This is a genomic window from Candidatus Dadabacteria bacterium (assembly GCA_009837205.1).
Taxonomy (GTDB): Bacteria; Desulfobacterota_D; UBA1144; order Nemesobacterales; family Nemesobacteraceae; genus Nemesobacter.
The window spans coordinates 54679-110798 of the sequence record VXTZ01000026.1 but is presented as its reverse complement, the minus strand read 5'-3'; the positions used below and the strand labels follow the sequence as shown (position 1 = coordinate 110798).

The window sequence follows — 56120 nt, the reverse complement described above, 5'->3', positions numbered from 1 at the left end:
AGGGGTGAGGAACACCCCGTCTCCCGCACCGAGATAATCGGCAAGAAAGCTGCTGTAGGGTTTTACGTACTCCGCGGCGTTTGAAACCGACCCCGGATCGAGACTGGGATTGCTTCCTAGGAGAAAATGCAGAGCGTATCCCAAGGTCCAGGATTCAATGTAAACGTAGTAAATTGTTACGACAAGGGGTATCCAGAGCCCTATAACGCCAAGGGTTTTGGAAATGGGGCTTTTCCAGAAAAGATTGAATATTGCGGGGGTTGTTCCGTGCCCGCGAGACCCTCCATACCTTCCCATTCCCCATTCCATCCACATGATCGGAATCCCTATCAGGATAAATGCTATAAAATAGGGGATCATAAAAGCGCCGCCGCCGTTTTCCGCGGCCTGCGTTGGAAATCTAAGAAAGTTGCCGAGGCCTATGGCGTTGCCCGCCATGGCTAATATAAGGCCTGTCTTGGTCGCCCAGGCGTCCCTATTGTTAGAGCTTTTTTTCATTTCGGAAGGGTCACAATTGAGAAAGCTATATTATCACCGAGGCGGGGAATATGACAAGATAATAGTCCCCAATTGCTGGCAACGACCGGTATTGACAAAAGGAATAATAATTTTATCTTAATTCACCCTAAAAATTTTAGACTTTGATTACCGGAGGAGTCAACGTGCCCAGAGTAAAAAAGGAGAAACCTGAAAAAAAGGCCTCGAAGGAAAGTTCTTCTGCGGCGACCGGAACAAAAGCTAAGTCGAGGAGAACCAACCCCAGAAAATATACAAAGAAGTTCCTTAACCAGATGACTGCCATGCTTAAAGAGATGAGAAAGGAACTGCTTAAAGATGTAACCCGATCAATGAAAGAGGAATCGGATCATCTGCGTTTCAATGTCGGAGATTTTTATGATCACGCATCCGAAGACAGGCAGAGAGAACTTGCCCTTACTCTTTCGAACAGGGAGCGCAGCAAACTGCACCAGATAGATGATGCTCTAAAGAGGATTGAAAACGGGGAATATGGTTTCTGCGAGGTTACAGGGGAAAAAATAGGCGAAGAGAGGCTGATGGTCATGCCCTTTACGAAACTGAGCGTCGAAGCTCAGGAGGAAATTGAAAGGGGAGATTACTGATCTTTCTTTTTAAGTCTGCCGAGAGATTTAGCATAGGGTTTTTTAAACAGTCCGACTTCAGTTATCAGGCATTCGATATTTTCGGCCGGTGTAATGTCAAAAGCGGGATTGATTGCGGTTACTTCCGCACTTATTCTTTTCCCGTCTATGTGCGTTACTTCTTCGGGTTCCCTTTGCTCAATTATAATATCCTCTCCGCTTAAGCATTCGGTATCTATGGTTGAAGTGGGGGCCGCTACGTAAAAGGGAATGCCGTGATGCTTGGCCAGGACGGAGAGGGAATAGGTTCCTATCTTGTTTGCCGTATCTCCATTTGAAGCTACCCTGTCAGCCCCGACCACGACCGAATTCACGATCCCCTTACTCATCAGATGCCCGGCCATGCTGTCGGTTATCAAACGGACCGGGATTCCATCCCGCTCAAGTTCCCACGTAGTGAGCCTCGCTCCTTGGAGAACGGGTCTTGTCTCTGATGATATTACGCTTATATTCTTGCCTTGGTTAAAGGCTGACCTTATTACCCCTAGAGCTGTTCCATAACCGGCGGTGGCGAGTCCTCCGGCGTTGCAGTGCGTGAGTATGACAGAGTTTTCTCTTATGAGTTTGGATCCGTTTTCCCCGATCTGCATGCATATCTCAATGTCTTCTTTCTGTATATTGATCGCCTCGGTTATGAGAAGGTTTTTTATCTCTTCAATTTCTTTGCCTCTGCACTTGGAAATCAGTCTGTTCATTCTGGCGATGGCCCAAAACAGATTTACGGCTGTCGGTCGCGTCAGGGCCAGGTGATCCGATATGGCTTTCATGCGCTCTTCGAAATTTTCATAGGAGCAATCGTTTCCGATACCCGCGGCTCCGAGAGCCATTCCCATGGCGGCCGCTATTCCTATCGCCGGGGCTCCCCTGATAACCAGTTTCCTTATACATTCGGCCACCTCTTCAAAAGTAGTGCATTCAACGTAGACTTCCTCTCCCGGAAGCTTTCTCTGGTCAATCATTAAGACCCTGTCGTCTTTCCATTCTATAGTTTTAAAAGAGTTCATTTTTCAGGCTTTCTCGTTTTCTTTAACCTAAGGAGCAGTCCGGCCCATCCGCCCTCGACCTTCCCACTGACAATATCATAACCCGAGTTTCCGTAAATTTCGGCCACTTCACGTTTCTCGTTTGCCTGTATGCCGGACACTATAAGATGTCCCAGGGGGAGAAGTCTCTCTTTTAGACTTTCCCTCATTGAAATAAGAGTATCCTTGGATGTGTTAGAAACAACCACGTCGAATTTTTTCCGTGTACAGTCCGCAGAACCACACCAGACTTTTACCTTGTCGGAAGTCGCGTTCCTTGCGGAATTCGAGATAGTTTCTTTTGCGGCCTTGAAATCAATGTCTGCGCAAAACGAAATGTATGCTCCCAGTTTGATTGAGCAGATACCCAGAATACCGCTCCCGCATCCCACGTCAAAAACAGAACACCCAGGGGATTTTTCGATAATTTCGTCCAGATAACTTACGCATATTCTTGTTGTTTCATGATGTCCCGTGCCAAAGGCGTTTCCCGGGTTTATTTCAACTACCTTGGTTCCCCGCTCCGCCTTGTATTGTTTTTCCCATGGAGGTTTGATAACTATTCGACGACTCGCCCTTACCGGTTTCAAATAGGATTTCCAACCTTCCCAGTCTGCTTGATTTATGTATCGGGTGGTGAACCGGACCGCCTCGGCGTTTTCGCTAAAAAGCATAGAGAACTCCCTTACGGTTGTTATGATTCCCGCAATGTCCATTTCTTCCTTGAAATACGCATGAATTAACGGTTCTTCGTGGTCTCTTTGCTCCTCGCTAACGCCTCCGGCTTCAAGACCCAAGAGCAGATCTGAAACAAGTGCAGCCATTTCTCCCGGCAACTCAATCGTAAGTCTCTTCATTCTCGCCATGGCGGATAATTAATTGTATTTGTCGCGTTTCGTCAAATTTACAAAAAAACGTAGGTATATATAATATTCTCCATGAAGGCAGAAACCAGGGAGACGGTAAGAACCATCCTGATTCAGAAGATGTCCGATATACTGGGCATTGCCTATGATACTGTTGATAGGATGAGTAAGGGGTCCAATTCTTTCCCAGATCCACTTGACAGGGCGCTATCCGAGTCGAACAGGGTTCTTGAACTGCGGGAAAGGGACAGGGAGAGAAAGCTGCTTCGGAAAATACGCGACGCGCTCGTTAGACTTGAGAATGGTTCTTACGGAATCTGTGAGGTGTGTGAAGAGGAGATCTCGGAGCAGAGACTGATTGCAAGACCGGAGACTACTCTTTGCATAGAGTGTAAGGAAGAGCAGGAAGATATTGAAAAGAAATTCGGCTAGTTCTTAGTTATCAAGAATCATAGTTCCGCTGAGCAAGTTAAGCATAGACTCCTTGGTTATTCTCCACTTCCCCAGTACTTTCGATAAGTTAATAACCTCTCTGGCTTTATATGTCATTGAATAACTACCTATCTTTACGTCAATCGAAGAGAGCATCATTACCCTTGCGTCTGTCCCGTTGATGTATATGTATCTTTCGGATTCGCCGAATGATACCGTGTCAATGGTGGATACCTGGTCCTTGAACCTGCTTACCAGCTCGTGCTTGTCAACAACTTTTTCCCCTGAAGTTGCCCTGTAATCTTCGTGTATACACTCAGAATACATTTCAGGGTCTTTTAGCTGAAAGGACCTGACTCTCTTGTCCAAAAGCAGATTTATCTCCTCTTCATCAGAAGACCCGCAGGAGGCGAGAAAAATAATCACAACTAGATATGCAAGCAGCTTGTATGTCTTCACCATTTCTGTTTTTTGTTTGAGTGGAATTACATCGTTTGATTAAAACGCGCGTTCCGGATCGATACGCACAGCCGCCCGGCAAATTACCTTGTCGTTAAATTCACGTGGCGGATTGCTTGCCCGCACCTTCGGGGAAAGGTTTCTCCTGTTACTAGGATGACTGCTTGGATAATTTTTCCTCAGTCTCTCTGAGAAGCTTCCTGGCTTTCTCGGCGTATTCGGTGTCGGAGTAATTTTCAAGAACGTTTCTGTATCTTTGCGCCGCCGCCTCGTAGTTCTTTTTCTTCTGATAGAATTTCCCTATGTAGATTTCTCTTTCCGCGAGCATTCTTCTGGATTTCTCGATTTTATCCTGTGTCTGCTCAGCGTACGGGGAGTCGGGATAGGTCTTATTAAGCAGTGTAAACCACTTTATTGACTGAAGCCGTTTTGAATGGTTTCTGTCCTTCCCCGCTTTCATCTTATAGTAGGAGAGTCCGAGGCGATACATTGCGTAATCAAGTTCTTTGTGACCCGGATGGTTCGCTATGAAATTTTCGTATTCCTCAGCGGCTAGAGTGTATTCCTTTTTTTTTAAATAAACATCACCGCTTCTGAGTTCGGCTAGCGCGGCGTACTTGGTATAGGGATAGCGGATCTGTATTTCTTTGAGGATGTCGAATACTTTGTCGTAATTTGTTCCACCGAATATCCAAGGAAAACCGCCTTCCTTGTTAAGTTCTTCAATCACTTCGTTATTAAGTTGTTCTGCTGTTCCTTCGTAAATCGCCTGCTTTCCCCCACAGGAAACCGTAAGGAGCACGGCGATGGTGATTAATAATTTTGCCGGATTTTTCATAACTCTTTTTTGCGAATCTGTCTTTTTATGAGAACAAAGAAGCTCCTTTAGTTCTGAAGTAAAAGGTCTCTGCAAGTCATGTGATCTGCTGTCCCGGTTCCAAGGCAACCACGCTCAGCGAATCCATGCCCTTGGTCAGCGACTTCAGTTCATCCGGAGTTCCCACCAGAAGCGGAAAAGTCCCGTAGTGCATGGGGATAACCCATTTCACGTTAAGCAGCCTGCATGCGTATGATGCCTCAAGCGGAGACATCGTGAAGAGGTCTCCGATGGGCAGCATTGCCAGCTGTGGTTTGTATATCTCCGATATAAGTTTCATGTCACCGAAAATGTTGGTATCTCCGGCATGGTATATTGTGTAGTCGTTTTCAAACTTTATTATGTAGCCTGCCGGTTCCCCGCCATAGATAACAGTTCCGTCTTCCTCCTTCATGCTGCTGCTGTGCTGGGCGTGGGTCATTGTGAACCTTATTCCGTCTATGACCACGTTGCCTCCCTTGTTACACGGCATGCAGTTCTGAATTCCCTTTGAGCCCAGCCAGTCGCAGATCTCCCAGTTTGCCACCACTTTGGGATTATATTTGCTGCATAGAGGAATCACGTCACTTATATGGTCAAAATGTCCGTGTGTGACTGCTATGATGTCAACATGACCGACTTCACGGAGCTGTTCCGGGCACGAGGGGTTTCCCTCAATCCACGGGTCTATCATCACCGTTTTGCCGGCCGGCGATTTTACTGAGAAAGTGGAATGTCCAAAGTAGGTTATTTCTATTCCGTTATCCAGTATTTTCATTGCTTATTCTCTCTCCTGACGTTCTTTCAGCTTTATATATCCAGTTATTAAACCCGAAAAGAACCTTTTGTGCAAAGTCTCGAGATGTTTGAAAATATCGACTGTGAGTGTAAATTAGACACCTGACTTTTGCTTTTTTCAAGTTCTGCCGGAGTATGTGTTTTAGATGCTAGACCCCAAATTAATTGAGCGAAATATTGATCTTGTTGGCGAAAAACTCGCTACCCGCGGTTTTGAGACCGATCTCTCGGAGTTTACAGTGCTGAATTCCCGCAGAAAAGAGATAATAAAAAGGGTTGAGACTCTGGAACACCAGAGAAACGAGGGCTCAAGAAAGGTGGGTGTCCTTAAGAGGTCTGGAGATCAGCAGGGACTTGCAGAACTTCTGCCCGAACTGAAGGCTCTCTCGGAAGAGGTAAAGGATCTTAACGAGAAGAAAGTGGAGGTGGAGGGGCTTCTCAGGGAGTTCCTTCTGACCGTTCCCAACATGCCCGATTCCTCGGTTCCCGAGGGTCCGGACGACACGGCAAACGTCGAGATAAGGAAGTGGGGAGAACCGAGGGATTTCGACTTCGAGGTAAAGGACCACGTGTTGCTGGGAGCCGAGCTCGACATACTGGACCTTCCGAGGGCGACGAAGATCGCAGGTGCACGGTTTGCGCTTTACAAAAACGCGGGCGCGCGGCTTGAGAGAGCCCTTATAAACTTCATGCTCGATGTTCATACCAAGCAGCACGGGTACACAGAGGTTCTCACTCCCTTCGTAGCCAACACGGAGAGTCTTACTGGAACGGGAAATCTCCCCAAATTCGAGGAAGACCTTTTCAAGCTTAGCGATACGGACTATTACATGATTCCCACTGCTGAGGTTCCCGTTACCAACATTCACCGCGACGAGATAATTCCCCCGGAGATGCTTCCGATTAAATACGTGGCTTACACTCCGTGCTTCAGAAAGGAAGCGGGTTCTTACGGGAAGGACGTGCACGGGATAATCAGGCAGCATCAGTTTAACAAGGTGGAGCTTGTACGCTTCGCCGACCCGGAGAATTCGTACGAGGAACTTGAAATGTTGACTGCTGATGCCGCTAAGATTCTTGAACTTTTGGGTATTCCCTACAGGGTTGTTCTTCTTTGTACGGGAGACATGGGATTTTCTTCCGCCAAGACTTATGATCTTGAAGTATGGGTGCCTAGCGAAGGCAGATACAGGGAAATATCGTCCTGCAGCAATTTTGAGGCGTTTCAGGCGAGGCGCGCCAACATAAGATACAGAAAATCAAAGGGGTCCAAGCCGGCCTATCTCCATACTCTTAATGGTTCTGGGGTGGCTGTGGGCAGGGCTCTGCTGGCGATTGTCGAGAACTTCCAGACCGAAGAGGGGACGGTGGAGGTTCCCGAGGTGCTGGTCCCCTATATGGATGGTATCAGGGTTATCGGGCGGTAATCCGCGTGGTTCTCAGATTTCCAGTATTTCTTTTTCTTTCTTTTCAAGCAGGGCGTTTAGCCTGCTTATTCTTTCATCTGTCAGTTGCTGTATTTCGGAGAGGGCTTTTTTTATTTCATCTTCTGGAAGGTTCTCTGTTTTCCCGGCTTTCTTTATGAGGTTGTTCGCATCTTTTCTTATCTGCCTTACGGACACCCTGTGTTCTTCGGCGACTTTTCCCGTGTGCCTGACAAGCTCCTTTCTTCTCTGCTCCGTCAGGGGCGGTATAGTAAGCCTGATCGTGTTTCCGTCGACCGACGGAGTTATTCCGAGTTCGGACTGCGCGATTGCCTTTTGGATTTCCTCAACCGCGCCCGGGTCCCAAGCCTGTATAAGTATGGTTGAACTATCGGGCACCGAAACGTTGGCGAGTTGGTTAATAGGTGTCTGGGCACCGAAGTAGGAAACTCTCATCGTGTCGACAAGAGCTGCTGACGCCCTGCCGGTTCTTATTCTGGAGAGTTCCTGATCGAAAACGCTTACTGTCTTGTCCATCCTGTCTTCGGCGTCAATATAAAGTTCTTCAACAGACAGTTCTTCGCTCATTGTTCCGTACCGCTCTTTACAATAGTACCTACTTTCTCTCCTCTTATAACTTTCTCTATGTTGCCTTCCTCAAAAAGATCGAACACTACTATGGGAATATTCCCTTCCATGCAAAGAGAGATTGAGGTTGCATCCATAACTTTTAACCCTTTCTTCAGAATTTCCATGTATGTGAGCTCGGTGAACTTCGAAGCATCTTTGTTCTTAACAGGATCCTTGTCATAAATGCCGTCAACTTTAGTTGCTTTCATTATGATATCCGCTCCCATCTGCAGTGCTCTTAAGGTTGCGGCCGTGTCGGTCGTAAAAAACGGATTGCCTGTTCCCGAGGCGAATATGACTATTCTTCCCTTTTCAAGATGGCGTATGGCTCTTCTTTTGATAAAGGGTTCGGCAACCTGTTTTATTTCAAGCGCGGTCTGCACCCGCGTTGACATCCCTTTTCTTTCAAGAAAATCCTGCAGGGCAAGCGCGTTTATCACGGTTGCGAGCATTCCCATGTAGTCGGCCGTGGAACGGTCCATTCCCTTCGAAGAACTGGAAACACCCCTGAAGATATTTCCTCCACCTATGACTATGGCCGTTTCTACTCCGAGTGAATAGATGCTTTTTATTTCTTCGGAGACGTATTCAATTACGTCGGAACTGATACCAAACTGACCAGGACCCTGAAGAGCTTCTCCGCTGAGTTTCAGCAGTACTCTTTTATATTTCGGGATGGTTTTTTCAGAGGATCCCATTGTCCAGTTTTTTCATTCGCCCAGCTGGTATCTTACGAACCTTTTTACAACTATGTTTTCGCCGATTTTGGCTATCAGGTTGTTTACAAGATCCATGACTTTCATCTTGGGATCTCTTATGTAGGGTTGCTCAAGAAGGCATATCTCCTCGAAAAACTTGTTTATTCTTCCCGCAACCATTTTTTCCGCTATATTCTCGGGTTTTCCCGATTCCATAGCTTCTGCCTTGAGAATCCGCCTTTCATTTTCTACTTCTTCTTCCGAAACCTCTTCCTTTCTTACGTAAGTCGGATTGTTTGCCGCTATCTGCATGGCGACTTCCCTGCAGAGGTTCTGAAACTCGTCGTTTCTGGCCACAAAATCCGTTTCGCAGTTAACTTCGAGCATTACGCCGATCTTGCCACCCGCGTGAACGTATGAGGATATGATTCCCTGGTCGGTTTTTCTGGTAGTTTTCTTAGAAGCTTTCGCGACGCCCTTTATTCTCAGGACCTCGGAAGCTTTTTCGAAGTCCCCGTCGGTTTCCACAAGCGCGTTCTTGCAGTCAAGAAAAGGAGCTCCTGTTTTTTCTCTCAGCTCCTTTACCATTGTTGCCTTGATTTCAGCCATTTTTAATCCTCTTTTTTATCTTCTGTATTCTCCGATATCTCTTTCTGTGCCCGAGCGTCTTCACTTTGCGAAGATTCGGAGATCGCTACGGAAACAAAGCTTTCCTCACTTTCATCGGACTCAGCTTCTTTGAAAACAAATACCTTCCTTTCTACCACTACGCCCTCAAGGCTGTCTTCTTTTACCTGTTCAACCTCTCCGCTCACCAGTTTCTCCTGGTATATGTGAGTTCCCTCAATGCAGGCGTCGGCTATTTTTGAGGTGAACAGCTTTATCGCCCTTATGGCGTCGTCATTACTCGGAATCGGATAATCCGCATTTGCGGGGTCGCAGTTCGTGTCCACGATTGCTATAACCGGTATCGAGAGGTTTCTCGCTTCTTTTATGGCTATATGCTCTTTTTTTGTATCTACGACGAAAATAGCGTCGGGAGCGCGCCTCATGGTTACTATTCCACCCAGAAGCCCTTCGAGCTTTACTATCTCCCTTCTAAGGTTTTTCGCTTCCCTTTTCGGAAGCATTTCCATCTGCCCGTCTTCCTCAAGTTTCTTCAGTTCCAGCAGGTAATCAACCCTCGAACGTATCGTGTTGAAATTGGTAAGGGTTCCGCCCAGCCAACGCGTGTTTATGTAGGGCATGTTGCATCGGACCGATTCTTCCTCGATTATTCCCCGGGCCTGTTTCTTGGTCCCCACCAGCAAAACGGTTCCTCCGTCCGCCACTGTGTTTTTCACGAAAGTGTACGCCCTGTTAAAAAGCGTGACGGTCTGCTGAAGATCGATTATGTGAATGCCGTTTCTTGCTCCGAAGATAAAGGATTTCATTTTCGGGTTCCAGTGGCTTTTCTGGTGTCCGAAATGTACCCCCGCTTCAAGCAGGCTTTTCATGCTGAGTTTTTCGCTAGCTACGGCTTCTTCTGTCATTAATTATCCTCCGAATTCCTTTTGCAAATCTGGTTTTAATACCAGAAAAACAATTATTAATCAAGTTGTAGGGTATCATAATGTTCCGTAATCACCGATTCCGGGAGCAATAGAACAGGATGAAATACCTTGTAATAGCAAATCCCAAGGCGGGTACAAAACCGCCTGGGCCAACACTTGAACAGATCCGTAGTGCTTTTGAAGCAAAAGAAATTGTCCACGAGGTGAGACTTACGCAGTTCCCCGGGCACGCCGCGAAGATCGCCGCGGAAGGGCTTGGTGAAGGCTTTACCCACATGATTTCTCTTGGAGGAGACGGTACGTCAAGTGAGATCGTAAGTTCGATTCACGGAACCGAAGCTGTTTTGGGAATAGTTCCGGGAGGCAGCGGGAACGATTTCTCGAAGGCAGCCGGTATTCCCCTTAATACGCGTGCGGCGGTGGACAATATTTTTTCTGGCCGAACGAGAAAAGCTGATGTGGCTTTTGTTGACGAAAAATGCTTTATAAACGGTTTCGGGGTAGGGATGGACGGGGCCGTAGCGCACGATTTCGGGGATCTGGGCCTCAGGCGTTTCGGTTCCTTCGGTTACGTTGTTGGAGCGGTGATCGAGGCGTTTCGGTTCCAGGGTTTTTTCTCCGAGATGGATGGAGAAGTCGATGTCGCGGGCGAAAGACTGCTTCTCTTCGGCGCTTCAAACGGCCCTTTTCAGGGTGGAAAGTTCAACCTAGCTCCTGGGGCTGACATATTCGACGGATATCTCGACATCCATATAATAAGCGACATGAGTTCTCTGGGAAGGCTTTTTAAGATACAAAAGGTGCTTGAGGGCCGCCATGAGGGACTTCGAGAGGTCAGTATAGTAAGGGCAAGGCAGTTGCGGTTTGAAACCTTTACCGATCTTCCGGCTCACATGGACGGGGAGACATTTCTTCTTCGTTCCGGAAAACATGATATACGGATTGAGGAGCAGGGAGTAAACATTATAGTTCCCGCATAGGCCAGGATCCCGGAAACTCTTTTTGCGACGCGACGGAGTAGCAGTGATGAAGAAAATAAGAAGCATTGTGGCAATAATTCTTTCGTCTCTGTTTACGGCATTCTGGGGCAGCGTGGGAATCGTGATGTCACTTCTTGCCGTAAGGCATCTTATAAAGTGCTCCGTTCGGCCTTGGGGAAAAACAGTTCTTTGGTCCTGCGGAGTGCGGCTTGACGTAAAAGGAACTGAAAACTTCCCGCAAGCTCCTTTCATAGTGATGTTCAACCACCAGAGTTCCCTAGACATACCTGTTTTCTCCGCGGCGCTGCCTTTCGAATGGAGGGCGGTCATGAAGAATGAAGTCGCCTCGATTCCTTTTATCGGCTGGGTGTGCTCACTTAGCGGACAATATTTCGTTGCGAGGGACGGTTCGGTTGGAGATACGAACAGAGTCCGGGAAATCGTAAGGAAAATAAGAAATGGGCCTTCAGTGATTATTGCCCCAGAGGGCACAAGAAGCGAGGATGGAGAACTTCTTCCCTTTAAGCAGGGCGGTTTTTTTATGGCTTCGCTTTCAAGGGTGCCGGTTGTGCCGATGATCATATGGGGAGGCAAGGATATAAGGAAAAAGGGTTCCTACGAACTTAATACCGACAGGGATATTGTAGTCAGAATCCTTCCTCCTATAGATACCGCAAGCTTTCCAAAGGGAAAAGAGGGTGGCGAAAAGCTTGAAGGTGTAGTCCGGGAAGAGATGCTTCGCGAGATTGAAAAAATCCGTAGCAATCGTTAAACTCTAGGTTGTCCGGACTCGGTTGGAACTTTCGTTTGCTCTGTTTTTTGCCCCTGTGCCTGTTTCCTGATGCGGGTTGTGTGAGGTTGTCTTTTTTATGAATGAAAGTCAAGGAATTGCGGATTTAGATCTGCGGACCATAGCGGCGCTTTCCGGAATGCCGAAGATAAAGAACCTGGTTAACCCTAAAAATCCGACTGAGATGTCGGAGCGGGTTATCGTAACCTTCAAGCCGCTTCCGAAAAATTACCCAAACACCGAGATAAACGCTTACAGGGAAAGACTCAGAAACTCGCTTCTGAGCAACGGGGCAAACGTAATTTCCTGGGAAGACGCAACCACCGAGGACGCATCTTACGGAATGTTTTCCAAGCTCATGGGACTTAAGTCCGTTAGGAGGAAGGTAAACGCCGTAATAGATGTTAAAAAGAAGCTTTCTCCGATCAGATGGCTTCTGAGCAAGGTAGCCGAGAACATCTACAGGATTGTCAGGAAGGACAGCCTTTCGGTCAGCAGCATACTGAAGATAAGCGGATGGGCGGACGATTTCACCGTCGGCTATCTCCAGGATCCCTATAACACCCAGGTTATCACGATAATGTCCCTTGACCCGGAGTTTGAGAATGAGGATACGACCTATGAAAGAAAAATTTCCTTGGGCCTGAAAAACCTGATAAACAACATGTCGGAGATCGTTATAGGTGTTTCGCGCAGGAATTTCGCGATAATAAACATGAATCTCTCCGATTCCATATACGCCCATGATCAGCTTGATGATTTCGTGCTCTATTCGCTTATTCCGAAGATATACGCTCCTATAAAGCCACCTATTCTGACGCGTTTTTCCGTAAGCGAGTACGACCCGCAGGAATTTGAATACGCCAAGAAGCTGTCTACCTTGGGTGCTGACCTCAAAAGCACCGATCTTTTCCCTGCGGGGTCGAAGTTTATAGATGCGATAAAGCGCCTGTCGCACAGGGATGTGGCGAACAAAATACTTGACGGGAGAACCGGGGTTTCGTACGGTTTCATAGCGCTTGCCGAGCCTCCTGGATACGATGGGGATAAATATATCGATGAGAATATGTGGAATTCCCTGCAGGAGATTCCGAATTACAATCCCGACGAGGTAAGAGCGGCCTCGAACGACAGATGGTATGTTAGAACCCTTCTCGCTGATGAGACGGTGTATCAGCAGGTTCCGGACATATGGATTGTCACTTCAAGGTCAGGATGCGATAAGACAAACTTGAATCCGGATTCGGATATAGTCAGAATTGGCCTTTTGAAGGGAAAGCTTCATCTTCAAATACCCAGAGGAGTCGACTTGGGGAGGAGAGATATAAGGCCGTCTTTTGATACTTACGTTATACTCTCTCAGGCACTCTCTTCCGCTCTTTACGCCCCTTCTCTGATTGAGAAGGAAATGTCGATTCTGCATTTCCACGGCTACCCTGACCCATGCTGGTTCCGGGGAAGTGAACACCACGCCGGAGCCCGGAATCCATCTCTTCCCTGCGGTACCGTGGAAGCTGCTCTTCTCAACTATTCTGCGGTTTACGAGACCGCAACCCAAAATGGCAGCGACATAAAGCTTCTGTGCCTTGTCGAGTCAGACCACGGGGTTAACGTTCTCGGGCCTGACAGAGAATATCTCGTGCAAAGGCTTCTTGCCGGTTCAAGCGAGGGTCATATACTCCTTGGCGGGAAATATCTTCCCATGCTTAAGCGGCAAAGCGTCGCATCGCAATAGTTCCCAGCGCAAATGAATGAAATAAGTTCCGAGCAAAGTTCGATAGGGTGGATAGGAACGGGGATCATGGGTGCGCCCATGTGCGGACATCTCGTTCGTGCCGGGTACCGCGTTTTTGTTTTTAACAGAACAAAGGAAAAGGCGGGAGAACTGCTGAGTGAAGGCGCCACCTGGTGCGACTCTCCCGCCGAGGTCGTCCGCCAGGCTGACGTTATCTTTACCATTGTCGGTTACCCGGATGACGTAAGAGAGGTGTATTTCGGTCGCGATGGCCTTCTGATTGAGCCCGAGCCCGGCCGCATCTTCGTTGACATGACCACGACCGAACCGACCCTTGCAATAGAGATATACGAAAAGGCGCTTGGGTTCGGCTGCTCTTCTTTGGACTCTCCGGTTTCCGGGGGAGACGTAGGAGCCGTGAAGGGAGAGCTTTCAATAATGGTTGGAGGAGATGAGGAAGTTTTTAATTCGGTGAAACCGCTTCTGGGGCTCCTAGGAAAAAACATCGTGCACCAGGGAAAAGCGGGTTCGGGTCAGCATGCGAAGATGTGCAATCAGATCACGGTAGCTGGGGTAATGATAGGAATCTGCGAGAACTTGATCTATTGTCAGAAGGCAGGGCTGGACCCCCGTACCATGCTTCGCTCCGTGGGGAGCGGCGCGGCCTCGAGCTGGCTTCTGAACAACCTCGGTCCCAGAATAATGGACAGGGATTTCGACCCGGGCTTTTTCGTTGAACATTTTATAAAAGACATGGAGATTGCTCTCGGGGAATCGCAACGGATGGGGATTGATCTTCCGGGGCTTGCTCTTGTTAAATCCCTTTATGAAAGGGCGAGCGAGCTTGGGCACGGGAGGCTCGGAACGCAGGCGCTTTTACTTGCGCTTGAGGATCTCTGCGGAGATAAAAACCGTAACTGAAGGAGGTTTTAAATGAGTTCTGATGATTTCAAGGCGATGGTTGTAAGCAGGGATGAAAATGAAAAATTCACGAGGGAAATCACGACCAGAAAACTAGACAGTCTCCCGGACGGGGAGGTGCTCCTAAACGTAAAATATTCATCTCTCAACTACAAGGATGCTCTCTCAGCCATAGGAAACAGGGGCGTTACCAGGAATTACCCCCATACGCCCGGCGTTGACGCCGCCGGTGTAGTCGAGCGTTCAGAAAGTGCAGAGTTTGAATCTGGAGACAAGGTTATAGTGCATGGCTACGACTTGGGAATGGATACCTCCGGAGGATTTGGACAATACGTGAGGGTTCCGGCTGACTGGGTGGTTAACCTGCCTGCGGGGCTTGATCTAAAAGAGTCGATGATGTACGGGACCGCGGGTTTTACGGCGGCACAGTCAGTGTTAAGAATCGTGGAGGGTGGAGTAAGCCCTGAAGACGGAAAGATTCTCGTAACCGGGGCGACGGGAGGGGTAGGCAGCATGGCCGTCGCTATTCTCGGAAAAGCCGGTTACAGCGTGACGGCTTCGACGGGAAAAGCGGGGCAGAAACAGTTTCTGGAGGACTTGGGAGCAGAGGAAGTAATCGGGAGAGAGGATTTAACTGACCCTTCGGGCAGGCTGCTGCTTAAGGGGCAGTGGGCCGGGGTGGTTGATACCGTGGGCGGAGAGATACTTGCCACCGCTATTAAGTCCACGAGACAAAGAGGAGTTGTGACTACGTGCGGCAATGTGGCTTCCCATGAACTCAACACGAATGTCTATCCATTCATATTGAGGGGAGTTACGCTTGCGGGCATAGATTCTGCAAGCTGCCCGATGGGAAGAAGGCGGCTTGTATGGGAAAAGATATCCGGCGAGTGGAAGATCGATATTCTTGAGCGGATCTGCAGAACAGTCTCCCTCGAAGATCTTGACCCTGAAATAGACGTTATACTTAAGGGCGGCCAGGTTGGAAGAGTGGTAGTTGATCTCTGGAATTAGAAATCTTATGGTCCCGGGTTAGGCCCATCATAACGCGCCGCTCAGAGTTCTGTCCCAATATCTCTTGGAATTGGTTCTGTTTCTTTGACTCCGGTCAGTCTTTCTCCACCTTTTCGGACATTCCAGTGAAGTGGCGATTCTGAAAAAAACATGTACTTTAGATAAGCAATCGTTTTCATGATTAAGGGTTCCAAGATGATAATAATCAGGACATTTTCCTTGCTTTTCATAGCCGTGGCCGTGTCATGGAATATGGCTTTTGCGGAAGAGTATTTTTCCGAATCTCCTCCGGGTGCCAAGGTGTATATCATTTCTCCGAAAGACGGAGAAGTTGTCAGCAAGACCTTTACCGTGAGATTTGGGCTTGTGAACATGGGGGTCGCTCCGGCCGGGGTCAAGGTTCCAAATACCGGGCATCACCATCTGTTAGTCGATCTTGAAAATCTGCCGGATATGGAAAAACCTCTTGCTTTCAGCGAGAACGTAAGGCACTTCGGAGGTGGGCAGACGGAAACGGAGATAACCCTTGCTCCCGGGAAGCATACACTGCGTTTGCTGCTGGGTAATTATTTGCACATACCTCATAAACCTCCCGTGCTTTCGGAGAGAATAACTATTACCGTGAAAGATCAGTGAAGTGCGTCTGGTTTATCTGTATAATCTGACTTTTGCCGGAGGGCTGGCAGAACGGCTATTGCACCGGTCTTGAAAACCGGCGTCCGAAAGGACTTGGGGGTTCGAATCCCTCGCCCTCCGCAACTGTTAATCTATAACTTGCTGAAAATAAAAAATTTTTTGTGGAAAGAGGAGAGAGTAACCCTTCTTTATATCCCACGATATGAAAGAGGCATATACCCTTAGATAAAACTGGAGAAAAAAACTTGTGGAAAAATTGTTGCACTATATGTGGCCGCTTTTAATATCAATAATTGGTGCCTTAATAATTGCAGGTGGTGCTTTCTTAGCTGCTAGGGAGGGTGGGAAAAGGGCAGCTAAAGCCTCTCGTGATAGTGTACGCGAAACGCTTAAAGCTCAGGAGCAACGTGATGAGAAGCGCCAGAAGGAAATCATTCTAGGTTTTTTACAGGCGATTGAAGAAGAACTCCATGTACTCTGGAACCTATATCTTGAAGAGTTTGGGGTTAGTTGGAAAAATTTTGAAGAGGGCAAAGAAGAAGTTTTTTACGTCCGTGTATCAATTTCCCAAGATTATTTTACCATCTACCACTCAAACGCAGATCTTATCGGTCAGATCCCAGACTTAGACCTGCGACGCAAAATAGTAGAAGTGTACACTTCGTTAAAAGCCATCATTGACAACTACAAAATAAATAGCAGGCTTGTAGATGAGCATAAAAAAGCAGTGTCTAACAGCGATTATTTCGCAGCCACTTCCTCATACTCAGAACTTCAACTGCACGCACCAAAACTAAAAGGCTATCATGATGAACTCGTGGGATTAATGGAAGATATTTTCAAGAGGTTAGAAGAACAATTGTCTAAATGACTAGATCTTTGTATTTCTCATTATTCAGTTATCAAATCGGCCATCTCGGGGGACCGCTCCTGGTCCACGCCGGCAGTCGTTAGGCTCTGAACCGCCCTCGCTCTCCGCCATTATCTGTTTGTAACTAACTTAGAACAAAAGATTTTTGAGGTAGCAGGGGACAGAAGCTCCTCTTGGTATCCCACACTACAAACTGGATAATTTCTCTCTATAGTTGACAAGAGATCAAGACAAGTTGGATATTTTTCATCTTTAAAAGGAGGCAGCAAATGCTAACGAAAGCTGGGCTTAAACGTATGTATATAGGGGGATTGAATGGGCATCCAACAAAGTGCAAAATTAAGAGGCGTTGCTACACTCATGTATTCAAATTTCCTAGGATATTTTTACAAGCTGAAATGAAGGTTGCACCCCTATTAATTGCCAAGCGGGAACAATCAAGAGCGACAGTAGTCTCAGACTTGAAATCTTACTTTGAGGAATACAGTCCGTTCCATCACTATTCAATTTCCCCTTCTTTTAGGCACAAAGTTGAAGAGGTAGAGAAGGAGGAAGTTAATTCCCGAAAAGACGGCTCCTCTCTTTTTGTCGTAATAGAGCAAGAAATTCCATGCGAGACCATAATGGATGAAAATACTTGTTTCATTATAAGTGAGGAATTTTTACAGGGAGGCCTCTCTGGCAGAGAAATTATAATGACAATGAAAACTTCAGATAGTACATGGCCCGAAGAGGAAGATAGTGTCGATCAGTTTGTCGATATGATTCTTACTGCCATAAGAATAGAACAGAGAAGTAAAGACCCAATTAAAGAGGTTTTTAGCCGTTCCTGCTTTTTCGATATAGATGGACGCATGATCTATATCCAACCAGAGCCAATTGTGAGTGCAACGCTAGTTGCTGAAGCTCCTACGGACGATGAGAAGTTAAGAGTAAAAGCTGATCGTTTACAGAAATTGATCAACGGCCTCGAGGAGGATATTAAGATTGACATAGAAAAAAACAAGAGAACGACTCTCCGACTCGTTGAGGCATTAGGATTCGATAGGAACAAAGACGATTATTACCGTTACAAATTGTATTTGGCCCTGTACACGGCTATGGAAAGGAAACTGGAAAGCCATGATTCAAAGACTGGTGATTCAAAACTGAGCAACTTTACAGGAAAGCACGGAAACCATCGAGTAGAGCTTGCTCATCCGGAAATAAGTGTCAAGGTAAATAGGAAAAAGTTCCGCAACCTATTAGATGATATTCTGAAAGAACTTCGCGATATATACGAAACGTAGAAAGCGGAATTTGCCGAATAACAGTATGTTTGGAAAACTCTTCGTAGTCTCTACCCCGATAGGAAATCTTGAAGACATAACTTTGCGGGCTGTAAACGTTCTTAAGGATTGCGACGTTATAGCGTGCGAGGATACGAGAAACACAAAAAAACTCCTTACCCGGTACGGGATCGAAACCCCTCTCACTAGCTATCATGAACATAATGAAGTTGAAAAATCGCCCAAGCTGCTTGAAAGACTCAAAGACGGCAAAGACGTGGCGCTGGTTTCCGATGCCGGAACTCCTTCGGTTTCCGACCCTGGGTGGAGGCTTGTAAATCTCTCAATTGAAAACAATATAGAAGTAGTTCCCATACCCGGTCCTTCGGCTGTCCTCTCTGCACTTGTTGTTTCGGGACTTCCCACAGACAGTTTTCTTTTTCTCGGTTTTTTCCCGAAGACCATAGGCAAGAAGAAAGAGCTTTTAAAGGACGTAAAATCCTACCCATACACCATGGTTTTTTACGAGTCCGCCAGAAGACTTTCACGCACCTTGAGTCTTATGCTGGAAATTCTCGGCGACAGGAATATCTGCATTGCTAGGGAAATGACAAAACTTTACGAAGAGGTAATCCGGGGATCAGTTTCGGAGGTGGTATCGATTCTTTCAAAGAAAGAATCGATTAAGGGGGAAGTGACAATTGTTTTAGAGGGCAACGGGGAAGGGCGAGGAGAGATCTCAATAGAAGAAGTGCAAAGGACGCTTCGCGCAATGAAAGAGAGCGGGACCGCTCTCAGTGATGCAGTACGCACGGTCTGCGAATCCTCTGGGGCGTTGAAGAACAGCGTATACAGGATCGCCCTCGAAATCTGGGAAGAATAGAGCTACTATTCTTTTGAACGCTTATCGGCTATTGAACCGCCTACCTTCACCTGCTTTTCCATCTTTGATTTCTTGCCCACGGCCTCAGCCTGAATATTCGACTTGCATGACTCGCATATGAAATCGGGAGAAGGCTTGCCACATACGGTACACTTTTTTTCTTTGCTCATAACCCGTCCTCCTGTACCGGGAAAAGAAGCTTCATATTTCGATGATAACATGTTTTTGGGCTGAGGTGTATCCTGGGTTGCGATTATCCAAGAGGGGACACTTCTTTTTCGTACCACTTCGTGCTTTGCTCGTAAGCGTACGCAACGTTGAGCACTGTCTGCTCGTCGAATGGCTTTCCCATTATCTGAAGCCCTATCGGAAGCTTTTCTGAACTGAATCCGCAGGGGACTGATATTCCGGGGAGTCCTGCTATGTTGCAGGGAATGGTAAATATGTCGGATAGGTACATTTTAAGGGGATCGTCTGCTTTTTCGCCTATTCTGAAAGCGGTTTCAGGAGAAGTGGCGCTCGCTATCACGTCAACTTTTTCCCAGGCGCTGTCAAAATCCCTTATTATAAGGGTTCTTACCTTCTGGGCTTTCAGGTAATAGGCGTCATAGTAGCCTGTGGAAAGGGCGTAGGTTCCAAGCATTATTCTTCTCTTCACTTCGTCTCCGAACCCTTCCGAGCGGCTTCTGAAAAACAGATCTCTCAGGGTTTCCGCATTTTCACAGCGGTATGTGTATCTTACTCCGTCGTACCTTGCTAGGTTCGAACTTGCTTCCGAAGGGGCTATTATATAGTAGGTTGAGACCGTATAGCGGGAGTGAGGAAGCGAAATCTCCACAATTTCCGCTCCCATGGTTTCAAGTTCGGCGATAGCTTTGCGGACGGATTCTTCCACTTCGGGATCCATCCCCGAGATGAAGTATTCCTTCGGTATGCCGACCCGTAGCCCCTTTATGTCCGTATTGAGCGCGCTTGCGTAATCAGCGGTCGGAAGGTTTACGGATGTTGAATCCATCGGGTCATGGCCTGCTATGGAGGAGAGGATTATGGCTGCGTCCTCAACGGTTTTCGCAAGCGGTCCCGCCTGATCGAGGGAAGAAGCGAATGCAATCATGCCGTAGCGGCTTACCCTTCCGTAGGTGGGTTTCATTCCCACTACTCCGCAGAGGGAGCCGGGCTGCCTTATGGAACCCCCGGTGTCTGTTCCGACTGACGCGACGCACAGATTTGCCGCTGTGGCGGCGGCGCTTCCTCCGCTTGATCCTCCCGGAACCCTGTCGGTGTCCCAGGGGTTTCTTACCGGTCCGAAGTAAGATGTTTCGTTTGAAGATCCCATGGCGAACTCGTCCATGTTGTTTTTCCCGAGTACTACGGAACCGCTCGCCATGAGTTTTTCGGCCACGGTGGAATTGTAGGGAGCGATGAAATCCCGCAGCATTTTCGAGCCGCAGGTGGTACGCGAGTCCTTTGTCACGAAAATATCCTTAAGCGCTATCGGGACCCCATGGAGAGGTCCCAGATAGTTTCCTTCGGATATCTCTTTTTCCGCCTCTCTGGCGGCCTCCAAGGCCGCTTCTTTCCAGACGGTGATGTAAGAGTTTATTTTTGCGTCCTCGGAGGATATGCGCTCGAGAAAAAGTTCGGCGAGTTCCACCGGGGAGGCCTCTTTTCTCTCTATTAACGCGGCTGCTTCCTTTATGGTTCTTGGAATGGACATTGGGTCAGCTCTGGTCCTCTATGACTTTTGGAACCGTGAAGAAATCGTTTTCTTTGCTGGGTGCGTTGCTAAGGGCGTCTTCAGCAGTTATTAGCTGATTTACCTCGTCTTTTCGGAAAGGAGTTGAGAGTTCAAGCACATGCGATGTGGGCTCCACGTTTTTCGTGTCAAGCTCGGCAAGCTCATCTATATGGATGAGGATGTCCCCGAGCTGACGGGTGAACTTCGAAAGCGTCTCGTCATCAAACTCGAGCCTTGCAAGCTCGGCCGTGTTAAGCACATCTTCTTTGGATATTTTCATTGTTAGAGTCCTGCGTTAGCTTCCCGCCTAGGAATTTTCTAAAGGCTCTCTGGAGTCCCGCGGATAATACTCTCAGCAAAATCGACTATCTGCGATTCAAGCTTTACCCCGCTGAAAAAGTTTATTTCCTGAACGCATGTCGGGCTAGTGGTGTTGACTTCGGTCAGATACCCTCCGACTATGTCGATTCCGACCAGATAGAGCCGGTCCTCTAAGAGTTTCTGTCTGAGGCCGTCGCATATTTCCAGGTCCCTTTCCGTAAGAGTGGTTTTCTCGGGATATCCTCCGGAGTGGAAATTGCTTCTGAATTCTCCCTTTGCGGCTACCCTCATCACGGCTCCTATGGGCTGGCCGTTTAGAATTATAACCCTTTTGTCTCCTTGCGAAACCTCTTTTATGAATTTCTGGGCCATCACGTAGGTCCGCCCGAAGTCGGTTATGCTCTCGAGTATCACGTTGAGATTAGGGTCATCGGCCCTTACGAGAAAAATTCCCTCCCCGCCGTAGCCGTCAAGCGGTTTTACCACAATCTCGTTGCCGGTCTCATAGAGAAATTCCTTCAGTTTTTCTATGTCTTTTGAAACCAGAGTAGGGGGGATGTAGTCGGCGAAATTAAGGCTGTACATCTTCTCGTTAGATTCCCGTATACCGGCCGGGTGGTTTATCACGTGCGTTTCGGACTCGTCAACCCTGTTTAGTATGTAGGTCGAGTAGATATAGTCCATGTTGAAGGGGGGATCTTTTCTCATCCATACGATGTCGAAGTCATCAAGCGGAGAAGTTCCCGTTAATCCCTTTGAGTAGTAATCACTCTTTCTCTCGAGACGAAGCTTGGTTGAATCCGCCCATGCCTCGGAGTCCTTTACGAAAAGATCCTTGAGTTCGCAGTAGCGAATTTCGTGCCCTCTTGCCTGGCATTCGAGCATTATGACGAAAGTGGTGTCCTTGTTTATGTTTATGGACTCGATCGGGTCCATCACGAAAAGCATTTTCGACATGATGATAATTTATACGAAGTAGGAGAATTATAAAGAACTCGTTTGAACGGGGAACTGACAGTACGCTCTATATGAATTGGGATGACAGGACAGTCCTGTAGAACTACGCCGTTCTTGATAAGTGGTTGAAGGGGCGATTGTAAATCTATTGTAGAGAACCGGCTTCCGACCAGCCTGTCAGTCATCGGCCCTGAGGATTATGTATGTCTTTTCGTTGATGGGCAGACTTCATGCTTCGGATCCCACCAAAGCAATTTAAAGACGTCACGGTCACGAATCCCTATAATTCTCTCTTTGCTACCTATTGCCAAGGAAAAAACCTCATCCACATCGCTTAGCTTCTTGTCAGAAAGACGTTTTTGGGCCTGTGTTGAAAGATCTCCTGTTGGAATAGAATGGTGCCTGTGGGATTCAATTTCTGCCCAAGTCATAGTTTCAAAATTGCTGAGTCGTGGCTTTAGCACATCATTCAGAACGGAGACCGAACATTTTGACCACCCGAAAGGACCGCCCATATCCAGAATAGAAAAAGACCATCTTATTTTGTGCCCTTGAAACGACTCCTGAACGCCGGTTTGAATTTGTGGGGATTTTTTGGGATCAGGATTCGCTTTTCTCTTCGGACGTTTTCGACCGTTGCGTTTTTTGACCATGCATCTATGTCCACCTATCAGAGAGAACCGTAATATTCCGCCATGGATGCCAGCGTTATTTCCTCACTTCCCCGCTGCCCTCTCGGCAGGGACCTGCGAGCTTTTTGCCATGGGCGTTCCTGATGGGTGAGATCCGACAGCCATTGTGAAGATTTCTCGCCGTAATATTCCAAAACAGCATCAATGGTCTCAATATCTGATTGGGAAAGAATTGAAGGATTGCCTCCGACGCTTTCCAACATATATTCACCTCTGTGGGCGTAATACAGGTCGACAACTACAGGACCATGAGCCCAAGCTTCTATCCTGTTTTTATAAATGGGCCTGTCTTCCCATACCAATGACCAAGCTTGGCAGTAATAGACCAACTTCTGCAATTTCATGGCAGGGATTGGTTTTTTCTTCTGAAGTATATACTCGGCTACATCTAATACAGTGGTCTGCATGGCTGTGTCACCTAGAATATTAATTCCACATATCCGGTCGTATTTCGTTTCAGAAAACTACACTAAAGAATAAGGATTGCAACCTGTTTTTTCTGAGGTCCACTTCTCAATCTCAATAACGACGGGGATTCGTAGTATACACTTCTCACATTCTTGGAGAGTGTGAAAAGCGTTTTGGTGATGACTGCGAGAAACGTTTTTACTGCGTCAATTAACTTGAAACTCGCGCACTCGGAATTCAGTCGTAATATGCAGTCACCGGTTATAACAGAAACGATCATCTGTTACGGCTTATGCGAACAGATTTAAACTTCACCCTGCTTTCGTCAATGGCGAACAAGTCAGGTCGATCAGCCAGAAAGTTGTCATCTGTTCCTAACGGCTCGATCTCGTCATACAGAGTCAGCCAAGACTTGCGTACTGGTTCCAAGATCAGTTTTTCGCCGATTTTCCGCACGGTCAGCTCCTTTACGCCTTCATAGGCGAAATCTTTCGGTATGCGGATAGCTTGGCTACGGCCGCTCTTAAAAATTTTTACGATGTGCATGGCCATCTCATTTGTTGCAATCCTTCCTTGTGAGTCAAGATTTCCCTTTCTCCATCTCTTTTACAAAATCAATATATAGGCGTGACGGAATTTGGAAAGTCAGGCAAGTATTTTTTCAAGTACTGCAGCCGCACCTGGAAACTTGATGGTGAATGACGAATGATTCGTTTCCGGAGACAGTTAGCCAGCAATCCTAGAGTGGAACACAGCCACGTTTTCTTCTTCGAGCCTTAGGCATTGCCGAAGAAGAAACAATCCGTCCGGATGTTTTTTTATTGCGACTGTGTATGCTTCCAATTCGCTCTTGTAGAAGCCCTCTACATCTTCTTCATAGATAACCACGAATTTCCCATGGTGCTCCCGGGCAAATTTTTCCTGGTGCTTCCTGAAATATGCAAGTGGTTTTTCTAACGGCATTTGTAACTCCCCGTCCCCATGTCTGCAGAGATATATTTTACAAGGACATGAATGACTGTATTTAACAGAACTCAGCTTACAGACCAACTGGCTTTCTTGGTACCTGAACCTATATCCGGCTAAGTATTGCTACGGGCTTTTTGCTGTGCTCATGTTCGGTATTCATTCCTTCTCCGTCCGCTGCGACCGGTAGAACTCAACATTGATCCGGTCTTCGCCCTTGCGTGCCTGCACCAGGTCGTAAGTGGTCTGGCGACGTAGCCAGAACTCGGCATTGGACCATCCCGCCTTCTCAAGCCTGATAGCCATCTCCAGTGAAATTGCCACATGGCCGTTCAGTATGCGCGAAAGCGTGTGACGAGCAACACCCAAAATTTTTGCCGCTTCGGTAACGTTCAACCCAAGTGGGGCTAGGCAGTTTTCCCTGATGCTGCGGTCGGGATGCGGCGGACTGTTTATCGTCATATTGCTGCCTCTTTCTAGCGGTAGTCAATCAAGTCAACGTTGTAGACATCGCCAAAGCGGAATATGATATTACTCTCATTGAATCATCCAGTTTAACTTGCCACGGCTGCTTGTCATTCACTGAATTACCTTCGCAACTTCTCCGACGGGTAAATGTTTGCCTACATTTAATCCCTTACAAGCTTGCGCTGATCACCACCTCTTACTTAAAGGATGCTTTTGTTTTTCGTAACAACCTTAACCTCCTCTCCTGTATAGTTGAAAGCAAGGAACCATAGTAAGCAGGATTAAAAGCAGGTTTAAAATAGTGTTTTGCGACATGGCTTGAGTTTCCGCAATAGTACATCCACCACCACTGCCCCCGCCACTTGATTGCCCTGGTGTATCAGGAGCAGGTGTAGATTCTGGCTCTGTTTCTCCTCCAGAACTAGTGAGGCAATCTTCAAGAACTTCTAATCGGTCAGGGGAAATATCTCCTACAACCCACAACATGTCCAAAAGCACCCCAAGCGTGAAGTCAGCATGCTCTACACCATCGACTGAAGGCTTCATTAAGTCTTTAGAAGTTTGAACAAAGTGTGAGATAGAACTCCCTGGCTCGTAAGGTCTAGGCGCATAGAGTTGAGGTCGGCCTTCTTTATCTACGGCAGATGGGTAATAATCCATTAAAGCTTCGCCCATAAGCTGTCCACAACTAGTATCAAATAGGCCTCCTAGCGTCCCATCCCATGAGAGACCATCTACTGAGGTAATAGCGTTCCGCCTTTCAGACTGCGAAAGATTTACAAGCAAGTCTTCTTCACTTTCTGAGTATAGATTTATGTCGTAATAAGAAAACACAGGAACCAGACTGCCACCCAGTTCCGTTAATGCAATAAAACTACCATCCTCTCGAAATGAATCGTAAAACCCCAGACCATGGAATAGTTCATGCGCTGCTACTAGAACAAAATTGACGTAATTAAAAGGCGTGGTTTCTGTTCCAAAATAAAATGGAGCTCTTTCATTGAATTTTATTAGAATATCTGGATTATTTCCGTTAAATCCTTGTCCCGTAATATGTTCAGCAAGCGCTAAAGGCACTCCCACAACCCCCGGCTCGTTGAGTAAAGGAACCGAACACTGTGGTGGTGTTTGAAAAAAAGATGATGCTGAACAAACTGGTAACCCAGGAACTAGTCCTAAAAAAACATGATCTGCTGGGAGAGCTCCACCAAGAACTATACCTCTTGAGCTTGGCGCTCCTAAATCATCAAACGACGCCTGTATTACAACTCCTTCATTGTTGTTAGTTGAAATATTTTCTTCTAGAATATCAAGAGCAGCTTCGAATGCGTTTCTTCTTACTTCTCCGACGGTTGTACCGATAATATTGCCCTGGGCAAGCTGATCAGTCATATGGGTTTCATCATAAAACCCTGTACCTGGAGCATCAGCGTATATTGCTCTAAATGTTGTTGCCACACTCTCCTGAACCGGGAGGAATACGGCCATAATGAAGAAAAAGGATAGAGTGAAAATCCATTTGTTAGCGATGTGTAACATGAGGTTTGCCCCCCTTATCAAAATGTACTTCGGTCTCTGTCCTCCATGAATCAGGAACATTTTCAAAGACCATAATTTCTTTCCCGTCTTCGAGCACGACTTTCTTTTTTGTAAGGATTATTGGATTTCCATCAACCGTGTCAGGCTGGAACTGGGGTTCTTGCTTAACCGGTCGATGTTCCGGCTGCTTAAGAGACTTATTTTTAATGGAAACCTGAGGCTTATCCTTCTGCACCGATTCCGACACTTTATTGGAAAGAGAGGGGGTGGAATTCAAATCGGATGGAATAATGTGTGAATTAGATTGTTTAGCATCGTTCTTCGTGCCGTAATAGAACAATCCCAATACTACTGCAACGGCTAAAACAGAAAATCCATAAATCAGGCGGTGTTTCCTCATGAATTAATACCTCCAGTAAGCTGATCTCCGACACACGTGGGTGCCGGGCCTTGCTTACAACCAAAGAGATTTGGACGTTCTGCTTATTTCCCTGGAATCGGGTTTTATATTCACAGAGACCCGACGTAGCGGGACCTCTTCAGTTGTAAGCGATTGAAATTATATTTTAGAAAAAAGAGAAAGTAAAGCGTCTAAGATATCAAAACGGTATGGGGAATTGTTATGATTACAACCTTACGAGACATATCAATACCAAAGCGGGCTTGATGTAGAACGGTTGAACCGTAAATAATTTTCAGCAAAAACCTTACGGTTTCTCCTTGCTGAAACCCCTTACCTGAAAAATGACAGCAGTTCCGCGGAGGTCTCCCGGGGTTTTTCCTCCGGGACAAAGTGGCCGCAGTCAAGCGGTTTTCCCGAAACGCTGAGCGCTTTTTCCCTCCATACGCTAAGCACGTCATAGGTTCTGTGAATGAACCCCTTTCCGCCCCAGAGGGCAAGAAGTGGACACGTTATCCTGGCGTCCATATCTTCTTCATCATGGACAATATCTATGGAGGCCGCGGCCCTGTAGTCTTCGCAGCTTGCATGGATTGCGCGCGGATCGCTGAAACAGCGAACATACTCTTTTACGGCCTCGGGATGAAATCCCGCACCTGAGGCGCTCCAGCGTCTGAGCTTCTCAAGAAGATAGTATTCCGGGTCAGCCCCTATCATTCTCTCAGGAAGTCCGTCGGGCTGGATAAGAAAAAACCAGTGATAGTAACCCGTGGAGAAGTGCTTGTCGGCGGTTGTGAACGTATGGTGGGTGGGGGCGATGTCCATGACGCAGGCCTTTAGGACTTTTTCAGGGTGATCGAGACACATGCGGTGAAGCACCCTGCCTCCCCTATCGTGTCCCGCGACGTAGAACTCGGAGAACTCCAGGGTTTCCATCACCGATACCATGTCCGCGGCCATTGCCCTTTTTGAATAGTTTGAGTGATCTTCTTTGCCGGCAGGCTTGGAACTGTCTCCGTAACCCCGTAGATCGGGGCATACGACCAGAAAATTCGAGGCGAGCGTACGCGCTACCTCGTGCCACATAACGTGCGTCTGCGGGTAGCCGTGCAGGAGAAGCAGGGGCTGTCCCTTTCCTCCCCAGACGGTGTTTATCTCGACTTCCGGAGTCTGGATTTTCTGCTTTCTGAAGTTTTTGCCGAACATGTTTTCGTGTATTCTAACCGAATGTAATCGCTTTCTTAAAAACCGCGGGAGTGAAAATCATGATTGAATACAAGGGTTATGTTGCGACGGTTGAATTTGATGATTCCGTAGGGCGTTTTCATGGAAGAGTTGTCAACAGCGGCAGTTATCCGATCGCTACCTTTGAGGCGACAGGCCTTGAAGGGATTCAAAAAGAGTTTCGCCATTCGATTGACGAGTATATTGCTTCATGTAAAGAAGACGGGTCAGAACTCGTAAAGCCTTTGCGGGTCGCAACTTAAAGCGGTGCGGTAAGAACAACAGAGACTGGTTCTTCAGCTAAAAATGTCTAACGCGGCACAAGTAGTCAGAATGATTTCCGATGACTTCTACGGCAATCACCTCGATCTGTCCGAAAGAGGTATAGAGCCCCATGACCTGTGGTCACAGATGCCGGAGGTGAAACTTGCTGAAGAGATGCGTGATTCCGGCAAATCCGAGCGCACCGTGCGGCTGTTTCTTACTTTCGTTTCCGCAATGGACCGTATGCGAGAGGCAGACAGTCTCTGGAAATCGGCAGCGGAACTTTTCATGTCATGCCCGGAACTATTCGAGCCCGCCGAGGTGGTAAAAATTCCCCTGGAGACCCTCAAATCACGTTTGTCTAAGAGCAGGGTAAGCAGGTATCACACGCAGGACTCAGAAGCTTGGCACGTTATCTCCGCCAGTCTTGCTGTAGGCGATAGTCCGATCCGCCGCGTAATAGACAGTGGCCTTGGAGACTCTTTGGAATTGCTGAAAGCGCTTAGGAGCAGGGACGAGACGGGCCGCTCCAGATTTCCGCTTCTTCGCGGTCCGAAGATAGGAGCCATGTGGGTTCGGATAATGGCGAATCCGGGCGGAGCTGAAATAAAGAGCATAGAAAAGGTCCCCGTAGCGGTGGATGTTCAGGTTCGCCGCGCGGCGGAGAATCTGGGAATCACGGACACGCAAGTACTTAAGCTTAGAGAAGCAAAACCGATAATACAGAGCGTCTGCCGCGAAGCGGTCGCCGAGGCCAAGATAGGGGGACCGGACCGGATTGCGGGAACAAGCGCGGCGCTTGATCCGGTGCTTTGGTTCTACGGCAAATATGGTTGCAGCTATTGCGAAAAATCAAGCAGACAAGTGCCTATAGGCAAAGCTTGTGAGCACTGTAGGCTTTAGCGGGGTGTTCTGTTCCCATGCACCGTAAAGGCGACTTGATAAAAGACCTTGAAATACTCTATTCCGCAAAACCTACTCCTGTAAGAGAAGCTTTTCGTATTCAGAAAGAGCTTTCCCGAAGGGTTGTACAAACTCCTGATCCGAAGCCTATTAGCACGATTGCCGACGCCGATATCGCTATCTGCGTCAAGGAGAGAAAACTTGTCTGCGGAATGATTCTTTTTTCCTATCCTGAGCTGGAGGAGATCGAAAGGGTATGGGCTGTCTCGGATGAAGTATTTCCCTATGTTCCCGGGCTTCTGGGCTTCAGGGAGGCGCCTTGCGTCATAAGGACTTTCGACAAGCTTCGTGAGCACTGTGACATGATTATGGTAGACGGACACGGACTTGCTCATCCAAGGGGCTTCGGGCTTGCCTGTCATGTCGGAGTTTTGCTCGATATTCCGGCGATAGGCGTCGCAAAGAAATGTCTTTACGGGACTTTCAGCGAACCGGGTCCTAAGAAGGGCGAAAGAGAGTTAATAAGAGGCAGGGACCGTGAGGTCATTGGCGCAGCTTTGAGAACCAGAGACGGCGTTAAACCGGTTTTCGTGTCTACTGGGAACAGAACTGATCTCTATACCGCTATTGTGGTTGCCCTTGAGTGCTCGCGCAGTCTTAGGATTCCCGAACCTACAAGGCTTGCAGACAAGTATGTAGGGTTGCTTAAAAGAGAGGTGTGTGGATAAATTGACCGCATGCCCCTAAGTGGACACGTGAACCGATACCGTTTCTGCGATGATTAGTTCTCATCAAAGTGACGCGGGTAATGAGAGTATCCGGTCGGTTAAACTCATATCGTTCTAGGGAGGAAGAGAATATGCAGGAACAGAAGATAAAGGCCCCTTCGGATATATATGCCCATCTGTACAAGTTACTCAACGCAAAAATGAAAGAGGAAAGACTTGAAGGACTTGATGAGAAAGCGGAACTTACCTTGCGGACGATAGAATTTCTTGAGAGACATCTGGAAAGAGAAGAAATGAGGTAATACGTTAGGGAACGAAAACTAGATGAGCAGTTCTGCGGACCAGCGTATCGTGAATTTCAATAGATCTATTGAATCTTGGAATGCTAGATATCTGTGGCTCCTGAACGACTATGCAACCTGAGTACTTACGCTGAAAAATCTTCCATCATCTCGATGAAGTTTCTGAAAAGATAAGAGGAGTCATGCGGCCCCGGAGAGGCTTCGGGGTGATACTGGACGCAGGAGAGGGGGTAGTCCTTGTGTTTCAGTCCCTCGACGGTCTGGTCGTTCAGATTTATGTGAGAGACGGCGACATTGCTTTTAAGCGAATCGGGGTCCACGGCGAAGCCGTGATTCTGCGAAGTTATCTCCACTTTTCCTGTCGCAAGGTTCTTGACCGGCTGGTTTCCTCCGCGATGCCCGAATTTTAGCTTGAAGGTCTTTCCTCCAAGCGCGAGACCCAATATCTGGTGTCCGAGGCAGATCCCGAAAATGGGTTTTTTCCCGATAAGTTTTCTTACATTCTTCGAAGCGTATTTAACCGCGGCCGGGTCCCCGGGTCCGTTTGAGAGAAAAATCCCGTCGGGGTCAAAAGCCAGTATGTCCTTGGAGTCCGTTTTCGACGGAAAAACCGTTGTTTCACATCCAAGATCGCGAAGCTCTCTGAGTATGTTTCTCTTTATTCCGAAGTCGTAGACGGCGACTTTGAATTTTCTGGAGGGTTCGGAGTTTTTGTCCCTGCTGTGGCGCCACTTTCCCGTTCCCTCGTCCCATGCGTAAGGCTGCGCGCAGCTTACTTCCGTTACTAGGTCACGTCCGACTATTCCCGGCGAGGAGTCGACTTTCTCGGCAAGAGCCTCGGGGCTTGTCTCGACGGTTGATATAATTCCCTTTATCGCTCCACCGATTCGTATGATCCTCGTAAGTTCCCTGGTGTCGATTCCCTGTATGCCGGGTATTCCATGTCTTGAGAGGAAACTGTCTAGGCTCTCTTTCGATCTCCAGTTGCTCGGGTGATCCCAGTATTCCTTTACCACGAAACCGCTTAGGTGAGGTTTCTCTGATTCGAAATCCTCGGGGTTGATTCCGTAGTTGCCTATCTCTGGGTAGGTCATTACGATTATCTGACCGTTATAGGAAGGATCCGTGAGTATTTCCTGGTAACCCGTTAAGGATGTATTGAAAACAACTTCGCCGGTCGCCTCTCCCTGGGCTCCGAAGCTTGTGCCTTCAAATACTTTTCCGCCTTCAAGCGCGAGATATGCTTTTTTCATTGTTCAGGGGGTTAAAATATATACGCTTGTGGTAATGTCAAATGTTCTCTTGCCGCCAAGATTAACGTGGCGGGGTCTAAAGTGTTCCCGGTCAGAACTCGGACTGTTTACCATTGCAGTGAATTTTTCGAGGGGGAGGGGATAAAAACGGAAGGGTATTGTCCCCTATCCATCCCCGCTCGTGCTAAACTCTCTTGTTTGACAGAGAAAATAGGGGTGTGTAGAATCTCGCGCCAAGAGCAGATTAGCCTACCAATTCGCTGGGATACGCAGCATGCCTGGCTATCCGGGTAGAAATAAAGCCAGAGAGGATGTCCAATGATAAAAACTATAAAAAGAAGTGGGAGAAGGTGTAAAATATTTTCGGTCTTAATCTTCTTTCTTTTTAGCAGTGCCTGTGCAACTTCGCCAAAAGATATAGCTCCAGCTCATGTTTCTCCTTACAGATATGGGAAATACAATTGTGAAGAGATAGCAATGGAAATGGAGATGGTGGGCCAGAGAACTACAACGCTATATGCAAGTTTGAAAAAACGAGCTTCTTCCGATAAGAAGAAAGGATGGCTTGGGGCACTTCTGTTCTGGCCAGCCCTTCTTTTAATAAAAGGTGATAGTCCCGAAGCTGCTGAATACTCTCAATTGAGAGGAGAGTACAAAGCATTGGAAATAGCCGCTACTAAGAAAAAATGTATGCTCCCTGAAATTAAATCTCCCGAGCAAATTGTCGAAGAAGCTCACGAGCGAGATAAAAAGGAAGCTGAAGAGGAAGCTGGGAAAGAATGAAAAGAGCGGAAATTCCCACTGACAGCCTAATTTAGCCTGATTGTAGAGTTGTGGAAGATTCTCTCAAGGGTCGCATTCGCAAGAGTGTTGTTCCCTATGATACCGTAGCACTCGCTCACCGGAAGCTGGCTTATCATCGCAGTAGAATTCTCTCCGTAACGGTCATCCGTCATTTCTATTAGATTGTATTTTTGAGATGTGTTCATCTTCTCAGGTTCCCAGCAATCTATGATAAGAAGCCTAGGAAGTTTCTTGCAGCTTTCGTCGGCCTTGACTGATCAATAGCGAGAAACAGTCTTGTGGCAGCAACCCGATCTGTTCCAATTAGCAAATTCTGTTGTATTATTTCTGGTCTTAAGGAGCGACTGCATCCGGAAGCTTGCCGCTTTTGATGTAGCGCGAAAGTACCGATATGAACTGGGATCTTACTTCTTATTTCACCGAATTTCAGGGAGTTGAATATAGAGAGTTCAAAGAGAATCTCTCAGGAGGCATAAAGAGTCTCGACGAGAAGGCCTCGGCTTCTGAACCTCTTTGCGGGGAAAATCTGGCGTTCTGGAAGGATGTCTTCCTGGAAACCGAGAGGCTGATAAGCCAATATTCCCATATACGTTCCTACGTGGGATGTCTAAGCGCTTCGGATTCCAACAGGGAGGATTATCTGCGCGAGGAAGCGGCGATTTCCCTTCTCGGTTCGGATCTCGAGAAGCTTGAGGTCCAGCTGCAAAGAGCGCTTCGGGGTGCAGACGAAGATCTGCTTTACGAGTTTGTCTCTTTCCCGGATATCGAGTCGGCTTCCTATTACGTTAGGCGCGTTTGGCGAAATTCCCGGTTCATAATGTCCGCTCCGAAGGAAATTCTGGCCTCGGAGCTCGGAGTCGACGGGATAAGCGCCTGGGGGCGGATCTACGATACCGTATCCTCAAAGATGACGTTCGAGATGGCTTACCCCGACGGGACGAAGAAAAGGCTTCCCATGTCCCAGAGAAGATCGCTTATGGAAAGTCCCGACAGGGAGATAAGAAAAGCCGCTTTTTCCGGGGGCAACGAGGCCTGGGGGAATTTTGAAGACGTGGCCGCCGGTGCCATAAACGCCATATCGGGAACCAGGCACACGCTCTACAGGCACAGGGAAATCGATCATTTCCTCGACGTAGCGCTCTTTGACGCGGCGATATCGAGACAGACTCTGGATTCCATGATGGAGGCAATACGGGAGACGGTCGAACTTCCAAGGAACATCCTTAGACTCAAGGCCGAGACGCTGGGGCTCGACGGGATATCGTGGTACGACCTAGGGGCCCCAATGAATCTTGGCAAAACGGGCGGGGTTGACTGGAGCGGTGCGAAATCCATGGTTTCCGATTCCTTCTCGGCCGCCTACGGCCGCCTCGGCGGGTTTTTTGACCATATATGCCGCAGCGAGTGGATAGACTGGGAAGTAAGGGAAGGAAAAAGACCCGGGGGATTCTGCACGGGTTCTCTTCTCACCGGGGAGTCAAGGATATTCATGACTTATAACGGCGGGGTAGGCGACATACTCACCCTTGCTCACGAGGCGGGCCATGCCTTTCATTCTCACGTGATGAGGGAACTTCGTCCCTATGCACAGTTCTACCCCATGACGCTTGCCGAAACCGCCTCAACTTTCGGGGAAATGCTGCTTGCCGAAGGGCTGCTGCGAGATCCTTCAACGAGTGTTGAGGACAAGGTGCTTGTGAGGGATGCGGAAGTAAACCACGGGGCCATATATCTTCTGGACATCCCCGTCAGGTATGAGTTCGAAAGAAAACTCTACGAACGGCGCGCCGAAGGGGAACTGACCGTGAGCGAGCTAAAGGAACTTATGACCGAGACCCAGAAGGAGATTTTCGGAGACGTGCTTTTGGAATGCGATCCGTTTTTCTGGGCTTCAAAGCTTCATTTTTACATAACGGGCGTCAGTTTCTATAATTTCCCCTACACTTTCGGTTACCTGCTGAGCAGGGCGCTCTTCGAGAAATTCAGGCAGCATGGGGAGGAATTTATTCCGGTTTACGAAGAGTTTCTCGCTCTCACCGGTTCAGACGATGCGGAAGGGGCGGTGAAAAGGTCAATCGGGGACGATATAACGAACAAAGATTTTTGGAAAGAGGCCATTGTTACCCTATCACGGCCGCTCGAGGAACTTAAAGAACTTCTCCCCTCGGTTGCTACATAAGATTCCCGATAACCCTTTCCACGGGGGAGAGCGACTTAACCAGTATGTCAACTACTATGCCTAGCATTATGAGAAGCATGTAGATGATTGAAGCCGAGAAAGCCTTTCCGTAACCACGGTTGGCGAAAACGCTTCTTACCACCAGGTAGTTAAAGTATATTCCAGCTACCGCGGCGAAAGCCGCGAAATAGACGGTGTTTGTTCCCGTGAGCCAGAGGATGAAAGTCAGGGGTATCAGGGACAGGGAATAGATGAGTATCAGCATGTTGGTGTACTTCGTGCCCAAGGCTACGGGAAGAACGTTTATCCCGGCTTTTTCATAATCCTTTCTGTATTTTTGTGCGAGCACCCAGAAGTGGGGAGGCTGCCAGAGCATCATGAATATGAATACTGTCATCGCGTCGAGTTGCAGAGCGGGTTTTATGGCGGTGTAGCCTATAAGCACGGGAAGGGCGCCCGGCACTCCCCCGAGCACGGTACCGAAAGGGGAAGTTCTTTTAAGGAAGAGGGTGTAAATAAGGGTGTAGCTTAGAATTGCGAGGAGAATAAGTGCCGCGTTTACATAATTGAAGTAAGAAAGCGAGATGAAGAGAGCAACGGCCATCATGAGTATCGAGATTACCCACGCATTTTTGTCTCCAAGAACTCTCAGGGCCTCCACCCTTTTGTTAAGACGGGTCATCTGCTTGTCGATTTTCTTGTCGAGCAGGTTATTCAGAATTGCCGCTCCACCGGCGCTAAGAAGAAGGGAGACAACGCACAGAAAAACCGTCTGTAACGAGGGAAAGACCCGGTTGGCCACCACCATTCCCGCAAGGCCCGTAAACGCCACGCTCATTATTATTCCGGGCTTGGAGAGGATAACGGCGGAAACCGCCATGTTTCCCATTGATTTTTTCTGCGCTTCACTCATTGCTAAAAAGTTTTTTCGGCGACGGTGTCTTTACTTATATACCCGAACCAAGTGAGAAGGCAGAGAGAAAGTATCAGAAGACCGATTGCGAGATGAACGGCGGTGACGTAAAAGAGAAGCTTTGAGGTTACGACCACAATTCCAAGTCCGATCTGAAGGAAAAGCAGGGCGACTGCTCGAGACATGTTTTTTCGGGCTTCCCTGAATCTTTCGGATTTTCTGGAGAGAATCAGCACGAAGATAAATACCAACGTGAGCAGGTAAGCGACCGTCCTGTGCGCAAAGTGAGCCAGCACCTTGCCTGAGAGTTCTGGCGGAATCCAGTAGCCTAGACACGTGGGAAAATCAGGGCACGCAAGCCCCGCCTCCAGATGCCTTACGTAAGCTCCCAGAGAAGCCTGGATAAATACAAGCAGAAAAAGCGCGAAAAAAAGTCCGGCCGGACCCGAGAAACGGAAATCGGGCTTTTTAATCACGCCGTCGAAATACACCATATAAAGGGTGATAGAGAAGATTATAATGGCGTTTGTGAAATGAATAGTAGTCAGGTTCACTGGAAGCTTGGCAAGAACCACTATTCCTCCAAGCACAATCTGAAACAGAAGAAGCAGGACTACGAGCAGCGGAAGTATCCTGTAATTTTTTCTGTACGTGCGGAACCTCCTGTAACAGAGGATGAAAAGTACTATGGATGTTATGCCTCCAATTACGCGGTGGGAGAATTCGACGTATATATCCCACCTGAAAGGCGGAATTATCTCTCCGTGGCAAAGCGGCCAGTCGGGACAGGCGAGTCCGGCCTTGAGTCCCGATACCGCGTTTCCCCATATGAGAAGTATGAACAGAAGCCCTAGAGCAGTTTTTGCGAGCATGCCTGTTTTTGTATGGCTACTTTATTACCGGCACCCTTGTGAAGGTTTCCATTATGGTGAACCCGATGAGAAGGAAAAGCAGGAAGAGGGGATATAAGGCGTATATCCACGTAAGCTTGTCTTCAAACTTAAGATGCATGAAATAAAGGGCGACGATCGATGCTTTTATCGACGCTATCAACATAGCGACAACGATATTGAAGTCCCCGAAATCGAACTTCGCGACGTAAACCGTAACTGCCGTCAGGACGAACAGTGCAAGGCATACAGCTGCGTATACCCGAAGGCCGGTGTGATGTTCCTCAGTGTGATCGTGTGTGCTCATTTTCTCTCTCCGTCTACCCGATTAGATACAATAGCGGGAATAGGTATATCCAGATCAGGTCAACCAAGTGCCAGTAAAGCCCTCCGACCTCAACCGGGGTATATCTGTTTCCTTCTTTAAATCTTCCCTGCTTGGCCATTATTATCAGGGCGAAAATTATGCCCATTCCCACAAACACGTGGAGCATGTGAAGTCCGGTCATCATGAAGTAAAGGGCGAAGAATATGTTCGTATCGGGAAATATATCGTGGTGAAACTTGGCGCTGTACTCAAAGTACTTGTTTACCCCGAAAGCCGCTCCGCATATGAAAGTTACGGAAAGCAGTATCATCAGCCACTTTCTGTTTCTTTTCTGCGAGGCCGACACCGCCAGAGCCATTGTGAAACTGCTGAAGATTAGCACTATGGTGTTTACGGCGCCCAGAGTCACGTCCAGTTTCTTGTGCGATTCGTAAAAAAGATCCGGGAACTTGGCCCTGAAAAGCGCGTACGCCGCGAAGAGTCCCCCGAAAAGAAGAATTTCCGTTCCGAGGAAAAGCCACATCCCGAATTTAGCCGCGTTGTGGGTTACGGCGTCTCCGAGCCCGTGTCCGTGCGCGTGGCTTTCGGCGTGTTCTACTGTGCTGCTCATTTTTTTGCGTTAGCCTCCGATCTATTTTTTCCCGTAAGAGTAAGTCCAGTCAGTTACAGTTGGTATTTCGTCAAAATTCTCATGTGGCGGCGGGGAAGGAACCTGCCACTCAAGAGAAAGGGAGCCGTAGGGATTTGACGATTCGGGCCGTCCTTTTTTCCAGAGCGGTATAAGCAGGTTCACGGTCATTATTAAAATCCCGAGCCCAAGTATCCATGATCCGTAGGTCGAAAGGGCATGATAGGATATGTACTCTTCTGGATAGGTCGCATACCTTCTGGGCATCCCCTGGAAACCCATGAAAAACTGCGGGAAAAACGTTACGTTGAATCCTACGAAAACCAGGAACCACGCGACTTTTGCGATCAGTTCATTGAACACCTTTCCGAACCATTTCTGATACCAGAAGTGAAGGGCCCCGAAAAATCCCATCACGGTTCCTCCTATCATGACATAGTGCATGTGAGCTACTATGAAGTACGTGTCGTGCAGATGCACGTCAACGGCCAAGGCCCCCAGATAAACTCCGGTCAGTCCTCCGACCGTGAAAAGCACTATGAAAGACAGCGCGTATAACATGGATGAGTGAAAGTCTATTGATCCCTTGTACAGGGTTGCGGTCCAGTTAAACACCTTTACGGCCGTTGGTATGGCGACAAGCATGGTCAGAAATGAGAATATTGCAGCTGCCGTTTCCGATATGCCGCTTACGAACATGTGGTGCAGCCAGACGAAGAAGCTTATTATTGCAATTGCGAAGCTTGAGTACGCGATTGCCTTGTATCCGAAAATAGGTTTTCTCGCGAAGACGGGGATTATCTCCGAGATAATCCCGAAGGCGGGAATAACCATTATGTAGACGGCGGGGTGGGAGTAGAACCAGAAGAAGTTCTGGAACAGTATTGGGTCCCCTCCCTTGGCCGGATCAAAAAAGCCTATGTCAAACGCCCTCTCCGCTATCAGGAGAAGAAGCGTGATTCCCACAACCGGCGTTGCGAGCAGCTGCAGTATGGCAGTTGCGTAGGATGCCCATATGAAAAGCGGCAGTCTTGACCACGTCATTCCAGGCGCTCGAAGCTTGTGGATGGTCACTATGAAGTTCATTCCGGTGAGAATCGATGAGAACCCGAGGACGAAGACTCCCAAGGTTATCATTATTACCTTGGTGCCCGTCTGAATGCTGTAGGGAGTGTAGAATGTCCAGCCCGTGTCAGCCGGTTGGGCAAGCGCGGAAAGCAGTATTGCCGTTCCGACAAGATATATCCAGAAACTCAGCAGGTTTATTCTGGGAAACGCCACGTCCCTGGCCCCGATCATTAGCGGGATCAGGAAATTGCCGAAACTCGCCGCGATTCCCGGGACGATGAAGAAGAAAACCATCAGGGAACCGTGAAGCGTGAACGCTACATTGTACTCCGTTGCGGTTCTGAAGAAGTCAAGCTCGGGAGTCATAAGCTCGTATCTCATTCCCAGGGCCGCTAGGCCGGCAATCATGAAGAAAAACGAGATCGTAACGAGATAAAGGATCCCGATGCGTTTGTGATCCGTTGTCAAAATCCACGACTTTAAACCTTTCTGGGCTAAATACGGTATATGCTGGGTTTGAGTCATGACTCCGTTTGCCATCTTTTTCTCCTTGATATTGCTACTTCAACGTCTTTATATACTCGATAAGGGCGGTTACTTCATCCTCAGACAGTATACCTTTGAACGAAGGCATCGTTGGCGGGTAGCCCTCTACCATTTTTGCCTGGGGTTCATAAATTGATTCTCTGATATAGTTCTCGTCTACAAGAACCGATGAACCGTCTGCAAGTTTTTCTGTTTTCCCGTAAAGATTTTTGAAAGTTGGCCCTATGACTTCCTTGCCGTCTACGCTGTGGCACGCAAGGCAGCCCCTCTGGGAATGCAGTTCTTTTCCTCTCTCCGCCGGGGACACGCTGATTGCCGCCAGAGCGGCCCCGTCTTCAAGTTCGTCTCCTTTTTCCCATCTTGCGAATGCTTCTGGGCTCAGGACTTTTACTGTCGCAAGCATTTGCGAGTGCCCGGAACCACAGTATTCCGCGCACAGAAGATCAAAGGTGCCGACCTTGGTCGGGGTGAACCAGAGCTGCTGGTAGCTGCCCGGAAGAATATCCTGTTTTACTCGGAACTGCGGAACGAAGAAGCTGTGAATAACGTCCTCTGATCTCATTATGAGCCTTACGGGCTTGTTCTGCTGCACGAAGAGTTCATTCAGCGATTTTTTTCCGGTGAAATACTCGAATTCCCAAAGCCACTGCTTTGCCACGACGTTAACTTCGATCGCTTCTGGAGGCGGATTGCGAAGTTCCTTGAAAGCTATCCATCCCCATGCGAAGATGACCATGAGCAGTATGGTCGGGATTATGGTCCAGATGGTTTCAATGACCGGGTTGTGAGTTATGTAGGCGGTTTCCTGATCCTCGCTTTTCCGCCTGTACTTGATTGAGAAGGCTACTAGTACGGCCGAAATCAGGACGAAGAAAAATACTGATACGATTGTTACGAACAGGGTTATGTTATCAACGCTTGCTGCGAGATTTGAAGCTGATTCCGGTATCCAGGTGGACATTTATGATTTACAACCTCCGCAATAATTAATGGGTTTTTCTTTCTCTTCTCCACATCAGGCAGAGAAACGCTACGAGAACCGTAAGGGTTACCATTCCTCCCGCCTTGACGACGTTAAGAGCGGCAAGCGCATATCTTTTCCCCACAGGGTCAAACTGATAACAGAACATAAGCACTTTATTAAGCAGTTCCGAGGAGCCTATCTTTCCCTCGGAAGCCTCTATTAGAGATAACTTGAAGTTACGGGGATCATACTGAACTCCGTAGAGGTATCGCGAGATTGTCCCATCCGGCGTGAGTATGACTATTCCCGAAGGGTGGGCGAACTCCTCGCCGTCTTTTTTGAAACGGAATCCCACTGAATCGGTAAGCCTCAGTATGTTTTCTGCAGTCGCTGTTAGAAAGTGCCAGTTTTTGGCCTCTTCAGCCCCGCCCGCAAGCGCTTTTTTGTATCTTGCGGATTTCTCGCTGATAACATCAAGGGGTTCTTCCGGGTCAAAGCTTACGGTCACCACGGTGTAGTCCTTCCCCGGCCTGAAGGCATCCATCTGGTTTATGGCTTCCAGAACTCCGTCTGTCCCAAGAAGGCAGAGTCTTGGGCATGTGAAGTAGGCGAGACTCAGAACCACCGGTTTTTTTTGCCCGAAAAAAGAGGAAATACTTACCGCTTCTCCGCTTTCCCCGCGAAATTCAGTGTCAAGATCTATGGAAGACGCAAGTTTCTCATCAAAACCTATTTCTTCTACGTCGTTTACGTTAGAAAGCGCCTGAACGTCCGATGTGAAGAGAGCCGGAACCGTGCTTGAGAGATACATAACACTGAGAAAAATGAAGAACCTCCACATGAAAGGAGCCGTTTTTTGGCTGTTTTTTTAAATGAAAATAATTGTTTGGAGGACTCAGGGGAGAGGAATTTTCCCTTTCCCACGCCTCAAATAGGCGTAGATTCTATCTGATGTTAATTCTCTGTCAAGAATTCGTTTTCTTTACGCTTATTTGGGTTTTCGGGCTCTGTTTATTTTTTTCTCAGGCAAAGAACTATACCGATTCCGATGAAGGCAGTGAGGGTAGAGGAACCGCCGTAACTGATAAAGAAAAGAGGAGTACCGACGATCGGCATAAGTCCCGTTACCATAGCGATATTTATCACGGCGTGCCAGAAGAGCATGGCCGCAATTCCAAAGCATGCGATCATTGCAAAGCGGTCTTCTAGGGATGTTGCGATTCTAAGAATAAAAAGAATTATGGAGAAATACAGAAGAAGTATAAACACTGAACCCCGAAATCCCCATTCCTCGGAAATCACCGAAAATGCGAAATCCGTATGGTGTGCGGGAAGAAAATTCAAGTTGGACTGCGAACCCAGAGAAAAACCTTTTCCGTAACCCATGCCGGAACCTATGGCAACCTGGGACTGAATCGAGTTGTAGCTTACACCAAAAGGATCGGAGGAAGTGTCCATAAAGGAATATATTCTCTCCTTCTGGTAGTCCTTGATCAGAAGATGCCAGGTCGGCACGATGGATATCATCGCTATGATTATTATTCTAAGCAGTGCTTTTCTGCTGATTCCCATAAGCAAAATGATGCTTGAACCTATGAGAAGAATGGTAATTGCGGTTCCCATGTCGGGCTGGGCAATTACTGCTGCGGTGGGAACAAGCAAAAGAGCCAGAGGCTTGAGGAGTTCCACCGAATTGTAATTTTCCTTTGCGGCCACATCGTTTGCGTAGTAATTGGCAAGCACCATTATTATGCCGATTTTAATAAATTCGGAGGGTTGAACGGAGACCGGACCTATCTGGAACCAGCTTCTAGACCCCGATACCGTTTTTCCGAATACGAAAAGTAGCCCCAGCAACGCGAGGAAGAACAGGTAGAAAGTAACCGAGTGGGCTTCCAGCGTATGGGGTCTTAAGCGACTAATGACCGCCACAGTCAAAAGTCCCGCGAGAACCCATACGAGTTGTTTCTTGAATGCACCCAAGCCGGCCAACAGCGAGACGCTGTAGAGATTCATGAGCCCCGCTAAGCAAAGCAAAGCAGCCAGCAGCAACAGCCAGGAGTAGCTACTCAGATATGGCAATTCGAACTTCATCTCGTTCCTTCTTGAGTTTGAAATAGGTTTCAATGATTTCTTTTGCTATTGGGGCTGCGGCCACGCTTCCGCTCCCCCCGTTCTCAACGAGGACGGTTACGGATATCTCCGCCGAATCCGACGGTGCGTAGGATGTGAACCAAGCGTGGTCCTGAAACCGTTTTTCGGTCGACTCGAATTTTGCCGACACGACCTGAGCCGTACCCGTCTTCCCCGAAACGGACGTGATTTTTGATCTTGCGTAAATCCCGGTGCCTCGGTGTTCGTTTACGGCACCGTAAAGTGCTTTTTTCAGAAAAGATACTGATTTTGCGTTAAGGCGCCGACCTCCCTCGGTTATCCGCAGTGGTTTTTTTTCATCCGTTTTTCTTATCTTCGGTTTGACTATAATGCCTCCGTTTGCTATTGCTGAAGTCATAACACTTATCTGAAGAGGGGTTGTGGTAACGTATCCCTGACCTATTGCTAGGATTGCAGTTTCGCCTGGGTACCAAGGTTCTTTCAGATGCTTTCTTTTCCATGTCTTTGATGGGTTCACTCCCCGTTTCTCGGGCAGCGCTATGCCGGTTCTTTCTCCAAGCCCGAATTTTTTCATGTAGGGGTAAAGGCCGTCAACACCAAGCTTCTGGGAAAGTTTATAGAAGTATACGTCACACGATTCGACAATCGCTTTGTAGAGGTTTATATCCCCATGGCCTTCTTCGCGCCAGCAGTTAAAACGTTTCTTGTTTATGAAATAATGGCCCGGGCAGTATACGGACGACTTCGGATCAGCAGTTTTTTCCTCTAGCAACGCAAAGGCCGTGATTATTTTGAGTACTGACCCGGGCGGATAGGTTCCTTGGGTTGAGCGATTTAGAAGGGAAAAAGATTTTTTCTTTTTTGTTTTTCTTCTTTCCTTAGGGGAAAGCTCCTTCGAGATGTGCTCGGGACGATAGGATGGACGACTTACCATCGCCAGAATCTCTCCGCTTCTTACGTCCATTGCGACTATGGCCCCTTTCTCTTTACCCAAAGCTTCATAGGCGAACTGCTGCAGTTGCGCGTCAATGGTGAGGTGGATATCTTTTCCCTGGACCATTTCCCTGTTCTTGCGAGCTGGCAATAGTGTGGCAACAGAGTCTGAGATCACCTTTCCGTGTGCGTTTACCATGACGTATTCAAGACCGTTTGTTCCTCTGAGTTCACTGTCAAAGACCTTTTCGACACCCATTTTTCCGAGTTCGTTCCCCGCCTTGATCCGACCGTAGGTTCTTACCTCTTCTGCGTCGGCGATCCCCGTGTATCCCAGAAGAACGGCGGCTGCCTCTCCATGCGGATAGAATCTCTTGTGCCCCACTTCAAGAAATATGCCCTCTAGCCTTTCCTTGTTTTTTTCGACCAGAAGAAGCTCCTCTCTGCTTATGTCCTTGGCGATTGTAACGGGATAGAAGCTTTTGAGGGTTTCTATTTTCCGAAGTTTTTCCAGGAGTTCTTTCTCTGGAACGTTTATTATCTCCGCAAGTTTTTCCGCGAGCTCCTCGACATCCGTTATTTCTCTCGGAAATACTCGTATGTTAAAAGACGGTTTGTTATAGAGAATTTTTTCGCCGTTTCTATCGAAAATCCGTCCTCTGGGCGCAGGAAGTTCAAGTGCTCTCAGGATATTTCTTTCCGAAAAATTTCTGTATTCCTCGCCCTTGTATATCTGGAGGTAGAACAACCTCGCCGAGAAGACGACAAAAAACAGCACGATTAGGGATGAGGCTATTGTGAATCTATGTTTTAGGAATCCCATCCAGTTTCCTCAGAAGCATTATTATCGGAACGCCGACCACTGTATTAATGATAGCCTGATAAAAAGCTAGCTCAACACTGAGAAATGCCGCCTGTCCGCTGTCTTGTCTAAACAGAAGCAGTACCAGTAGCAGCAAGTGCATGAGCAGGGTTCCTATAAAAAGCGCCAGAGGTAGGAAAAAGAGGTTGTTGCGGTGGTAATTAAGATTGTGCATGCCCACTCGCAGAGCAAGAAACACGGCGAATCTTGTGATCGTATGGAGCCCCAAAGCTCCGGCCGAAAAAACATCCATTAAAAACCCGTTCAGCATGGCAAGTGTGAACAGATAAGGTATTTCGGTTCTGATTACCAAGCATATTATTAAGATCAGATTGAGATCGGGGGTGAACTTGCCCAGAGAAGATGTCGAGATTACCGACATCTGGATAATGATGAAAAGAAAAGAGCAGAGTAGATAGAAAAGAAAAGAGAAGTTTATTCTCATCATATTCCAACTGGGTCCAGTTGGGGAGAGCTAATTGAGATGTATGAGCACCTCTTCAACCCTGCTCACATCGATTACCGGTTTTATGATGGCCTTTTGAAGTCCTTTATCCGGCTCAATTCTTATTACGGTTCCTATAACAATATTTTTTGGGAAAACATTGTCTTTTCCGGATGATATGATCTTGTCTCCGACTATAATATCTTCCTCTTGCTCAATGTACTTCATAACGTAATGGTTTCCCGCTCCGGCAATTATGCCTCGTGCACGGCTCCTTTGTACAAGTGCATCCGCCACACTTGAGGGATTCGTCATTAGCATTACCAAGGAGGTTTTTTCATTTACCGAGTGCACGGTTCCTATGGCCCTGACGTTGTTAAGCACCGGGGCCCCCTCATTTATCCCGGAAGACGATCCTTTGTCTATTATAAGGAAGCCAGGCCCCACTAGCGAAGGACTGCTCCCTATGACCCTTGCTCCCACCACTTCTCCCTTAAAGGAACTTCTGTAGTTAAGAAGACTTCTTAACCTTTCATTTTCAAGTCTTATTTCCGTTAGCATCAACTCTTGTGCTTCCATTTCCTGTAGCTTTGCTTTCAGGCGGGAATTTTCAACGCTTGTATCGACGAGGTCGATATAATGGTCCCAGTAGTATCTCACTCCATCTTTAACGTAGTTTGCGAAAGCGCCGGAGCCGTAGTTAATGCTAAGCATCAACTTTGTTGTGTAATTATTTTCTTTTTTTGCCAAGTCAAAAGTGACGGGCAATAGATGAATTAGAGCAATTATGAGGATAAAGGACAGAAATAGCTGATTTTTGCTAAAAAACTTCTTCATTAAGTTTCCCTTCCGGTCGGAGATACTTAATTTCGATTCTCACAAGTGGCGGAAAAAATCACGTCCACGTTATAATGACAGCCATTGCAAGGGGTTACAGGATACTAAAACAAAAAACCGTTGCCAAACCACTATAACACAAAACAATTCAGGTTGCAAGGGGCAATCCGTCTTGAAGGCTGATTGTGAGAGCAGACACAAATCAAGGCCGAACTCGGCACTTGCGACTCAATAATCGAGACATTACGGAATCTGCCTGATATCACGGGTTTTCTATAATTATATAGCGACGGAGGTTAGAAGATCTATATTTTCGAGAGCTTTTCCGGAACCCATAACGACGCAATCGAGGGGCTGCTCGGCCCTTTTTATATGTATACCGGTTTTTTGCTCTATGCGGTTGCGCAGCCCTCTTAGAAGCGAACCGCCTCCGGCTAGCATTATTCCCGACTCAAAGACATCTGCAGAGAGTTCAGGCGGGGTTCTCTCCAAAGTCTGCATAATTGCATCGACTATCTGGTTTATGGTTTCTTCTACTGCCTCTCCGATTTCTTCCGCGTCAATTGTAAGCATTGAGGGAACACCGGAAATGTTGTTTCTTCCGGTTACTTTCATTTGCATCTTTTTGCCGCTGCTTATTTCCGGGTGTGCAGAGAACTTTTTCTTAAGTTCTTCGGCTGTCCTGTGTCCAATTATTATGTTGTGATTTCTTCTCAGCCACTGCTGTATGGCTTCATCCATCTTGTCTCCGCCGGTTTTGATTGATTTACTCACAACTATCCCGGACAGTGCGATAACGCCTATTCCCGTAGTACCGCCTCCTATGTCGACCACCATGTTACCCGAGGGTCTATGCACTTCTATCCCAGACCCTAGGGCGGCGCACATTGTTTCCTCAATAAGATATACTCTACGGGCTCCTGCCGCCTCGGCCGATTCTTTTACGGCTCTTTTCTCTACTTCGGTAATCTCAAGGGGAACCGATATTACTACTCTCGGGCGCACAAAGCTTTTTTTATGGCCATTGGATTTTTTTATGAAGTACTCGATCATTTTCTGAGCCGCTTCGAAATCGGCGATAACACCGTCACGAAGAGGTCTTATGGCCCTGATTGACTCGGGAGTTCTTCCTACCATCTCCCTAGCGTGTTTTCCTGCAGCGATGAGTTTTGATTTCTGTCCCGGAATGTTTTGCACTGCTACAACCGATGGTTCGTTAGACACTATCCCTTTGCCTTTGAGGTATACAAGGGTGTTCGCAGTTCCGAGGTCGATCGCCAGATCGTTTGAAAAATATTCCAGAATCTTGTTCAGTATCATTATTTACAACTACCTCTTCTTTAAGTTAAACTATAATCAAACCCGAAAATACTCGCCTTATGTAATTGTAAACCAGACGAGTCTACGGCCAAATAGTTAACCTCTAAATTATAGCATTTTTTTTAAATTATTCAAAGCGGCTATAAAAAGGCTTTCCCGTTGTTTTTACGGTGTTCGGCGTTTTGTCGGCGAGGTCTTCTCCGCCAACGGATATTTCTCCCTGGAAATCGCGGAATTCCCTTCTTATATAGCCGATGGAGATGTTTTTCCCCAGAGTGGGAGAGTATGTTGAAGAGGTTATTCTCCCCACTTTTTTCTCCTTAACCCAAAGCGTGTTCCCTGGTAGTGCGCTGCCGTCTTGCTGTGCCTCGAAATACGCGAGGTGCCAGTTTACTCTTCCTCTCCACTTTATCCTTGCTATTACTTCCTGTCCCACGTAGCAACCCTTTTCAAAGTCAAGAGCATCCCATATGCCGGCTTCAATAGGTATGGTGGAGATGTCCATGTCCTTTCCGTAAACGGGGATTCCGGCTTCTATTCTCAGGGTTTCGAGAGCCTCTTGTCCGCAAAGTCCGGGGACCGGTGGATTTTCAAGAAGAAGTTCCCAGATTTTCTTAGCCCCGCGGTTTTCAAAAAGAACGTCAAAACCGGTTTCTCCCGTTCTGTTGAGTTTCATTAAGGTTGCCTCTCCGCAAGCCCGGTGATCATATTCCTTCATCTGTTTAACGTTGACGCCGAGGCGCTTTTCGATTAATTCCCCGCAGCCGGGACCGCAGACGTGAAAAACGCAGCAATCTTCAGTAACGTCAAGCACCTCGGCTTTGTATGAAAGCCTGAGTTTGCGGAGAAACTCCGCTAGGTTCCCGCCCGTGCCGGGTTCAGCATCCATGTAGACAGAGCCTTCGTTTTTAAAGACCCTCATGTCTGAAACCATTTTCCCCTTGGGGGTGAGTATTGTCGCGTAGACCCCTGTCCCGGGGATTTTCTCCTTTACGTCGTTTGTGAGCACCCCCTGCAGGAATTTTATGTGGTCGGCTCCCGATAGCATGAGTTTTCCCCTGCTTGAAATATCTATAACGCCCACAGATTCTCTTGCGGCTTTTGCTTCCCCTTCCGGGTCACCGTAGCTTTTTGGAAGAAAAAATCCGCCCGTCTCGCCGAATACGGCTCCCTGGGCTGCGTGTCTTTCATAAAGCGGAGTTTTCTTTGCGGATTCCATTAGCGTAAGCACTTGCGGAGGAGGGTTTTGGCCGCCTCCTTCGTTTGTTTTGTCTCTTGAAAAACCACTGCCTGAATGTAGTATAAAGTCCCTGTTCTAAAAAGAAATTGCAGGAGTGCGAAGTGAAAGAACTGAAAGAAAGCTACAAGGTGGTCATCATGGGTTCCGGCCCGGCGGGACTGACCGCGGCCCTCTACACGGCGCGAGCGAATCTTGAGCCGCTTGTATTTGAAGGTCCGGAAGCCGGAGGGCAGCTTACCACGACTACCGATGTTGAGAATTTCCCGGGGTTTCCAAACGGAATCATGGGTCCTGAGCTTATGGATCTTATGAGAGAGCAGTCCGAACGTTTCGGGGCGCAGTGCGTACATAAGGCCGTAACTGCCGTCGATTTTTCCAAAAGGCCGTTTCTCGTGTCGACGGAAGATGAGCAGATACTTGCCTCAACATTCATTATTTCCTCGGGTGCCACGGCAAGGATGCTCGGCCTGCCTTCCGAACGTGAGCTTGTGGGTTACGGGGTTTCCACATGCGCCACATGCGACGGATTTTTTTTCAGGGATAAGGAGCTTGTGGTTGTCGGGGGAGGTGACAGCGCCATGGAGGAATCCATCTTCCTTACCAAGTTCGCAACCCGGGTTACGGTGGTTCACAGACGCGACAAGCTCAGAGCGTCGGTGATAATGCAGCAGCGTGCCAGAGAAAACGAAAAAATAGATTTTATATGGAACGGTGTCGTTGAAGATGTGCTGGGTTCAAGGGAGGATGGAGTAACTGGGGTGAGGATAAAGGATGTCGTGACCGGGGAGAGTTACGTTAAGGAATGTCAGGGTATGTTCGTAGCGATCGGGCACACTCCCAACAGCGAAATTTTCAAGGGACAGCTTGAAATGGACGATAATGGTTACCTGATTACTAATAACGGCACTTCTGAAACAAGCGTCGCCGGCGTTTTTGCCGCCGGAGACATACAAGATATAAGATACAAACAGGCTATAACGGCGGCGGGAAGCGGGTGCATGGCGGCTATGGACGCGGAAAAGTTCATAGAAGAGCATGGACTTTGACCGTTCCGTGTCTTAGTCTTGGACAAAGAGTTTTTATTCGGTTATACAGATTGCCTGTTTTTTTGCGTTTTTGCGGGCGGTTAGCTCAGCGGGAGAGCACCTGCCTTACAAGCAGGGGGTCACAGGTTCGAATCCTGTACCGCCCACCATCTGATTTAAACGGGGCCGTAGTTCAGCCTGGTTAGAACGCTGGCCTGTCAAGCCAGAGGTCGCGGGTTCAAATCCCGTCGGTCCCGCCACCCCGATTGAAGAATCGCACGGAATTCCGCTTAGGGACTAGGGGAGTTTTTAGCTTTTTTATGTATAGTTTTCGTGTCGGAGTCCGCCGCGGGAAATTCGTATCTTGGATATTCAAAAACAGATTGAACGCTTCAAAAAGGGTTACCCCTTCCGCAGGCTCCTTCGCCCCGCGACAGTCGGCGACGGCATAAGAAAACTGGAAGAGGATGAGTCCCGGGTGCTTCAGCAGCAATACGAGGACGCCCTTCCTGAAATTAGTGTGTGCAAATTCATTCCGGCATCGGGAGCGGCCTCGAGAATGTTTCGGGACCTCAGTATGCTTCGGGAAACTTTTTCCTCGGACGAAGAGGCTTTGGATCCCGAAGAGAAAAAGATACTTGAGAAATTCCTCTCAAACGCGGCAAGATTTCCCTTTGCGGACCTGCTTGAGCAAAGGCTCGGGGAAAAAATAGAAAAGATTGCCTCTTCGGGGAATTTCAGACTTGTTTTCGACACCCTTTTGGGAACCGATGGCCTGGGTTACGGAAACGTTCCCAAAGGGCTTGTGCCTTTTCATAGCTACGGCGGGGAACGGAGGACAGCTTTTTGCGAGCATTTCAGGGAAGCCATAGGGTATACAAACTCACACGGTACAGTCTCAATGCATTTTACAATTCCCCCTGCCTTTGCGAAGCGGTTCGCTCTGGAGGAGAAGGAGACAGCTTCTCTTCTGTCCTATGAAGGGGTTTCATTTGACGTAACGTACTCGGTTCAGGACCCCGAAACGGATACAATCGCGGTCGCAATGGACAACACGCCTGTTACTGGCGCCGACGGATCTCTGCTCAGAAGGCCCGCTGGGCACGGAGCGCTGCTGAAGAACCTGAATGAACTTTCCTATGACTGTATTTTCGTAAAGAACATAGATAACGTGGCGAAAGAGGAGCTTCTCCCCGATACAGTTAAGTGGAAAAAGACCCTGGGGGGAGCTCTCTTCTCTATCCAGAAAAGGGTTTTCCTCTACACAGAAGCTCTTTCTTCCTCCTGGACCTCTGAGGCATTTGAGCGGGAGATAATTTCCTTTTGCCGGGAAAAGCTTTTCATGGACCTTTCCCAGGAACTTTCAGGGCTGTCTGGAGCTGGCAGGAGGGAGTTCTTGTTTCGGACGCTTCACAGGCCCATCAGGGTATGCGGTGTCGTAAAGAACGTGGGTGAACCGGGCGGCGGTCCGTTCTGGGTGGAAGGAGCAGGAGAAAGGGGAGAGTTGCTTCAGATAGTTGAAAGTGCCGAGGTTGACCGAGATTCCTCTTCCCAACGGCATATCTGGGAGAACTCAACCCATTTTAATCCTGTGGATATTGTCTGCGGAGTAAAGGATTTTAGGGGGGAGAAGTTTAATCTGACTGGCTTTGTCGACCCGGAAGCCGGAATTATTACTGAAAAAATCTTAGGCACAAAGAAGATAAAGGCGCTTGAGCTTCCCGGGCTCTGGAACGGTTCCATGTCCGGCTGGATAACTGTTTTCGTGGAAGTTCCCTCCACAACGTTTAATCCCGTGAAAACCGTATGGGATCTCCTGAAGGAGCCCCATCAGGTAGAGTAAGACTCAGAAGCTGTTCTGCGAACTCGGTTCTCAAAATGCCTAAAGAAAATCTTTACTGCCTTATTCTTGCCGGGGGACGGGGAACCAGGCTCTGGCCTCTCTCAAGGCGGTCTTTGCCCAAGCAGTTCCTAACCATAAACGGGGATGAATCACTTCTGCTTGCGACGCTTAAACGTGCCGCCCGTCTTGTCGCTGAAGAAAACATATTTGTTGTGCTTGAGGAAGAACAGCGCTCGCTGATTGAAGAGAACCTTCGTTCCACGGATTCTCTGGGAAAGATAAAAATTGTGACCGAGCCTGTGGGCAGAAACACTGCTCCGGCGATTTTGCTCGGGACTCGAGAAATTGCCTCAGAAGACGAGGACGCGGTAATAATGGTTTTCCCCTCGGACCATGTGGTCGGGGACGATGAGAATTTCCGTGATCACGTGCGAAGGGCGGTTTCGCTTGCCGAAGACGATTACATAGTGTGTTTTGGAATCACCCCCTCTGTTCCCGAGACCGGATACGGCTACATCGAGGGAGGGGAGCCGCTTCGCGACGGCGGGCTTAGAATAAAAAGGTTTGTTGAGAAGCCTAGTGCCGAAGTTGCGAGCGAATACCTGCTTTCAGGAAATTTCTTCTGGAACAGCGGAATGTTCGTTTTCCGGGCCCGGACCATGGTTGATGAATACGCGGCTTTTTGCCCCGACCTGTATGAGCCGATCCACGAAACTTCCCGCGGGAAAATCAGCAGGGATATTTATGGCGGGCTTCCTTCCGTTCCCGTTGACCGAGCGGTAATGGAGAAGACCTCGCGCGGAGCCGTAATACCGTCTTCTTTTCCGTGGAGCGACATAGGGTCATGGCGGCTTTTCTACGAGTTTTTCCCGAAAGATTCCGAGGGCAACGTGCTTGAAGGAGACGTAATCTTGAAGGGCACGCAGGATTCCATTGTAAAAAGCGGCTCGAGGCTTGTCTGCGTATCCGGTCTTCGCAACGTTGCCGTGATTGAAACTAGGGACGCCGTTTTTATCTCCGATCTTGACCGTTCGAATGAGGCGGGCGAGTTTGCGAAGGAATTAAGAGAGCGGGGGAGGGATGAGGCAGACCGCCCGAAGGTAGTTCACTATCCTTGGGGTAGCAGGGAAGAAATTGAAAAAGGAAAACTCTCGAAAGTAACGAAAACAACTGTTTTTTCCGGCAAAACGGCAAGGACGGAGAACACCTCTTCTCATGATCTCCGACTCCTAGTTCTCGAGGGAGAAGCTCTGATAATCGGCGATAAAGGCGGCGATAAACTTGGCCTTGGGCAAACCGTTTTTCTTGAAGACGGGGCCAACTACGCTGTCGAAAACAAGACAGACGATATCCTGATCATTCTTGAGGTTTTTTCCGTTAGAGGTTGAAAAAAACATGCGGAGCGGAATTTTGACTCTGTTTTCCGTTGAGTTATGATTTTTTCACCGAGCGGGGAGAGGTGGCCGAGTGGTCGAAGGCGCTCGATTGCTAATCGAGTAAGGGGTGAAAGCCCCTTCGTGGGTTCGAATCCCACTCTCTCCGCCATTTACTGTCTCCATTATCAAACGACTGTCTGCATTCCCGTAATTTTTACTTGACACTAAGCCCATTTCTATTAGAGTTAAGAATAAATTTAGACAAGCCTAAAATAATTTTTTTACCTACGTTAATTTTTAGGCGTTTTTTATGGAGATGCAGAGGAACAAAGATGCTTTCGCAATTATGTGTGTTCTGTACGATTGTTTTATTGATGGGAGTTTTGTCGCATCCATCCATTAAGGGCGGAAGAACCGCACTTACCTGAAGCTCATAAACACGCGGAGTGCATTTATAGCGGCAGTTCTGTACTTACCCTGCCAGACGCGATTCAAAATGCTCTGGATTATTCACCACGCCTTAAATCGGCTGTTGCCAGCGTGGAAGCTGCGAAGGGTGTGGAAAACCAAGCGGGGTACCTGCCGAATCCAGAGATCGGATTCGAGGCTGGAAATGTTGTCGGCAGTGGCGGATTCGGTGGAACAGACTCGGCTGAGCTAACCTACAGCCTGACGCAGACTGTTGAGATTGGCGGTGAGCGTTCAGCGCGCAGAAATGCTGCAAAAGCAGCCCGTGGAGCAGCCGGCACGGCCTTAATGGCCGAACAACTGAATATTAAACGCGACGTTCGTGTAGCATATTACGATGCGTTGGCCAAGGACGAGGCAGTCAAACTCGCGGTGGAGCAGGAGCAGTTAGCCAAGGATGTTCTGCAAACCGTATCTGAACAAATGCAGGCCGCGGTGGAACAGGGGATTCAGCTAAGCAAGGCGGAAGTGGCTTATGCTACCAGTACTATAGCACGTGAAAGAAAGGAGCATGAACTAAAAATAGCCAAAGAAAAGCTCGCAAAATTATTGGGAGCTTCCACATTGGACAGTTCGCTTGACCACGCTCACTTCTTTGAGCTCAAACCTCCCGCTTCCATAGAGAGCTACCGTGAGAACCTAGCCCGTATTCCCGATATCCAAAGATTTTTCCATGTAAAAATGGAGAAGGAATCGCTTTTAGATCTTGAGCGGGCGCGGGCTATTCCAGATCCGAGCTTTAGTCTTGGAGTGAGGGATTTTAAAGTAAGCGGTGACCAGGCATTTATTTTTTCCGTTTCACTTCCAATACCTGTTTTTAATCGGAACAGGGGAAATATCACTAGAGCGCGTGCGGAAGTTAAACAGGCGGCAAATGATTCCCGGCAAGCCAAATTGATTCTGGAGCATCAGCTTACGGAGAGCTGGGAGCAATGGGGCACTTATTATTCGGAGGCGCAGAGGCTGAAAACTAAATTGTTACCGTCTGCAAAGAGGGCGTTTAAGCTGGCCCGCATCGGGTTTGTTAAAGGCAGGTTCTCCTATCATGAAGTGCTTGATGCGCAACGCACCTTATTTGATGCAAGATCTCAGTATTACGATTCATTAAGACGCTATCACACTGCTCGTGCCAATGTGGAACGGCTAGCGACTGTAATAGGAAAATAGCAGAAAAATAATGGGTGTATTAAGGGGACTATGAAACCGAAGATAGTTTTTCAGAAAATTCTTTACACAGCAATTGCGTAGGCAACTTCGTTTCTTACATCTTCTATTTTTACCTTTATCTCCGTCCCGGTATCGATTGCACCTTCAGTCAGTTTTACGTGTATGTAGTTTTCCGTGGTACAGTTTGATTTGCTCTCGACAATGGCGTCAAGGGTTTTGCCTATGAACGTTCTGTAAAAGTTTTCTTTTTTCGTTTTTCCAAGCGCGCGAAGCTCCGCCGCTCTTTCCTTTTTTACCTGTGGGGAAATCTGGTCTTTCATATTCGCAGCAGGGGTCATTTTTCTTATCGAATAGGGAAACACGTGGAAATAAGTGAGTTCCGAAGCGGCAGCGACATCACGGGAATTTTCAAACTGTTCCTGCGTTTCCCCGGGAAATCCGACCATTATGTCTGTACCGATCGAGGCCTCCGGTAAAACGCTACGTATAGTGTCCGTGCACTCAAGGAATTGCTCGGGGCTGTATCTTCTTCTCATTTTTCTGAGGACTTCTCTGTCTCCGCTTTGAAGCGCTACGTGGAAGCTTGGACAGACAATTTCCGATTCCGAGACGAAGTTGATCAGCTCTTCTGTGGTATCCGCGGGATCAAGCGAGCTCAGTCTTATCCTGCGTACTGCCCCGGATTCCTCAATTTTTTCAAGCAGGCCGACGAGATCAGAGCCTATGTCCCTTCCGTAGCTTGCCAAGTGAACACCTGTGAGGACCACTTCCCTGTAGCCCGCATGCGCGAGAGTTCTTAGCCTAGAGATAACTTCATTCGCCTCTAGGCTGCGGGACCGCCCGCGCGCCCTCGGTATCACGCAGAACGTGCAGGCATAGTTGCACCCGTCTTGCACCTTGAGAAATGCCCTTGTCCTGTCGGGAAAGAATCTGATATCCGGGGTGTCGAATTTCCTTTTCTTTTCTTTGAAGATATCGGATATGAGAACCTTTGGCTCGCTCTGAACCTTTCCCCGGCGTATGACTCCTAGAAGGGATGAGAACTTGTGGGAATTTCCTATTACGTAGTCGACTTCCTCCATGGCCGAGAGTTGCTCGGGGGAGACCTGTGCGTAGCAGCCCGTCACTATTACCACGCCGCGAGGATTTGATCGTTTCGCCCTGTATATATAGTTTCTTGCTTCCGAATCCGCCTTGTGCGTGACGGTGCAAGTGTCTATTACGTACACTTCAGCCGGTTCGTCGAATTTTTCGTTCTTTACGAACTCGGAGGATGGCAGATGGTTAAGCAGGGCGGCAGTGTCGTACTGGTTAACCTTGCACCCCAGAGTTACGACGGAGATCCTCTTCACTGGACGCACGCTCCTTTTATCCAGCCCCCGCCCATCACGGCCTCGTCCTTGTAGAAAACGATCGCTTGGCCGGGAGTCACGGCTTTTTGCGGTTCTGAGAAACTGACTATTGCCTCCCCGTCGTCCGTGACGGTCACTCTGGAGGGGACCGCGCCGTGGCGATATCTTATTTTCGAGCGCACCTCGATTTCCCCTTCGGGAGGCCCGCTTACCCAAGAGAGATTTCCCGCGGCGAGGGAGCTGCTGTAAAGGTCCTTTTCCTCTCCGACCCTGACTTCATTTCGCTCCGCGTCGATACCGACAACGTACATAGGCCTTCCCTTCGCGAAACCGAGCCCGCGTCTCTGGCCGATGGTAAAAGAAGCGATTCCCCTGTGCCTGGCGATAGGATTTCCCTCCATGTCCACTATGTCGCCCTCTATTTTTCCTCTTTCAAGGTAGGGCTCGAGAAATTCCCTGTAGCCGTCTCCCGTGATGAAGCAGACGCCCATGCTCTCGGCCTTCGTGGCGACTCTGAGTCCCATATTCTCGGCAATTTTTCTCACTTCGGTTTTCGTTTTGTCTCCCAGAGGGAAAATGAGCCTTTGAAGTTCTCTCTGGCCTAGAGTGAAGAGAAAGTAAGACTGATCCTTGGCGGGATCAACTGCCTGCTCAAGAGAGTACTCGCCGGTTTCGGCGCTTCGGGATATCCTCGCGTAGTGGCCCGTGGCGAGAAAATCCGCGTCAAGCTCAAGAGCCCGCTTCAGAAGGAAGTCAAACTTCATGAACTGGTTGCACAGCACGCAGGGTATGGGAGTTTCTCCCGAATCGTACTTGCTTACGAAATCGGAGACCACGAGTTCCCTGAAGGAGTCCATGTAATTTACCACGTAGTGAGGTATGCCTATCTCGTATGCGACTCTTCTGGCGTCGCAGACCTCATCCGCGGAGCAACATCCTCCTTCACTCTCTCCATAATCCCAAAGCTGCATGGTCATTCCTATGACTTCATGCCCTTGGGACTTAAGAAGGGCGGCTGTGGTGGCACTGTCTACCCCTCCGCTCATGGCTACCACTATTCTCTTTCCCATAACGCAAGGATTCTACCCTAGAAAAAAAGGCGGACAAACGGAAAAATCCGGATTTCCGGCAAAGTCAACTCTTGATCACAATATGAGAGATCTTCTTCATTCGAATTTCATTGGAGACAGCCTGCCTTCAGGAGTAAGCTGCCTGTAGCAATCTCCCAACTTAGTTGGATTGTCTGCGTCGTCGGCAAAATATTTTCTCAACCCCGCGGCCATCTGCGATACTTCCTCCCCACAGCTGTCTCCATCTAATGCTTCTCTCGGTACGAGTACATATGGACACATCACTATAGGGTTGCCAGCAGGCCGGACAGCGTTGCCGGTCCAGTAACCGGTAAAGATGGTGGCCCCGTTGCCGATTTCATCGTCGGTTTTTGAAACGACATTTACTGTTGCCGGGGAGAGATTTCCATCATCACTTTCAATTACGTAGGAGGCTACAATAGTTTTTTCCACGTTCCCCCCCCCTCTCCCTTGATGATTTTTGATCCCTTATACTTGAATTCGGAGTCCGGAAAAGTAGGGCTTGTGGAGACAATTTCAACGTCAAGCCTACCGGTGGATTCATCTCCCCTTAAAAATACGTTGGCG

The 56120-nt window shown here is 48.1% G+C and carries 61 protein-coding genes and 4 tRNA genes (2 of these 65 only partly in view); 25 read left to right on the top strand and 40 right to left on the bottom strand.

What is annotated here, in order from left to right:
* Nucleotides 1–498, bottom strand: the beginning of a protein-coding gene (locus F4Z13_06585; GenBank protein ID MXZ48892.1) for a sodium:calcium symporter. Its footprint begins 1059 nt before the window's first position; the window shows 498 of its 1557 coding nt (coding positions 1–498); its start codon is at nt 496–498; its stop codon lies beyond the left edge, outside the window.
* Nucleotides 499–662: 164 nt separating this feature from the next.
* Here F4Z13_06585 and F4Z13_06580 point away from each other — a divergent pair, with 164 nt between their 5' ends.
* Nucleotides 663–1121, top strand: coding sequence for a TraR/DksA family transcriptional regulator (locus F4Z13_06580; protein ID MXZ48891.1), 459 nt, complete (start codon nt 663–665; stop codon nt 1119–1121).
* Here the strand turns inward: F4Z13_06580 and mtnA are convergent.
* Together mtnA and F4Z13_06570 are read right to left on the bottom strand one after the other, a co-directional pair.
* On the bottom strand, nt 1115–2164 hold the full coding sequence (gene mtnA, locus F4Z13_06575; GenBank protein ID MXZ48890.1) for an S-methyl-5-thioribose-1-phosphate isomerase: 1050 nt from the start codon (nt 2162–2164) through the stop codon (nt 1115–1117). The two genes, F4Z13_06580 and mtnA, sit on opposite strands and share 7 nt — an antisense overlap.
* Entirely contained in the window at nt 2161–3048 is an 888-nt protein-coding gene (locus tag F4Z13_06570) for a methyltransferase (GenBank protein MXZ48889.1), read from the bottom strand. Before F4Z13_06570 ends, mtnA begins: the two co-directional genes overlap by 4 nt.
* A 72-nt stretch (nt 3049–3120) precedes the next feature.
* Here F4Z13_06570 and dksA point away from each other — a divergent pair, with 72 nt between their 5' ends.
* The gene (gene dksA, locus F4Z13_06565; protein MXZ48888.1) at nt 3121–3480 is read left to right on the top strand and encodes an RNA polymerase-binding protein DksA; all 360 of its coding nucleotides are present in this window, start codon (nt 3121–3123) and stop codon (nt 3478–3480) included.
* 3 nt (nt 3481–3483) lie between these two features.
* Here dksA and F4Z13_06560 read toward each other — a convergent pair whose 3' ends face one another.
* From F4Z13_06560 to F4Z13_06550, 3 genes are all read right to left on the bottom strand, one after another.
* The gene (locus F4Z13_06560; GenBank protein ID MXZ48887.1) at nt 3484–3942 is read right to left on the bottom strand and encodes a hypothetical protein; all 459 of its coding nucleotides are present in this window, start codon (nt 3940–3942) and stop codon (nt 3484–3486) included.
* Between the two features lie 148 nt (nt 3943–4090).
* Nucleotides 4091–4777: an outer membrane protein assembly factor BamD gene (gene bamD, locus F4Z13_06555; protein MXZ48886.1), complete on the bottom strand. Its 687-nt coding sequence runs from the start codon at nt 4775–4777 to the stop codon at nt 4091–4093.
* 76 nt (nt 4778–4853) lie between these two features.
* Nucleotides 4854–5573 carry a metal-dependent hydrolase gene (locus F4Z13_06550; protein ID MXZ48885.1) on the bottom strand — a complete coding sequence of 240 codons (720 nt, stop codon included), beginning with the start codon at nt 5571–5573 and terminating at the stop codon, nt 4854–4856.
* Between the two features lie 166 nt (nt 5574–5739).
* Here F4Z13_06550 and serS point away from each other — a divergent pair, with 166 nt between their 5' ends.
* Nucleotides 5740–7020, top strand: a complete 1281-nt coding sequence (serS, locus tag F4Z13_06545; GenBank protein ID MXZ48884.1) for a serine--tRNA ligase — start codon at nt 5740–5742, stop codon at nt 7018–7020.
* Nucleotides 7021–7032: 12 nt separating this feature from the next.
* Here serS and F4Z13_06540 read toward each other — a convergent pair whose 3' ends face one another.
* From F4Z13_06540 to rpsB, 4 genes are read right to left on the bottom strand one after another with little or no spacing between them, the layout of a single operon-like run.
* Complete coding sequence (locus F4Z13_06540) at nt 7033–7593, bottom strand: ribosome recycling factor (protein MXZ48883.1); 561 nt, start codon at nt 7591–7593, stop codon at nt 7033–7035.
* An 8-nt stretch (nt 7594–7601) separates the two neighbouring features.
* Nucleotides 7602–8345: a UMP kinase gene (locus tag F4Z13_06535; GenBank protein MXZ48882.1), complete on the bottom strand. Its 744-nt coding sequence runs from the start codon at nt 8343–8345 to the stop codon at nt 7602–7604.
* Between the two features lie 12 nt (nt 8346–8357).
* Nucleotides 8358–8954: a translation elongation factor Ts gene (gene tsf / locus F4Z13_06530; GenBank protein MXZ48881.1), complete on the bottom strand. Its 597-nt coding sequence runs from the start codon at nt 8952–8954 to the stop codon at nt 8358–8360.
* Between the two features lie 2 nt (nt 8955–8956).
* Complete coding sequence (gene rpsB, locus F4Z13_06525) at nt 8957–9877, bottom strand: 30S ribosomal protein S2 (protein ID MXZ48880.1); 921 nt, start codon at nt 9875–9877, stop codon at nt 8957–8959.
* Nucleotides 9878–9996: 119 nt separating this feature from the next.
* Between rpsB and F4Z13_06520 the strand changes: the two genes are divergently transcribed.
* The 10 genes from F4Z13_06520 (at nt 9997) to rsmI (ending at nt 18996) form a co-directional block, all read left to right on the top strand.
* Nucleotides 9997–10878 (top strand): diacylglycerol kinase family lipid kinase, encoded by an 882-nt coding sequence (locus F4Z13_06520; GenBank protein MXZ48879.1) that lies wholly within the window; start codon nt 9997–9999, stop codon nt 10876–10878.
* 46 nt (nt 10879–10924) lie between these two features.
* A complete protein-coding gene (locus F4Z13_06515) occupies nt 10925–11650 on the top strand; it encodes a 1-acyl-sn-glycerol-3-phosphate acyltransferase (protein MXZ48878.1) in 726 nt (241 codons plus the stop codon).
* A 97-nt stretch (nt 11651–11747) separates the two neighbouring features.
* Nucleotides 11748–13403, top strand: a complete 1656-nt coding sequence (locus F4Z13_06510) for a non-ribosomal peptide synthase (GenBank protein ID MXZ48877.1) — start codon at nt 11748–11750, stop codon at nt 13401–13403.
* Nucleotides 13404–13415: 12 nt separating this feature from the next.
* A complete protein-coding gene (locus tag F4Z13_06505) occupies nt 13416–14324 on the top strand; it encodes an NAD(P)-dependent oxidoreductase (GenBank protein MXZ48876.1) in 909 nt (302 codons plus the stop codon).
* Nucleotides 14325–14336: 12 nt separating this feature from the next.
* Nucleotides 14337–15338: a YhdH/YhfP family quinone oxidoreductase gene (locus tag F4Z13_06500; GenBank protein ID MXZ48875.1), complete on the top strand. Its 1002-nt coding sequence runs from the start codon at nt 14337–14339 to the stop codon at nt 15336–15338.
* Between the two features lie 195 nt (nt 15339–15533).
* Nucleotides 15534–15974: a DUF4399 domain-containing protein gene (locus tag F4Z13_06495; GenBank protein ID MXZ48874.1), complete on the top strand. Its 441-nt coding sequence runs from the start codon at nt 15534–15536 to the stop codon at nt 15972–15974.
* Between the two features lie 37 nt (nt 15975–16011).
* Nucleotides 16012–16094, top strand: a tRNA-Ser gene (locus tag F4Z13_06490).
* 127 nt (nt 16095–16221) lie between these two features.
* Entirely contained in the window at nt 16222–16845 is a 624-nt protein-coding gene (locus F4Z13_06485) for a hypothetical protein (protein ID MXZ48873.1), read from the top strand.
* Nucleotides 16846–17114: 269 nt separating this feature from the next.
* On the top strand, nt 17115–18134 hold the full coding sequence (locus F4Z13_06480) for a hypothetical protein (GenBank protein ID MXZ48872.1): 1020 nt from the start codon (nt 17115–17117) through the stop codon (nt 18132–18134).
* A gap of 25 nt (nt 18135–18159) precedes the next feature.
* Complete coding sequence (rsmI, locus tag F4Z13_06475) at nt 18160–18996, top strand: 16S rRNA (cytidine(1402)-2'-O)-methyltransferase (GenBank protein MXZ48871.1); 837 nt, start codon at nt 18160–18162, stop codon at nt 18994–18996.
* Between the two features lie 253 nt (nt 18997–19249).
* Here rsmI and gatA read toward each other — a convergent pair whose 3' ends face one another.
* The 11 genes from gatA to F4Z13_06420 all read right to left on the bottom strand — a co-directional run bounded on the left by gatA (nt 19250) and on the right by F4Z13_06420 (nt 27691).
* Entirely contained in the window at nt 19250–20713 is a 1464-nt protein-coding gene (gene gatA, locus F4Z13_06470) for an Asp-tRNA(Asn)/Glu-tRNA(Gln) amidotransferase subunit GatA (protein ID MXZ48870.1), read from the bottom strand.
* A gap of 4 nt (nt 20714–20717) precedes the next feature.
* Nucleotides 20718–21014 (bottom strand): Asp-tRNA(Asn)/Glu-tRNA(Gln) amidotransferase subunit GatC, encoded by a 297-nt coding sequence (gatC, locus tag F4Z13_06465; protein MXZ48869.1) that lies wholly within the window; start codon nt 21012–21014, stop codon nt 20718–20720.
* Nucleotides 21015–21052: 38 nt separating this feature from the next.
* Entirely contained in the window at nt 21053–22012 is a 960-nt protein-coding gene (gshB, locus tag F4Z13_06460; protein ID MXZ48868.1) for a glutathione synthase, read from the bottom strand.
* Nucleotides 22013–22209: 197 nt separating this feature from the next.
* The gene (locus F4Z13_06455) at nt 22210–22665 is read right to left on the bottom strand and encodes a hypothetical protein (protein MXZ48867.1); all 456 of its coding nucleotides are present in this window, start codon (nt 22663–22665) and stop codon (nt 22210–22212) included.
* A gap of 17 nt (nt 22666–22682) precedes the next feature.
* Nucleotides 22683–23111 carry a DUF4065 domain-containing protein gene (locus F4Z13_06450; protein MXZ48866.1) on the bottom strand — a complete coding sequence of 143 codons (429 nt, stop codon included), beginning with the start codon at nt 23109–23111 and terminating at the stop codon, nt 22683–22685.
* Nucleotides 23112–23388: 277 nt separating this feature from the next.
* On the bottom strand, nt 23389–23658 hold the full coding sequence (locus F4Z13_06445; protein ID MXZ48865.1) for an AbrB/MazE/SpoVT family DNA-binding domain-containing protein: 270 nt from the start codon (nt 23656–23658) through the stop codon (nt 23389–23391).
* Nucleotides 23659–23838: 180 nt separating this feature from the next.
* Nucleotides 23839–24075 (bottom strand): hypothetical protein, encoded by a 237-nt coding sequence (locus F4Z13_06440; protein MXZ48864.1) that lies wholly within the window; start codon nt 24073–24075, stop codon nt 23839–23841.
* A gap of 162 nt (nt 24076–24237) precedes the next feature.
* Nucleotides 24238–24540 (bottom strand): HigA family addiction module antidote protein, encoded by a 303-nt coding sequence (locus F4Z13_06435; GenBank protein ID MXZ48863.1) that lies wholly within the window; start codon nt 24538–24540, stop codon nt 24238–24240.
* Between the two features lie 237 nt (nt 24541–24777).
* Nucleotides 24778–26085: a hypothetical protein gene (locus tag F4Z13_06430; GenBank protein ID MXZ48862.1), complete on the bottom strand. Its 1308-nt coding sequence runs from the start codon at nt 26083–26085 to the stop codon at nt 24778–24780.
* On the bottom strand, nt 26069–26485 hold the full coding sequence (locus F4Z13_06425; protein MXZ48861.1) for a hypothetical protein: 417 nt from the start codon (nt 26483–26485) through the stop codon (nt 26069–26071). Before F4Z13_06425 ends, F4Z13_06430 begins: the two co-directional genes overlap by 17 nt.
* A 333-nt stretch (nt 26486–26818) precedes the next feature.
* A complete protein-coding gene (locus tag F4Z13_06420) occupies nt 26819–27691 on the bottom strand; it encodes an alpha/beta hydrolase (protein MXZ48860.1) in 873 nt (290 codons plus the stop codon).
* A 59-nt stretch (nt 27692–27750) separates the two neighbouring features.
* Here F4Z13_06420 and F4Z13_06415 point away from each other — a divergent pair, with 59 nt between their 5' ends.
* From F4Z13_06415 to F4Z13_06405, 3 genes are read left to right on the top strand one after another with little or no spacing between them, the layout of a single operon-like run.
* Nucleotides 27751–27972 carry a hypothetical protein gene (locus tag F4Z13_06415; GenBank protein MXZ48859.1) on the top strand — a complete coding sequence of 74 codons (222 nt, stop codon included), beginning with the start codon at nt 27751–27753 and terminating at the stop codon, nt 27970–27972.
* A 43-nt stretch (nt 27973–28015) separates the two neighbouring features.
* Nucleotides 28016–28876 carry a hypothetical protein gene (locus tag F4Z13_06410; protein MXZ48858.1) on the top strand — a complete coding sequence of 287 codons (861 nt, stop codon included), beginning with the start codon at nt 28016–28018 and terminating at the stop codon, nt 28874–28876.
* Between the two features lie 17 nt (nt 28877–28893).
* Nucleotides 28894–29604 (top strand): endonuclease V, encoded by a 711-nt coding sequence (locus tag F4Z13_06405; GenBank protein ID MXZ48857.1) that lies wholly within the window; start codon nt 28894–28896, stop codon nt 29602–29604.
* A 427-nt stretch (nt 29605–30031) separates the two neighbouring features.
* Here the strand turns inward: F4Z13_06405 and carA are convergent, their stop codons facing one another.
* Nucleotides 30032–31159, bottom strand: coding sequence for a glutamine-hydrolyzing carbamoyl-phosphate synthase small subunit (gene carA / locus F4Z13_06400; GenBank protein MXZ48856.1), 1128 nt, complete (start codon nt 31157–31159; stop codon nt 30032–30034).
* Nucleotides 31160–31477: 318 nt separating this feature from the next.
* On the opposite strand from carA, the gene F4Z13_06395 reads away from it, so the two are divergent.
* Nucleotides 31478–31942: a metal ABC transporter ATP-binding protein gene (locus F4Z13_06395; GenBank protein ID MXZ48855.1), complete on the top strand. Its 465-nt coding sequence runs from the start codon at nt 31478–31480 to the stop codon at nt 31940–31942.
* 26 nt (nt 31943–31968) lie between these two features.
* Here F4Z13_06395 and F4Z13_06390 read toward each other — a convergent pair whose 3' ends face one another.
* Nucleotides 31969–32148, bottom strand: a complete 180-nt coding sequence (locus F4Z13_06390; protein ID MXZ48854.1) for a hypothetical protein — start codon at nt 32146–32148, stop codon at nt 31969–31971.
* Nucleotides 32149–32354: 206 nt separating this feature from the next.
* On the opposite strand from F4Z13_06390, the gene F4Z13_06385 reads away from it, so the two are divergent.
* Entirely contained in the window at nt 32355–34142 is a 1788-nt protein-coding gene (locus F4Z13_06385; GenBank protein ID MXZ48853.1) for a M3 family oligoendopeptidase, read from the top strand.
* Here the strand turns inward: F4Z13_06385 and cyoE are convergent.
* The 13 genes from cyoE to F4Z13_06320 form a co-directional block, all read right to left on the bottom strand.
* The gene (gene cyoE / locus F4Z13_06380) at nt 34135–35055 is read right to left on the bottom strand and encodes a protoheme IX farnesyltransferase (protein ID MXZ48852.1); all 921 of its coding nucleotides are present in this window, start codon (nt 35053–35055) and stop codon (nt 34135–34137) included. The two genes, F4Z13_06385 and cyoE, sit on opposite strands and share 8 nt — an antisense overlap.
* 2 nt (nt 35056–35057) lie before the next feature.
* The gene (locus tag F4Z13_06375) at nt 35058–35927 is read right to left on the bottom strand and encodes a heme A synthase (protein MXZ48851.1); all 870 of its coding nucleotides are present in this window, start codon (nt 35925–35927) and stop codon (nt 35058–35060) included.
* 16 nt (nt 35928–35943) lie between these two features.
* Nucleotides 35944–36252: a hypothetical protein gene (locus tag F4Z13_06370; GenBank protein MXZ48850.1), complete on the bottom strand. Its 309-nt coding sequence runs from the start codon at nt 36250–36252 to the stop codon at nt 35944–35946.
* A gap of 13 nt (nt 36253–36265) precedes the next feature.
* On the bottom strand, nt 36266–36883 hold the full coding sequence (locus tag F4Z13_06365; protein MXZ48849.1) for a cytochrome c oxidase subunit 3 family protein: 618 nt from the start codon (nt 36881–36883) through the stop codon (nt 36266–36268).
* A gap of 21 nt (nt 36884–36904) precedes the next feature.
* On the bottom strand, nt 36905–38509 hold the full coding sequence (locus F4Z13_06360; GenBank protein ID MXZ48848.1) for a cytochrome c oxidase subunit I: 1605 nt from the start codon (nt 38507–38509) through the stop codon (nt 36905–36907).
* A 19-nt stretch (nt 38510–38528) separates the two neighbouring features.
* Nucleotides 38529–39476 (bottom strand): cytochrome c oxidase subunit II, encoded by a 948-nt coding sequence (gene coxB / locus F4Z13_06355; protein MXZ48847.1) that lies wholly within the window; start codon nt 39474–39476, stop codon nt 38529–38531.
* A 25-nt stretch (nt 39477–39501) separates the two neighbouring features.
* Nucleotides 39502–40320 (bottom strand): SCO family protein, encoded by an 819-nt coding sequence (locus F4Z13_06350; GenBank protein ID MXZ48846.1) that lies wholly within the window; start codon nt 40318–40320, stop codon nt 39502–39504.
* Nucleotides 40321–40490: 170 nt separating this feature from the next.
* The gene (rodA, locus tag F4Z13_06345; protein MXZ48845.1) at nt 40491–41573 is read right to left on the bottom strand and encodes a rod shape-determining protein RodA; all 1083 of its coding nucleotides are present in this window, start codon (nt 41571–41573) and stop codon (nt 40491–40493) included.
* Entirely contained in the window at nt 41545–43350 is a 1806-nt protein-coding gene (gene mrdA / locus F4Z13_06340; protein ID MXZ48844.1) for a penicillin-binding protein 2, read from the bottom strand. The genes rodA and mrdA overlap by 29 nt, the downstream gene beginning before the upstream one ends.
* Complete coding sequence (locus F4Z13_06335) at nt 43331–43837, bottom strand: hypothetical protein (GenBank protein ID MXZ48843.1); 507 nt, start codon at nt 43835–43837, stop codon at nt 43331–43333. The genes mrdA and F4Z13_06335 overlap by 20 nt, the downstream gene beginning before the upstream one ends.
* Before the next feature lie 27 nt (nt 43838–43864).
* Nucleotides 43865–44671 (bottom strand): rod shape-determining protein MreC, encoded by an 807-nt coding sequence (gene mreC, locus F4Z13_06330; protein MXZ48842.1) that lies wholly within the window; start codon nt 44669–44671, stop codon nt 43865–43867.
* A gap of 279 nt (nt 44672–44950) precedes the next feature.
* A complete protein-coding gene (locus tag F4Z13_06325) occupies nt 44951–45991 on the bottom strand; it encodes a rod shape-determining protein (GenBank protein ID MXZ48841.1) in 1041 nt (346 codons plus the stop codon).
* A 127-nt stretch (nt 45992–46118) separates the two neighbouring features.
* Entirely contained in the window at nt 46119–47210 is a 1092-nt protein-coding gene (locus F4Z13_06320; protein ID MXZ48840.1) for an aminomethyl transferase family protein, read from the bottom strand.
* A gap of 158 nt (nt 47211–47368) precedes the next feature.
* On the opposite strand from F4Z13_06320, the gene trxB reads away from it, so the two are divergent.
* The 7 genes from trxB (at nt 47369) to F4Z13_06285 (ending at nt 53110) form a co-directional block, all read left to right on the top strand.
* Nucleotides 47369–48277: a thioredoxin-disulfide reductase gene (trxB, locus tag F4Z13_06315; GenBank protein MXZ48839.1), complete on the top strand. Its 909-nt coding sequence runs from the start codon at nt 47369–47371 to the stop codon at nt 48275–48277.
* Nucleotides 48278–48351: 74 nt separating this feature from the next.
* A tRNA-Val gene (locus F4Z13_06310) sits at nt 48352–48426 on the top strand.
* Nucleotides 48427–48438: 12 nt separating this feature from the next.
* Nucleotides 48439–48516 (top strand) — tRNA-Asp (locus tag F4Z13_06305).
* Nucleotides 48517–48611: 95 nt separating this feature from the next.
* Complete coding sequence (locus tag F4Z13_06300; GenBank protein ID MXZ48838.1) at nt 48612–50099, top strand: DUF4301 family protein; 1488 nt, start codon at nt 48612–48614, stop codon at nt 50097–50099.
* The gene (locus F4Z13_06295; GenBank protein MXZ48837.1) at nt 50063–51487 is read left to right on the top strand and encodes a mannose-1-phosphate guanylyltransferase/mannose-6-phosphate isomerase; all 1425 of its coding nucleotides are present in this window, start codon (nt 50063–50065) and stop codon (nt 51485–51487) included. The genes F4Z13_06300 and F4Z13_06295 overlap by 37 nt, the downstream gene beginning before the upstream one ends.
* A 65-nt stretch (nt 51488–51552) precedes the next feature.
* A tRNA-Ser gene (locus F4Z13_06290) sits at nt 51553–51644 on the top strand.
* 389 nt (nt 51645–52033) lie between these two features.
* The gene (locus tag F4Z13_06285) at nt 52034–53110 is read left to right on the top strand and encodes a TolC family protein (protein ID MXZ48836.1); all 1077 of its coding nucleotides are present in this window, start codon (nt 52034–52036) and stop codon (nt 53108–53110) included.
* 62 nt (nt 53111–53172) lie between these two features.
* Here the strand turns inward: F4Z13_06285 and mtaB are convergent, their stop codons facing one another.
* The 4 genes from mtaB to F4Z13_06265 all read right to left on the bottom strand — a co-directional run.
* Complete coding sequence (gene mtaB, locus F4Z13_06280) at nt 53173–54678, bottom strand: tRNA (N(6)-L-threonylcarbamoyladenosine(37)-C(2))-methylthiotransferase MtaB (protein ID MXZ48835.1); 1506 nt, start codon at nt 54676–54678, stop codon at nt 53173–53175.
* Nucleotides 54459–55532 carry a tRNA 2-thiouridine(34) synthase MnmA gene (gene mnmA / locus F4Z13_06275; GenBank protein MXZ48834.1) on the bottom strand — a complete coding sequence of 358 codons (1074 nt, stop codon included), beginning with the start codon at nt 55530–55532 and terminating at the stop codon, nt 54459–54461. The genes mtaB and mnmA overlap by 220 nt, the downstream gene beginning before the upstream one ends.
* A 96-nt stretch (nt 55533–55628) precedes the next feature.
* Nucleotides 55629–55985, bottom strand: a complete 357-nt coding sequence (locus F4Z13_06270; protein ID MXZ48833.1) for a hypothetical protein — start codon at nt 55983–55985, stop codon at nt 55629–55631.
* On the bottom strand, nt 55967–56120 hold the 3' portion of the coding sequence (locus F4Z13_06265; protein ID MXZ48832.1) for a hypothetical protein. Its footprint extends 167 nt past the window's final position; 154 of the gene's 321 nt are visible here — the last part of the coding sequence; the start codon falls outside the window, past its right edge; it ends in the stop codon at nt 55967–55969. Before F4Z13_06265 ends, F4Z13_06270 begins: the two co-directional genes overlap by 19 nt.

Coding starts and splice junctions, on each gene's coding strand:
- mtnA (MXZ48890.1), bottom strand. CDS start 2,164: ATGAACTCTTTTAAAACTATAGAATGGAAAGACGACAGGGTCTTAATG.
- F4Z13_06570 (MXZ48889.1), bottom strand. CDS start 3,048: ATGGCGAGAATGAAGAGACTTACGATTGAGTTGCCGGGAGAAATGGCT.
- dksA (MXZ48888.1), top strand. CDS start 3,121: ATGAAGGCAGAAACCAGGGAGACGGTAAGAACCATCCTGATTCAGAAG.
- F4Z13_06560 (MXZ48887.1), bottom strand. CDS start 3,942: ATGGTGAAGACATACAAGCTGCTTGCATATCTAGTTGTGATTATTTTT.
- bamD (MXZ48886.1), bottom strand. CDS start 4,777: ATGAAAAATCCGGCAAAATTATTAATCACCATCGCCGTGCTCCTTACG.
- F4Z13_06550 (MXZ48885.1), bottom strand. CDS start 5,573: ATGAAAATACTGGATAACGGAATAGAAATAACCTACTTTGGACATTCC.
- serS (MXZ48884.1), top strand. CDS start 5,740: ATGCTAGACCCCAAATTAATTGAGCGAAATATTGATCTTGTTGGCGAA.
- F4Z13_06535 (MXZ48882.1), bottom strand. CDS start 8,345: ATGGGATCCTCTGAAAAAACCATCCCGAAATATAAAAGAGTACTGCTG.
- tsf (MXZ48881.1), bottom strand. CDS start 8,954: ATGGCTGAAATCAAGGCAACAATGGTAAAGGAGCTGAGAGAAAAAACA.
- rpsB (MXZ48880.1), bottom strand. CDS start 9,877: ATGACAGAAGAAGCCGTAGCTAGCGAAAAACTCAGCATGAAAAGCCTG.
- F4Z13_06520 (MXZ48879.1), top strand. CDS start 9,997: ATGAAATACCTTGTAATAGCAAATCCCAAGGCGGGTACAAAACCGCCT.
- F4Z13_06515 (MXZ48878.1), top strand. CDS start 10,925: ATGAAGAAAATAAGAAGCATTGTGGCAATAATTCTTTCGTCTCTGTTT.
- F4Z13_06510 (MXZ48877.1), top strand. CDS start 11,748: ATGAATGAAAGTCAAGGAATTGCGGATTTAGATCTGCGGACCATAGCG.
- F4Z13_06505 (MXZ48876.1), top strand. CDS start 13,416: ATGAATGAAATAAGTTCCGAGCAAAGTTCGATAGGGTGGATAGGAACG.
- F4Z13_06500 (MXZ48875.1), top strand. CDS start 14,337: ATGAGTTCTGATGATTTCAAGGCGATGGTTGTAAGCAGGGATGAAAAT.
- F4Z13_06495 (MXZ48874.1), top strand. CDS start 15,534: ATGATAATAATCAGGACATTTTCCTTGCTTTTCATAGCCGTGGCCGTG.
- F4Z13_06480 (MXZ48872.1), top strand. CDS start 17,115: ATGCTAACGAAAGCTGGGCTTAAACGTATGTATATAGGGGGATTGAAT.
- rsmI (MXZ48871.1), top strand. CDS start 18,160: ATGTTTGGAAAACTCTTCGTAGTCTCTACCCCGATAGGAAATCTTGAA.
- gatA (MXZ48870.1), bottom strand. CDS start 20,713: ATGTCCATTCCAAGAACCATAAAGGAAGCAGCCGCGTTAATAGAGAGA.
- gatC (MXZ48869.1), bottom strand. CDS start 21,014: ATGAAAATATCCAAAGAAGATGTGCTTAACACGGCCGAGCTTGCAAGG.
- gshB (MXZ48868.1), bottom strand. CDS start 22,012: ATGTCGAAAATGCTTTTCGTGATGGACCCGATCGAGTCCATAAACATA.
- F4Z13_06455 (MXZ48867.1), bottom strand. CDS start 22,665: ATGGTCAAAAAACGCAACGGTCGAAAACGTCCGAAGAGAAAAGCGAAT.
- F4Z13_06450 (MXZ48866.1), bottom strand. CDS start 23,111: ATGCAGACCACTGTATTAGATGTAGCCGAGTATATACTTCAGAAGAAA.
- F4Z13_06445 (MXZ48865.1), bottom strand. CDS start 23,658: ATGCACATCGTAAAAATTTTTAAGAGCGGCCGTAGCCAAGCTATCCGC.
- F4Z13_06440 (MXZ48864.1), bottom strand. CDS start 24,075: ATGCCGTTAGAAAAACCACTTGCATATTTCAGGAAGCACCAGGAAAAA.
- F4Z13_06435 (MXZ48863.1), bottom strand. CDS start 24,540: ATGACGATAAACAGTCCGCCGCATCCCGACCGCAGCATCAGGGAAAAC.
- F4Z13_06430 (MXZ48862.1), bottom strand. CDS start 26,085: ATGTTACACATCGCTAACAAATGGATTTTCACTCTATCCTTTTTCTTC.
- F4Z13_06425 (MXZ48861.1), bottom strand. CDS start 26,485: ATGAGGAAACACCGCCTGATTTATGGATTTTCTGTTTTAGCCGTTGCA.
- F4Z13_06420 (MXZ48860.1), bottom strand. CDS start 27,691: ATGTTCGGCAAAAACTTCAGAAAGCAGAAAATCCAGACTCCGGAAGTC.
- F4Z13_06415 (MXZ48859.1), top strand. CDS start 27,751: ATGATTGAATACAAGGGTTATGTTGCGACGGTTGAATTTGATGATTCC.
- F4Z13_06410 (MXZ48858.1), top strand. CDS start 28,016: ATGTCTAACGCGGCACAAGTAGTCAGAATGATTTCCGATGACTTCTAC.
- F4Z13_06405 (MXZ48857.1), top strand. CDS start 28,894: ATGCACCGTAAAGGCGACTTGATAAAAGACCTTGAAATACTCTATTCC.
- carA (MXZ48856.1), bottom strand. CDS start 31,159: ATGAAAAAAGCATATCTCGCGCTTGAAGGCGGAAAAGTATTTGAAGGC.
- F4Z13_06395 (MXZ48855.1), top strand. CDS start 31,478: ATGATAAAAACTATAAAAAGAAGTGGGAGAAGGTGTAAAATATTTTCG.
- F4Z13_06390 (MXZ48854.1), bottom strand. CDS start 32,148: ATGAACACATCTCAAAAATACAATCTAATAGAAATGACGGATGACCGT.
- F4Z13_06385 (MXZ48853.1), top strand. CDS start 32,355: ATGAACTGGGATCTTACTTCTTATTTCACCGAATTTCAGGGAGTTGAA.
- cyoE (MXZ48852.1), bottom strand. CDS start 35,055: ATGAGTGAAGCGCAGAAAAAATCAATGGGAAACATGGCGGTTTCCGCC.
- F4Z13_06375 (MXZ48851.1), bottom strand. CDS start 35,927: ATGCTCGCAAAAACTGCTCTAGGGCTTCTGTTCATACTTCTCATATGG.
- F4Z13_06370 (MXZ48850.1), bottom strand. CDS start 36,252: ATGAGCACACACGATCACACTGAGGAACATCACACCGGCCTTCGGGTA.
- F4Z13_06365 (MXZ48849.1), bottom strand. CDS start 36,883: ATGAGCAGCACAGTAGAACACGCCGAAAGCCACGCGCACGGACACGGG.
- F4Z13_06360 (MXZ48848.1), bottom strand. CDS start 38,509: ATGGCAAACGGAGTCATGACTCAAACCCAGCATATACCGTATTTAGCC.
- coxB (MXZ48847.1), bottom strand. CDS start 39,476: ATGTCCACCTGGATACCGGAATCAGCTTCAAATCTCGCAGCAAGCGTT.
- F4Z13_06350 (MXZ48846.1), bottom strand. CDS start 40,320: ATGTGGAGGTTCTTCATTTTTCTCAGTGTTATGTATCTCTCAAGCACG.
- rodA (MXZ48845.1), bottom strand. CDS start 41,573: ATGAAGTTCGAATTGCCATATCTGAGTAGCTACTCCTGGCTGTTGCTG.
- mrdA (MXZ48844.1), bottom strand. CDS start 43,350: ATGGGATTCCTAAAACATAGATTCACAATAGCCTCATCCCTAATCGTG.
- F4Z13_06335 (MXZ48843.1), bottom strand. CDS start 43,837: ATGATGAGAATAAACTTCTCTTTTCTTTTCTATCTACTCTGCTCTTTT.
- mreC (MXZ48842.1), bottom strand. CDS start 44,671: ATGAAGAAGTTTTTTAGCAAAAATCAGCTATTTCTGTCCTTTATCCTC.
- F4Z13_06325 (MXZ48841.1), bottom strand. CDS start 45,991: ATGATACTGAACAAGATTCTGGAATATTTTTCAAACGATCTGGCGATC.
- F4Z13_06320 (MXZ48840.1), bottom strand. CDS start 47,210: ATGGAATCCGCAAAGAAAACTCCGCTTTATGAAAGACACGCAGCCCAG.
- trxB (MXZ48839.1), top strand. CDS start 47,369: ATGGGTTCCGGCCCGGCGGGACTGACCGCGGCCCTCTACACGGCGCGA.
- F4Z13_06295 (MXZ48837.1), top strand. CDS start 50,063: ATGGGATCTCCTGAAGGAGCCCCATCAGGTAGAGTAAGACTCAGAAGC.
- mnmA (MXZ48834.1), bottom strand. CDS start 55,532: ATGGGAAAGAGAATAGTGGTAGCCATGAGCGGAGGGGTAGACAGTGCC.